The following is a 57,671-nucleotide window of genomic DNA, read 5'->3' as shown; positions in this document are numbered from 1 at the left end:
GAAGAAGAGCGTGTAATTACCACAAACAGAGTAGTGAGCTCTGAAACACAAGCTTTAGATTTAGAAAAAATTAAAAGTATAAGCGCTTATTATAGAAAACGAATTACTGAAATTAAGAATGAAATCTATATCACCAATTTAAAAGCAAATGTATTAGCAGAAGAACTTAGAGACATCCGATTACAACTCACAGCATTAAATAATACGCCTGCAAAACCACAAGGAGAGATTACGATAAAGTTTGACGCTCCAATTTCGAAAACCTTAGACATTCAGCTAAAATATAATGTTACTGCTGCGGGTTGGGTGCCAAACTATGATATAAAATCTAAAAAATTAAACGATCCTTTACAGCTCACCTATAAAGCGCATGTATACCAGCAAACAGGTGTAAATTGGGATAATGTAACTATTAGCTTATCTACAGGTAATCCTAACAGGTTTTCTGTAAAGCCAGAAGTACAAACCCATTTTTTAAATTTTGGAAGGCGAAAGAGAGGCTCTAATTTGGCTACAAAAAAGCAAAAATACAGTTACAACCCTTCTGTACGAAAAGTACAAGGAACTGTTACAGATGCTTCTGGTGAGCCATTGCCAGGTTGTGCTATTCTAATTAAAGGAACCACTAATGGTGTTGTTACTGATTTTGATGGATTTTATAGCATAGATGTGGAAAGTGGACAAACTTTAGATTTCTCTTATGTTGGGTTTTCAAATACTAGCATTCCTATTTATTCTTCTTTAATGAATGTAAAATTAGAAGAAGATATTAGCCAATTAGATGAAGTAGTGGTTACTGGTTATAGCTCTAAAAGAAAAGAGTATACAGGAGCGGTATCATCAGTTAATGCGGAATTATTACAAGGAAGCGCTGTAGGAGTAACAATAAGAGGAGTTGGTAGTACACAGCAAAGATCACCATTGTATATTATTGATGGGGTTCCGGTAGATGATTATGAAGATGGAGATTTGGATGCTAATGAAATTCAGAATATAGATATTTTAAAAGATGCTGCTAGTACCTCAATTTATGGCAGTAGAGGTTCCAATGGAGTGGTTATCATCACTACTAAAAAAAGCACTACAGAAGAAACGATTACTACTGCAAAATTCAACATTAAAAAGCCCTACTCTATTCTGTCTGATGGCGATATTACTGCTATAGAGATTAACACCTTTCAATTAGCTGCCGATTATGAATATTTTACAGCGCCTATTATAGATGAAAATGTATTCTTAACAGCAACGTTTAAAGACTGGGAAAAACTGAATTTACTACCAGGAGAGGCTAATATTTATTTTGATGGTGCTTATGCGGGTAAAACAGCATTAGATCCTTATAGTACGAGTAAAGAGATGGTTGTTTCTTTAGGAGTAGACGATAATATTACCGTAACAAGAGCTCAAAATAAGAACTTTAAAAGCAAATCTTTTACAGGGAATAACCGAATTATCAACAGAACTTACAATATTGAACTCAAAAACAATAAAGCGATAGCAATAGACTTAAAAGTTGTAGATCGGATTCCTATTTCTCAGAATAAAGAAATTAAAGTGGATGATATAGAAACCAATAATGCCGCTTATGATAATAAAAAAGGGATCTTAACCTGGAAATTAAAGTTGAATAGCACCGAAGAAAAGAAAGAAAGTTTTTCTTTTCAAGTAAAGTATCCTAAAGGAAGACGAATTACACTTTAGAATACAAAAGATTACTTTAAATTATTGAGAATAAAATCTAGTGTTTTATTCTCATTTTTATTTTGTTGGTAGGCAAAATTAGTATGTTTATTTGGTTTTGCTATCCCTAAAGTGTATAATTGTTTTATGGCATCTTCATAATCTAAAGAGACTTTACCAGACAATAAAGGATCCATTGTTTTTTCATTAAGATAGCGTTTGTAAATTTTACGGAGTCCGCTTAAATACAATCTATCTTTTGTAAAGCCACCACCTCTATGGGCTCTCAATGTAATGGAAAAAGCATCGTTACGGTTTAGTTTGTATTGATTATGAATGAGATCAAAGGTGTCTGAAAAGGTATAACCTTTTATTAAACTATCGGAAGCTAAAACTCTGTAAGCCAGCTCTTTTAATCGTTTTAAGGTTAATGCCCCACACATATATTCACTAAATACAGCTAAACCTTCTTGTGTTTCTACATTTTTAGGAAATCCGTTAGAAAAAACCTTAAGTGGTTGTTCGTTACCATTATAGGTAGTTACTAAATGCACCCCTATTTCATGATTAGCCAAGGTTAATAACTGATTTTCGCTAAACTTTACGTTTCTTTTTATTAAAAGTGTTTTTGAAGCGTTACTTACCATTGCATCAGCAGCAATATGGGTAGAAAATTTAATGTTTAACGGAAAATCATATTGTTTTGAAAATTCTTCGAAGTACTTTTTAGCATCTTCAGGAGTATATTTTTTCTCCATATTTTCAGCAGTAGGCTCATTGGCAAAATGCAGTATAAAACGAGCGTTTTCAACATCTTTCTCGGTTGGGGAACCAAATACACGTAAAGAATTATAATGAAAGTTTTTACCCTTCCCTATGCTTTCAATGCACTGTACCATATTAGAGTAATAATAGATAATCTCTTGATACATTTTTCGTATTCCATCATCTTCAATACGCTCTAAACGTTGCGAAAAGAACAAACGATGTAATTTGTAAGGGTTGAATTTTAATTTTGGATATCTAAAGATAGGATCTAGAACATATTTAGAAGCAAAAAACTGATGTTTCTCTTTTTCGATATTTAAAGGATTCACATAACTTAAAAGTTCAATTTTTTGAATTAATCTGTTCAGATGCGTATCTATTTCAAATAAATCTGCATATTGATGTTGTAATTCTTTTAATTCTGCCTCTTGTATCATGTATTTGATAGAAATTCTTCTACTTGCAAAGGTATTAAATCTTTTAACTGCTTCTCAACACTACTTACTACTTCAGGAAATAGTATTCCTGTATACTCATCACAATATACTTTTGCAATTTCTGTGGCCAAAACTAATGTGTTTGTAAAGTTTTGCGTGATATACTTTAAAAAATAACCATTTCCTTGAAACGTATCATTAATTTTAGAAGTTGATGCAATACCATTTGGGAGTTTCATGCTACCTAATTTTTCACTCCAAGATTTTGTGAGGTGTTCATAACGTTCGTTATCAATATTAAGCGTTCCTAAATTCCATGTAGGCACTTCCCTATCCCATCGTTTCCAATTATAGCTATGCATATCAAAAACAAGCGCTTTTTGGTGCTTCTTTTCAATTTGCTGAAGTAGAGCCTGTACAACACTGTAAAAAGTATGATGTTTGCTTAGGCTGAACTGTTTTTCTTCTTCTGGCAATGGGTTTTTCCATAATTGTTTTCCCCAAGCATCCGTATATATTGCTGTTTCTGGTCCTCGATTCAGATCATATTCAAATCTACTATCACAACCTGCTATTACAATTGGATGCGATTGTATCATTTGTTTGGTACAAGGATCTTCTTCGTACCAACGATCATACTCAGAATGCAAACAATTTTCCCATAAGGATTTTCGAAACTGATGTCCATCATGTACAGCTGCGCAGACATAAGGAACGTAAGCCTCTATTTTAATCGTAAACGAATAATCATCACAAACCGCTTCAAAAAACTCTTCTGCTTTTATTTTAGCGATGATGCTATGTGCTGAAAGTTTAAGCATTTTCTACTTCATCTCTTAATCTAGACCTACGCTGAAAAGCATTTAATTTATCTAATACTTTACTTTCTACAAAGTCAATCACTTTAGTTTGCAGTTTAGACTTATATACTTTGTTCATGTAGGTGATTCCACCTGGAGACATGACATTAACTTCTACTAATTTTCCACCAATAACATCAATACCTACAAAGTAAAGTCCGTCATTTACTAATTTTGGACCAATCTGCTTGCATAAGGCTTTTTCAGTTTTGGATAATTGATGTTTTGCGATAGTACCACCAGCCGATACATTAGATCTATGATCATCGGATCCTGGAATGCGTTTCATAGCGCCAATAGGTTCCCCATTTAAAAGTAAAATGCGAATATCGCCCAAATCTGCACCTTCAATGTATTCTTGAAGTATAACATAGTTAGAGCTTCCATCTGAGTTAGTTATATAAAAATCTAAAAGCGATTTTATATTAGACATTGCAGATTTTTCAATCAAAATAACACCAGAACCACCAAAACCATTTAATGGTTTTAAAATCATTTTATCCGATGATGATTCTTTAATTTGTTTTACTAGATAATTCTTGCTCTTTGATACATGTGTAGCTGGTATAATATTACTATGTGAATCTCCAAAAGCGGCTGTGTACAATTTATTATTTGCTTCTCGCATTCCTTGTAGCGAATTCATAATAAAAACATCGTCTTTAACTGAGTCTAAGAAATTGAGCATAATAGGGTCTAAAGGTGGGTTGGCACGCATAAAAATTACATCAAAACCAGCCAAAGGCAACATTTCTTCTCTAAGTTTTGCCTGCTTATAAAAAGATTTTAGGCTACTGGAAACCTTTTCCATTCTACCCACAACCATACATGAGGCATTGGTAACACTGTTGCGTATTGTTAAATTTGCGGGACTGCAGATAGCAACACCATGGTTACGTTTTACGCATTCGTGAATCAAGGTCAAACTAGTGTCATTCTCAGGATCAATTTCTTCCCAAGGATACATTAAAAAACAAATATTCATGATAGGGTTGGTTTTAAGACTTACAACATTTCTGCTTAAAAATAATATTAAATTTTGAAAAGGGCTACTTTACCACATCATAATTATCATCCCAGTTTTTAATCTTTGGATCACCTAACTTCCCAACAGATTTAGCGACTACGGTAGATACCGTTGCATCTCCAGTAACATTGATAACTGTTCTGCACATATCTAATGGTCTGTCTACCGCAAAAATTAAAGCTAATCCGGCTTCAGGAATACCAGCATAGCCTAACACTCCCACTAACATGACCATTCCTGCTCCAGGCACTGCTGCTGAGCCAATAGACGCTAAGGTCGCAGTAGCGATAATCCCAAGTTGTGTGCCAACAGATAAATCCATTCCAAAGGCTTGTGCAATAAATACTGCCGCAACCGCTTGGTATAAACTTGTACCATCCATATTTATAGTTGCTCCTATAGGCAATACAAAACTGGCTACTTCTTCTTCTACGCCTAAATGTTCTGTAACCCTTTCCATTGTAACGGGTAAAGTTGCAGCACTAGAACTGGTAGAAAAGGCTAATAACTGTGCTGGTATAATCCCTTTCAAGAAAAATACAGGGGACTTTTTAGTGTATATTTTTACAATTAAAACATATATCACCACCATTAAGGCTAAACCTAAAACAACACAGAAAGCATACATTCCTAAGGCGGTAAATAAATCTGCACTAGGGGCTTCTACAACTAGAGCAGCCATTAGTGCGAATACGCCATATGGAGCAGCTAGCATTATTAAATCTACCATTTTAAGAATAACCTCATTAAAGCCATCAAAAAACTTTTTAACGGTTTTTCCTTTTTCTTCAGGAATTAATATTAATGCAATTCCAAAAAATACAGCAAAAAAGATGACTTGTAACATATTTCTGTTGCTAGATGCTGCTTCAAATATATTACTAGGCACTAAATCTATTAAGGCTTGTAATGGTCCAGCTTCTTTTTGTGCAGCTGCTGCTTTTTGTTTCATTGCGGCATCACCTGCATAAGCTTCAATAAGTTCATTACGTGTATTTTCGGTAATACTGCCACCCGGCTTTATAAGGCTCACTACGCCTAATCCTATAGAAACAGCAATTACCGTGGTAACAATGTAAATGGAAATGGTTCTGAACCCCATTTTAGAAAGGCTAGAAATATCTTTTAAATCAGAAACTCCTTTAATTAATGCTGCAAGAATTAAAGGTATTGCAATAAGTTTAAGGGAATTGATGAATATGGTACCAAATGGTTTTATCCAGTTACTGATAAATTCTTGTGCCCAAGTTTGTGTAGAAGTAATTTTATTTAATTCTGATAATTTTTTATCTAATTTTCCAATCTCTAATAATGTTACTTCCTTTTTTTGAAGAAAATCGATAGCAGAAATGGAACTAGTTTTAAAATTATTTTCAAGTTCAGATAATTTTCCAATCAATATATTTTTGTCAGTATTCGTCTTAACAATTTCTGATTGCGCTTTTTTTATTTCTTTTTTTTGTTCTTCAGATAATGAACTTACTTGAACCAAAATTAGAGCAAATAATATACCGAGGAGCATTCCAAGTAATATTTGCCAGTGTAGTGCTATTTTTTTCATAAAAACAAGAAGATTTAAACTTACGAATTACCAGTGATTCCTGTTGCAAATGCAACAAAGCCGTAAACTAGTGTTGAAAGATACAGTTTTGAGTAGAAAAAGCCCAAAAAGAAGCTTATAATTTAATAGTTCTGTTTAGCAACATATAATCTGCTATAACTAAAGCAGCCATAGCTTCTACAATGGGTACTGCTCTAGGAACCACACATGGGTCATGCCTTCCTTTTCCTTTTGTTTGTACCGTATTACCCTCTTTATCTATAGTTTCATATGCCTGGATTACTGTGGCTACAGGCTTAAAAGCTATATTAAAGTAAATATCCATGCCATTGCTGATTCCGCCTTGGATACCTCCACTATAATTTGTTTTTGTAGAACCGTCTGTATTAAATTTATCATTATGCTCGCTACCTTTCATGGCAACTCCATCAAAACCACTTCCAAACTCAAAGCCTTTTACAGCATTAATAGAAAGCATTGCTTTGCCTAACTCGGCATGCAGCTTATCAAAAACAGGTTCACCTAAACCAATTGGTACATTTTGTATAACACAAGTAATTACGCCACCAATAGTATCCCCTTCTTTTTTTATTTTTTTAATATATTCTTCCATTTTTGCAGCAGTAGCTGCATCTGGACAACGAACAGCGTTAGATTCTGTTTGTTTTAAATCTAATTCTTGATAATTTTTCTCCAATTTTAAAGTCCCAACTTGTGAGACAAAAGCATTTATTTTTACCTCACTTAAAAATTGCTTTGCAATAGCACCAGCTACTACTCTACTTGCAGTTTCTCTTGCAGAGCTACGTCCACCTCCTCTGTAGTCTCTAAAACCATATTTTTGGTCGTACACATAATCTGCATGAGAAGGCCTGTAAGAGTCCTTTATATGTGAATAATCATGAGACTTTTGATTGGTATTCCGAATTGCAAAACCAATTGGTGTTCCAGTTGTTTTTCCTTCAAAAATACCTGAAAAAAACTCTACTGTATCGGGTTCTTTTCGCTGAGTTACAATGGCAGACTGACCTGGTTTTCTACGATCTAATTCTTTTTGAATTTGATTAAAATCAATTTCTATACCGCTAGGACAACCATCTAAAACACCGCCTATAGCTACGCCATGTGATTCTCCAAAAGTAGATACTTTAAATATATTTCCGAATGTGTTTCCTGCCATTTGTATTGTAATCTGTAAGGTTTCAAAGGTAATTTTAAAATTATTAGCTACCAAAACATAAAAGTACTTAATGATTAATTAACACAAAAAAGTGAAATGGTAATTATTACTTAACGATTCGCTGATAAAATGTTGATTTTCAATATACCGCAATTTTATACTCATAGGTTTAATTTTGTATAAAATTCATTACATTGAAAAAAAGGAAAATAGATATTGCTGTTATTTCCGATGTGCACTTAGGAACTTTTGCTTGTCATGCAGATGAACTTATTGCCTATTTAAATAGCATTCAACCTAAAAAACTAATTCTAAACGGAGATATTATAGATGTTTGGCAGTTTTCTGAATCTTACTTCCCTTCTGCTCATTTGAAAGTAATCAAGAAAATTATAGCAATGGCATCTAAAGGAACGGAGGTTGTTTATATTGCTGGAAATAATGATGAAAAGCTGCGCAAGCTCAAGGGTACTTCAATTGGATTTATACGTGTAGTTAATAAGCTTGTATTGAATTTAGATGGTAAAAAAGCTTGGTTTTTTCATGGTGATGTGTTTGATTTTGCTACTCAAAATGCCAAATGGATTGCTAAACTTGGTAGCTATGGATATCATTTCTTAATTCTTTTAAATCGACTTAGAAATTGGTTTTTATTAGGATTGGGAAAAGAAAAATATTCGCTTTCTAAAAAGATAGAAAACAATGTTAAAAGCGCAGCGAATTACATAACTGATTTTGAAAAGACTGTGGCTGATTTAGCCATAGAAAATGATTATGATTATGTAGTATGCGGGCATATCCATCAACCCCAAAAAGAAATTTACGAAAACAAACATGGTAAATGTATGTACTTGAATTCGGGTGATTGGGTGAAGAATTGTACTGCTTTAGAATATTCTTTTAAGCGTTGGAAACTGTATCGCTATTCTAGTGACAAACTTTCTGCTTTTTATGCAGATGAAGAGATTAAAGAAATGGATATTTCTGAAATTATAGCGGCTATAACTTCAGAAAAGACAGTTGCTAACAAAAAATCATTACAGTAAGGCCTCTTTTAAGATGGTAATTGGGTGTTTTGCTTCCCTTTCGGTGCCATCATAAATCTGATGCCTACAACTAGTACCATTTGCAGAAATTATGGTATCAGCTGCTGCTTTCCTAACTGCAGGGAACAACTTTAGCTCACCCACTTGCATGCTTATTTCATAATGTTCTTTCTCATAACCAAATGAGCCAGCCATACCGCAGCAACCAGAGCTTATAATTGTTGGAGTATAGTTTTCAGGTAAATTCAAAACATCAAAAGTTACTTTTTGGTTGGATAGTGCTTTTTGATGGCAATGCCCATGGATTTTAATGGTTTTAGCTTCTTTAGTAAATGCATCTGCTGTTATTGCTTTATGCTGAATTTCATCAGCTAAAAATTCTTCTATAATAAACGAATTTGCTGCAATTGCAGCAGTTACTTCTGTTTCTTTAGAAAAACGCTTGTATTCATCCCTAAAACTCAAAATAGCGGAGGGCTCTAAACCTACTACAGGTATTTTTTTGTCTGCAAATACCTTAAGCTGTTCTATATTTTGTAATGCTAATTTCTTTGCCTGTTTTAAAAAACCTTTAGAAAGGTATGTTCTACCACTTTCGGCGAAAAATAATTCTACATCATAACCTAATCGTACCAATACTTCTATGGCGTCTTTACCCAATTCTATATCTAAGTAATTTGTAAATTCATCAATATAAAGGATGATTTTTTTATTGATTTTAACATGTTTATTTTTAAATAATTGTAGGTATTTATTAAAATTAAAACTTGAAACTTTTGGCAAACTTCTTTCTGGAGCCACACCAGCCGATTTCTTTAAAAGACCTCCTAAAAATCCAGAGTCATAAATTGCATTTGTTAACCCTGAAACTTTACTTCCTAATTTATTAAGCTTAGTATTATAAGCAAATAATTTACTGCGTAACGGATAACCATTTGTTTCTTGGTATTGATACAAAAACTCAGCTTTTAAAGTCGCAATATCAACATTAGATGGGCACTCACTAGCACAAGCTTTACAGCTTAAACAAAGATCAAAAACTTCTTTAAGTTCCTTTTGGTTGAATTTATTCTTCTCTTCAGAATTTGTTAAAAATTCGCGTAAAGCATTTGCTCTGCCTCTGGTAGTATCTTTTTCGTTTTTTGTGGCATGATAACTCGGACACATGCCTCCTGACATTTGATGTGTTTTTCTACAATCACCACTACCATTACATTTTTCTGCTGCTTTAAGAATTCCCTCACTATCCGAAAAATCAAGTAAAGTTGTTATCTCAGGCTCAGTTCTATCAATTTCATATCGCAAGGATTCATCCATTGGATAGGCGTCTACTATTTTTCCAGGATTCAGAATATTATGAGGATCAAAATAGCTTTTAATTCGCTTTAATAGCTCATAATTCTTATTGCCTATCATTAATGGAATAAATTCCGCTCTTACAATACCGTCACCATGCTCACCACTAAAAGAGCCTTTGTATTTTTTTGTGAGCTTTGCCACATCAGTAGTTATTGCACGAAACAAACCTACATCTTCGGATTTTTTAAGATTTAGAATGGGTCGTAAATGTAATTCTCCAGCACCTGCATGCGCATAATATACCGCTTGTTGGTCATATCCTTTCATAATAGCAGAGAACTCTCCAATAAAATCTTTTAGATCTTCTAAAGCAACTGCAGTATCTTCTATGCAGGCAACAGCTTTTCGGTCGCCAACAATATTACCCAATAAACCAAGTCCAGCTTTACGTAATTCTAAGGCTTTTTTTATATCAACTCCTTTTAACACTGGATTTGCATAGCTTAATCCAGATGTTGTAATTGTTTTTTGTAATGCTTTTATTTGCTTTTCTAATGCTTCTTCGGAGTCAGCTTTTACTTCTAACATTAAAAGTGCTTCAGGATCGCCCTCTACAAAAAACCTGTTGGCAAGCTGCGCTTTATTATTTTTAGTACAATCTAAAATAATTTTATCCATCATTTCACAGGTGTGCAAAGCATGTTCCATTACTGGCGCAACATCACTTAAGCATTCTTCTAGCGTCTTGTAGTGTGTTACTACCATGGCGGCTAGCTTAGGAGGTATTTCATCTAATTGCAAAGTTATTTCTGTTGTAAATGCTAACGTACCTTCACTACCACTAAGCAATTCACATAAGTTAATTGTGTTCGATTTTCCTCCAAAAAGATCACTTTTTAATAATTCATCTACCGCATAACCCGTATTTCTTCTATGTATGGTTTCTTTAGGGAATTCAGTATTTATTTCTTTTTGTATATCACTATTAGATAGTTCTTTATGTATATTTTTATAAAGTGATGATTCAAATGAATTAGCAATTGTTTTTTCTTGAAATTCATCAGAAGAAATCGATTTAAACTCGGCAACATCCCCATTCACCAGAATTGTTTTTAAAGCAACCACTTTATCTCTTGTAACACCGTATTGTATGGAGGTAGTTCCTGATGAATTATTCCCTACCATTCCACCAATCATACATCGGTTAGAGGTAGAAGTATTTGGCCCAAAAAATAAACCATAGGGCTCTAGATACAGGTTTAATTCGTCTCTAATAATCCCAGGTTGTACAGTAACCTGTTTCTTTTCGGTGTCAACTGCAATTATTTTTGTAAAATACTTAGATACATCTACTACAATACCATCTCCAACGCATTGCCCCGCTAAGGAAGTTCCTGCTGTTCTAGGAATAAGTCCAATGCTATGTGTTCTAGCAAAAGCTAATAATTTTTTAATATCGTCTGTACTTTTAGGAAACGCAACGGCTAATGGAGTTTTGCGGTATACAGAGGCGTCTGTAGCGTATAAAGCTCTTGATAAATCATCAACATTAAAATCGCCTTCTAGACTGTCTTTGAGGCTTTTAAGTAATTCGGTAGTCAAATTCAGTAATTTTACTGCTAAATTAAGTTTTTATTAACTTAGTGTCATCTTCAAAAAGTTATTTTTGAGAATAAATTTTAAACACTTTATATGAAACCTACTTTTTCTTATTTTCTTGTTTTTTTAATTATTCCATTTTTAGGCTTTTCTCAATACATTTCAGAACATACTATTGGTTTACGTTTAGGCGATAGTGATGGACTTGGTGCAGAAATATCGTATCAAAAATCCCTAGGGGCGTCAAATAGATTAGAAGCTAATTTGGGTTGGAGAGATAGCAGAGCTTTTGATGCTTTTAAAATAAGTGGTACCTACCAATGGATAAACTTTTTAGATGGAGATTTTAACTGGTACTATGGTTTTGGAGGTGGCTTAGGCAGTGTAGACTTTGAACCTATACCGGCAACTAATGGCCCTGGTGCTGTAGATCCTGACGGGGGTTTATTTGTTTTCGCTGCGGGTGTAATTGGTATTGAATATAATTTTGATATACCACTTCTTATATCTCTTGATACACGACCAGAAATAGGACTTATTGGGTTTGATAACTTTTCTAATACTTTTATTTTTGATATTGCACTTGGGATTAGATATCAATTTTAACGCATCTTTACTCTTATGAGATTTTGTTTGATTGTATTATTGTTCTCTAGTAATCTATTTTTTATAGAAACCACTGTTGCTCAAGAAGCTTCTAAACCCAATATTGTTATTATTATGGCAGATGATTTGGGTTTTGGTGATTTGGGCTCCTATGGTAATACTACTATAAAAACAACTGCATTAGACAAACTAGCAAACGAAGGAGTTCGCTTAACAAATTTTTACTCAAATGGTCCAGAATGCACGCCTACAAGAGCTGCATTGCTTAGTGGTACTTACCAGCAACGAATTAAAGGAATGGAATGTGCTATTGGGCTGGGAAATATAGGTCGTTATGATGAAGCAAAAAGCCTCTCAGATGATAACAAATTAGGATTCCCTGTAGCACATGGTGTGTTGCCCTCTATATTAAATAGAAAAGGATACCAAACCGCTATTATTGGCAAGTGGCACTTAGGAGAAGGTGCAGCATATACGCCTAAGGCGCATGGCTTTGATTATTCTATAGGGCCATTAGGTGGTGCAGTTGATTATTTTCATCATACCGAACCCATAGGCGAATTTGTGGGTACTTATATGAAAGGGAATCATGATTTTTTTAGAAATGGGGAACCTCATATTCGTACAGGATATTATATGACCCATTTGTTAACAGATGAAGCTGTAGAATGGATTGGTAATCAGAAAGAAGAACAACCATTTTTTTTGTATTTACCTTATACCACGCCGCATACACCTTACCAATCACCTGACGACTTTAAAGAAGATGCAATTACGGTTGAAGAATGGCGAAATGGAGATAAAAATATATATGCTAAAATGGTAGAAGATATGGATAAAGGCATCGGACGTGTTTTACAAAAATTGGAAGAGAAAGGCTTTGCAGAAAATACTCTTGTTTTCTTTTTTTCTGATAATGGTCCTACTTGGTTAGGAAGTACTGGAGGATTTAGTGGTAGTAAAGGTGATGTACGTGAAGGCGGAATACGTGTTCCATGTATTATAAAATGGCCTAATAGAATAATGCCCAAGAGTATTTCTAATCAAGCATTTATAAGCATGGATATAACAGCTGCCATTGCAACTATTATAAATCAATACCCTGATAAAACTTTAGATGGAATTGATTTAGTGGGTCATATTATTTCTAGAAAGCCAAATTATGATCGTAATCTATTTTGGAGAAAAAAGAGAGCTTCTCAAGTAAAAAGTGCCATCCGTTCTGGCAACCTTAAATACATTAAATATATTGATGAAGGTGTTTTTGAAGAATTTTTATTTGATTTAGCTAAAGATCCAAAAGAAAAAAACGATTTAAAAAAGGAATTTCCAAAAGATTTTAAAAAGTTAAAATCATTATACACAAAATGGGAAAAAGACCTTATTCCTAGTCATTAATTCTAAAATTATTCTCACGATTAAGACCCAATTAGCCCCTATGGTTTTTAAGATGATAAAGGGAATGTAGTTTACTATTGAGATTTAAGTAATAATAATTACATTTGCTTTAAATAATTTGAGATACGAAATGAAAAAAATTGCACTAGGAATACTAACAATCATTATGTTTGGAGCCTGCGCTGGCACTCCTGAAGGTTTTACTATTAATGCTACTGTAGCAGGTGAAGTAGAAAACGGAACAAAAGTCTTTTTTAGAAAGGCTGGGGAACAAAATCAACTGACCGATATTGATACGACAACCATTGAGAATGGAAAATTTCAATTTATTGGAAAAGCTGACTCCTTAGATTTTCAGTATATCTTTATTGATAAGATCAGAGGGAATATTCCAGTAATTATGGAAAATGGAGAAATAACAATTACTACTCATAAAGATAGTTTACCTTTTGCAATTGTTGATGGAACAACGCAAAATAAAATGTTTGCCAAATACATGGAAGAAAATAGGCTCTTTGCAAAAAGAAATATGGCAATGCGCGAAGAGTTTAATAAGGCAAGAACAAGTGGAGATGCTGCTAATCAGAAAGCTTTGCAAGAAGAGAGCAAAGAGATGTTAGAAGAATTTAAAGATTTTGAGCTTGACTTTATCCAGAAGAATCCTGATGCATTTATTTCTTTAATGATACTGGATAGAGCCTACCAATCTAAAACGATTGAAGAAGAGAAAGTTCAAGAATTATACGATAAGTTTAGCCCTACTTTAAAAGAAACTACCCAAGGTAAGGGTATTAAGAAAAGATTAGATAAGAATAAGTCTACTGCTATTGGTGCTAAAGCACCTAATTTTTCTGCTCCAACACCCAATGGTGAAAAACTAGCGCTATACGATGCTTTAGGAGAAATTACTATTGTTGATTTTTGGGCAGGTTGGTGTAGACCTTGTAGAATTGAAAACCCTAATATGGTTAAAATTTACAATAAATATAAAGATGCAGGACTTAATATTGTAGGCGTATCTTTAGATAAAACAGCAGATGAATGGAAAAAAGCAATAGCTGATGATGGTTTAATTTGGGATCATGTTTCTAATGTGCAATATTTTGATGAAATTGCACAATCTTATAATGTTAATGCAATACCCGCTACTTTTATTTTGGATAAAAATGGAGTTATTATAGCCAAAGATTTAAGAGGTGATGAACTTGATAAAAGAATAGGCGAATTGATAGGCCAGCTTTAAAAACATATAATTGTTTTTATCGTAGTAAGTAATACTAATATCAAGCTAATAAAAAAGTGCTATTGTATAGATAACAATAGCACTTTTTTTATTGTTTTATGTATGTCATTAAATGCTAAAATGCATTATTTATATCATTAAATGTACCTATTACTGTTGCAGAATTAGATCTTCTTACGTTACCAGAAATAGAAATTGTAGAATTTTCTCCAATAAATTCTAAAGTGGCATTATCATTTAAAATTAAATCTCCAAAGATAGATACATCTCCTTCTACTCTAAATGTTCCGTTTTCACCAACAGTAATGTTTCTTCTTCTATTATTGTTACCAACAAAAAATGAGCCATTCATTTCAAATAAGCCGTTAGTACCGATACTTACATCGCTATTTGCCGTTGAAGTTCCGCAAAACAATAGGTTGCCATTTACATTAATTCTTCCAAACCTATTATCAACGCTGAATGCTAACGTTTCTCCTGGATCTACAGTTAAATTTCTTCTTCCGCTGTATGCAGAAAGAGAAGAACAACGAGCAGCTAAAGATTCACTAGGTTTGTTCATTTTTATAATTTGTAGTCCATCTTTTCCTGATGCAGCAAAAATATAATCTCCTTTGGCTTCTACATAGTTTATAGATGCACTTAGTTCTATAATACCAACAGCTTCAGTACTTGTTGCTGTATTTTCCGATAAACTAAGTCCTGCACCTCCATTTGCCATTAAAATTATGGAATCATCAGCAGCAACGGCATTGGTAACAATATCTTCACTAGCGACATCAGCTGGATTAGACAAAATAGGAATATAGCTTTCCAAATCTCCTGTTGCTATGTTATACATACCAGCACCTTGAGCACCTTCTGCAACAATTATTTTATCATTATAAAAATCTAACGTACGCTTATTGGCAATTCCAAAGTCCGAATTAATAGCTATTGTACTCGTTACATTCAGGTTTTCATCTATGATGTTAACTCCTTGATCAGCATCTAAAATTGCTAACCTTCCGTTAGAAGAAGCAACTGAGCGTAAATCTGTAAAATCTTGAGTATTTAGTGCAGTAGTAACATCATTGGTATTATACATTCCAATTGTGCCATCTTTGCCACTTGTAAACAGTACATTATTACCAATAATTTCTACATCTGTTCCTACAAATCCTTTCTGAAAGCCATATTGAATACCAGCTCCAAGATTTATACTTCCATTTGTAGAAGTAATTTTGGCTACAAATGAATTAAAGGATATTGCAGCAGATCTTTCTGAATCAAAACCACCCGCAATGTATATAAACCCATTACTATATGCAATGGAGTTGATATCTGCATTGGTATAATATAGTCTTGAAGCTATTGTTGGAGTATTTGGGTCACTAATATCAATAACATCTATAGCACCAACATAATCTTCCTCAACGGTGTTATATGATACATATGCAAAATTACCATCTATATCTACATGAGAAGCCGTTAAATTTTCTCCTCCGCTAAAAGATGGTGGATCAATTTGTGCAACTAAGGTTAAAGGGTAATCTCCAACGGCTTGTTCACCATCTGCAAATGATTTACCTGTTATTTGTCTTTTTCCAGTGATACTTTCATCATCATTGATAATGAGTACACCAGCATTTTCAAAATTTATACTATTATCTAGTACATTCTGATTCGTTTCAATTATAATATTATCTTGATTATTTTCAAATATCGTAGTTTCGTCAGAACACGATACAGCGTACAACAGCACGAATGCCATTAGAGGAACTATTTTTTTCATTGTAAGTAGGTTTAATTTGAGATTTGGGTTAATATCAAAACGTTAATATCTAAAATTTTATATATTTTCTTACAAATTTTCGACAAACTACCAAATTTATGTATTTTATCTCTTTTTTTTGCTTTTTATCGAAGAAGTATACATTGTTATTTTATCATAATTTTCAGGTTCTTATATAATTCTTACATTAAGAATGCTATAAAATGTTAAAATAACTTTTGTTATTATTTCTTGATAAGTAATAATTTGTTTTACGACAAAGATTTAAAATACATTGCTTTATGAAATATTTCCCCTTGGCCTTCTTATCCATTATATTAATTTTTGGATGCACTACTTCATCAGATATAGAAGAAGAAACGATAGCTGTTATTGATAATCAAAATTCTGAGGTTGATGCTGTAGACAACCCAGATACTGCTGAAGAAGAAGAAACTTCTGATGATACCGCTGAGGCAGAAAGCACAGATACAAGAGATGAATCGACTGATGATACAACTGGAGAAGAAAACACTGATACAGAAGAAGAACCTACGGATAATACTTCAGAAGAAGAAAGTACAGATACAACTGATGATACGGCAAATGAAGATGAAACTACAAATGCTATCTTAATGGGTAATTTTGTTGATGCAGCGCATCCAACATCTGGAATGGTCAGTATTAATGAAGACAGAACCGTTTTAACTATTACTAATTTTAGATCGGACAGTGGTCCTCAATTAGAAATTTATATTCAAACAGATTTACAAGCAACTCAATATGTAACTTTGGGTGCTATAAAAGGTTTAAATGGTGACTTTACCTATGAAATTCCGGCTGGTGTAGATTTTGATACACATAATATCATATCGGTATGGTGTGTTCCTTTTAGTATAAATTTTGGGCATGCAATTTTAGAGTAAAGAACAGTTTTAATTGTTATCTATACAATAATTAGCATAAAGTATATTCATGAATATACTTTATGCTTTTTTTATCTCAATTAAATTTTACCCATTTTTTGCAGTACAAATAACAATAGTATGGGAAGTGCTAATAAAATTACAGATATGGTGTCTGTTTGCAATAAACTAGGCATAAATAGTAATGTGGTTACATACCCCCCTATTGCACCTCCAAAATGTGCTGAATGCCCTATGTTTCCTAAACTCTTTTTCATTCCATAAATAGAATATAAAAGATAAATTATTCCAAATACGTAGGCAGGTAAAGGGATAGGAATAAACATAAGCCCTAACCGCATATTAGGCTCTAAAACTATTGCTGCATATAGGACACCCGTTACTGCGCCACTAGCACCAACTGCATTGTAAAAGGGTTCATTTTTATGAAAAAATAAGCCTAGTAAACTTCCTGCCAGTAAACTAATTAGGTATATAATTACAAAATTTAAAGGGCCAAGCTTATTAATAACTACATGAGCAAAAAAATATAAGGTAACCATATTGAAAAGCAGATGTGGAACATCTACATGGAGAAAACCAGAAGTGAGCATTCTTTCTTTTTGACCTGCTTTGATGCCTCCTATGGAAAATTTATATTTGTCAAAAAAATACCTGTCGTTAAAACCCTTAAAAGAAACTAAAGCATTTAACCCCATAATAATAAGGGTTGCCATATGTATATTATTCATAGAAAACTGCTATTCTGTTTGTTTTCAAATATAGCTATATTTGCTTTATATTACTGTATATGCAACTCATCATATTTATTTTAGTATATCCCTTTTTATGGTTTGTTTCTATACTACCCCATACTTTATTTTATTTACTTTCCGATTTTCTTTTCTTTTTAATTTATACTGTTTTTGGCTATCGAAAAAAAGTAGTTTACGCCAATTTAAAGCTTGCTTTTCCTGAAAAAAATGATAAAGAATTACAAAAAATTAGAAGAAAATTTTATGGGCATTTGGTAGACTTATTTATGGAAATGGTAAAAACCAGAAATCTTTCTAAAGAAGACGTCAAAAAACGATATCATGTACGTAATATTGAAGTATTGAGAGAGATTGAAAAAACAAAAACAACGCTACTAGTATGCTCCCATTACGCCAATTGGGAATGGAATGTAAGTATCAATAATTACGTTGCATCTAAAGGCTATGCTGTTTATCAAAAAATACACAATGTATATTTTGAAAAATTAATCAAAAAAATAAGGTCTAGGTGGAATACTACTCCTATTTTACAAAAAGATACAGTAAAAACAGTAATCAGAAATTTACAGAATAATGTAATAGGTACTTTCGGTATGGTTAGTGATCAATCACCTCAAGATCATATAGCACAGTATTGGACAGAATTTATGGGTGTTAAAGTTCCTGTTTTTAATGGTGCGGAAACTATGGCACGTAAAATGGATTTAGCTGTTGTTTTTTTAAAAGTATCTAAAGTTAAGCGTGGCTATTACCAAGCCGAATTTATTCCAATTACCACCTCTGGAAAACAAACTGAACCAAATGAAATTACGGATCGCTTTTTAAGGCTTACAGAACAACAAATAAGAGAAGAACCTGCCTATTATTTATGGACACATAAGCGTTGGAAACATAGAGATAAAGTCCCTGCTAAGTTTGCAACTGTAAAATAATTTTAGAATTAAACAAAAAAAGCATTTTATTAATTTATAGTGTAACTTTTTATAATAACTTTATCCCTGTAGTTAATCATTACTTCATCATTTCTAAATGGGATATAAAAAGTTAATTTTGTGTATTATTGGAATTGTATTGGCATTAAGCTTTTCTAATCTTGACAATAGTTTTGAATATATACTTAATAGACTCCAAAAATATCAAAAGGAAGAAACACCAGAGAAAATATATTTACATACAGATAAAGAAATTTATACTAGTGGAGAAACTATTTGGATTAAAAGTTATTTAGTTAATGGCATCACACACACTGCAAGCAATAAGAGTAAAGTATCTTATATTGAATTGATTAACTCTAAAGATAGTATTATAGCTCGAAGAGTATTATATACAGATAGTATTGGAACAGCTGCAGACATAAAAACGAATGAAAATTGGCTTTCAGGAAAGTATTTATTACGATCTTACACAGCATACATGAGAAATAAGGAACCTATCTTCTATCAAAAAGAAATTCTTATTTGGCAACAAAAAATTAAACCAGAAGAAATAGATCAACCTAATGAAACTACCATTGTATTATCTGACACAGTATTATTATCAGATGTTAAACCAAACACAAACCAGTTAAGACCTGAACTTAAATTTTATCCAGAAGGTGGTTACCTAATATCAAATTTAAAAAACACATTAGGAATTCATGTTACAAATTCTATAGGTAACGGAATTCCAATATCTGGAAATATTAAAGATTCAAAAGGGAATAAAGTTGCATTTTTCAGAACATATGAATATGGATTAGGCAAGACTGCTTTTATACCTAAGCCATATGAGAACTATACTGCTAACATAGAATTTAATGGTAAAAATATTCAGTATACTATTCCTTCAGCTTTAAAAAACGGATATCAGTTAGCTATAAAAAATAATAAGGATCATGTTATTATAGATATAAAATCTACAACAAAAGAAGGCTTAAAAGGGACTTTGCTATTGGGACACCTGAGAGGAAAACTTTTTTACAAGCGTGTAGAAACAAGAAACAAAAATAATAATACTATAAAATTACTAACAAAAGAATTAGACGATGGAGTTGCTCATTTTACGCTTTTTAACCCTAATGGAGAAGCTGTTTGTGAAAGGTTATCTTTTATAGATAATCCAGTAAATGATATTACTCTACAAATAAATACGGACAAGAAAATATATAAAACTAGAGAGCCAGTTTTTATTGACCTCTCAGTTTCTGATGAAAAAGAAAATATAATTAATGGAGATTTCTCTATAAGTGTTAATAATAACGAAGGCATAAATAATGAATCTAATACAAGCGATATTAGAAGTTGGTTGCTATTAGACTCTGACCTTAAAGGAACTATAGAGAATCCAACCTATTTTTTTGAAAATGATGTAAAAATAAATAAACAGTATTTGTTAGATGCTTTGATGCTAACGCATGGTTGGAGAAGATTTGTATGGAAAGATTTTTTAGGAAATACTATAGAAGAAAATAATTTTCCTCCAGAAAAAGGGCTTTTTATTAGCGGAAAAACTACAGTATTTAATAAGCCTTTTGTAACAAAATCTACATTTACAAAATTAAGCTTCTTAAAAAAAGGATTTGCCTATCAAGAAAAAGCTAATACAAATAGCCAAGGTAAATTTAGTTATGGTCCTTTTGTTTTTAAAGATACCATTAGTGCCATTATAGAAGCTACTGACTTAAATATAAAAAATAAAGATAAGAATAGGAATCTTTCTATATACATAGATGCGCCTGCCTCAAGTCCTAAAGTTGCAAGATTTCAACCAAAAAAAAAGAATTCAATCATACGTTATGATCATTTAAAGAAATATCTTAAAGCGGCTAAACGTAAGAAAATAGCAGATTTCAAATATAATTCTGAAGTAACTATTTTAGATGAAGTAATTGTGCAATCTGAAAGAAAAACTTTAAAAGAAAAACTCACAGATGAAATTGATAAGATAACATTATATAATCAACCTCAAAATAGGTTATTTCCTGATTCTATACCAGGTGCAGGATCTTTAAATGTTACTGACCTTTTAAGTCAAGTTCCAGGGGTAGCTGTTTTTGGTACTTTTCCTAATCAAAAAATAGAAATAAGAGGTGGTGGTTTTGGTTCATCCCAATCATCACCTCTAAATGTAAGTTCACCACTTTCTACTTCATCCTCGCCTTTATTTTTAATAGATGGAGCTGAAGTACAAATAGATTTTGTAAATCAATTGTTGGCCTCAGAAGTTTCATTTATAGATGTTTTAAAAGGAAATGAAGCTACTTTGTTTGGAGCACGTGGTAATAATGGAGTAATTGCTATTTATACCTATAGAGGTTTTAGTTTTTCTAAACGACAAATAAGTTCCCCAGGAGTTACTAATTTTGAATTTCCTGCATTTTATAGAGCAAGAGAATTTTTTACGCCAAATTATCAAATTAAAAAGGCAGAACATATTAAACCCGATTTTCGTAATACTTTATACTGGAAGCCTATTCATAATGTAAATAGTAATACTAAATCTAGATTAAAATTTTATACAGGTGATAATACAGGAAGATATCTTATAAAAATTGAAGGAGTCACAAAGGATGGCCGTGTAGTGAAAGCAACAAAAGACATCTATATTAAAAACTAAACCATTCAAAACATTAGTAAATATATTGAATGGTTTAGTTGTATTATAATGATGTTAATTTAAAGTCCAGCGACTTCTTTAATTTCTCCAATAATCTTATCTGCTAAACTATCTGCTTCTGATTGACTTTTAGCTTCTGTATAAATTCTAATAATAGGTTCTGTGTTAGATTTACGTAAGTGTACCCAATTTTCAACAAAATCAATCTTTACACCATCAATATTGGTTACTTGTTCTGCAGCATACTTTTCTTCCATAGCTACTAATAAAGCATCCACATCTAATTCTGGAGTGAGTTGAATTTTCTTTTTACTCATAAAATAACTAGGGTAACTTGCACGTAATTCCGATACCGTACCACCCTTTTCTGCCATAAGCATTAAAAATAATGCAGAACCCACTAAAGAATCTCTACCATAATGACTTTCTGGATAAATAATACCTCCATTACCTTCGCCACCAATAACAGCATTATTCGCTTTCATTTTGGTTACTACATTTACTTCTCCAACAGCAGCAGCCTCATAGCTACCACCATGTTTCTCCGTAATATCTCGTAAAGCTCTAGAAGACGATAAATTAGAAACGGTATTCCCTTTTGTTTTTCCTAATACATAATCTGCACAGGCTACTAAGGTGTATTCTTCACCAAACATTTCACCATCGTTACTAATAAACGCTAAACGATCTACATCTGGATCTACTACAATACCAAAATCCGCTTTTTCTTTTACAACCAAGTCACAAATATCACTTAAATGTTCTTTTAAAGGTTCTGGATTATGTGGAAAATGCCCAGTAGGATCACAATATAATTTTACAACTTCTACGCCTAAGGTTTCTAATAGTTTTGGAATAGCAATACCGCCTGTAGAATTTACACCATCAACAACAACCTTGAATTTTGCCTTTTTAATTGTATCGGCATCTACTAAAGACAACGCTAATACTTCATCGATATGAATATCTATATAAGCGTCATTTTTTATAATTTCTCCTAAATCATCTACTTCAGCAAAATCAAAATCTTCCTCTTCTGCAATTGCCAGAATCTTAGCACCTTGCGCAGCATCTAAAAACTCTCCTTTTTCGTTTAATAATTTTAATGCATTCCATTGTTTAGGGTTATGGCTCGCTGTTAAAATAATACCGCCATCAGCATTTTCTAAGGGTACTGCAATTTCTACCGTAGGTGTAGTAGATAAATCTAAATCGATCACATCTATTCCTAATCCTACAAGAGTTGAAACTACAAGATTCTGAATCATTTCTCCAGATAAACGGGCGTCACGACCAATAACTACTTTCAGTTTATCCTTTTTAGCGTATCCTTTAAGCCAGATTCCGTATGCCGCAGCAAATTTCACAGCATCAATAGGAGTTAAATTATCACCTGGTTTTCCGCCTATAGTTCCTCGTATTCCTGAAATTGATTTGATTAGTGTCATGTATTGTTTTAAAATGTTTTTGCAAATATAAACGTATCGGCATAAAACCTATTGTCCTTATTTGTAAATTCGACAATAAGAAATTTAGTTTTAGTTATATGAACTTTCTAGCACATATTTATTTGTCATTTAATGATGATGAAATCACTATTGGTAATTTTATAGCAGATAGCATTAAGGCTAATAAATACCATCATCTCCCAGATAAAATTCAAAAAGGCATTCACCTGCATCGCGCTATAGATACTTTTACAGACAAACATCCAACAGTGCGCCAAAGTACAAAGCGTTTGCATAAAAATTATAGCCATTACAGTGGGATTATCGTAGATATTTTCTATGATCATTTTTTGGCAAAAAATTGGGCTAGCTATTCAGATATTCCCCTAGCCACTTTTGTAGATCATTTTTATGATTTATTAGAAGATAATTATGAAATACTACCGATAGGAGTAAAAAAAATGATGCCTTATATGATTGCTGATAATTGGATTTTTAATTATTCTAAGATGGAGGGTATTGATAAGGTTTTAAATGGAATGAATAGAAGGACTAAAAACAGATCTAAAATGAATTTTGCCATTCTAGATCTTGAAGAACATTATGATGCTTTTGAAAAAGAATTTACCACTTTCTTTGAAGAATTAATTGCCTATTCCAAACAAAAATATATTTCATTAGTAGAAAAATAATATTTGGATTTGGATGAATTTCAACAATCAAAAAAACAAAATACTTATTTTTAATTCCTAATTATACTTGCTCTAGAATTTAATCTAATATGAAAAAAATATTCTTACCCCTATTAATATTACTATGTATACAATGTGAAAAACAAGCCCCTACGCCTACTGGTTTAGTTACCGAAAAAGCAATGGTGGTTTCTGCTAGAGAAGAGGTGTCTAAAATTGGCTCAGAAATCTTGCAAAATGGAGGAAATGCCTTTGATGCTATGGTGGCTACAGAAATGGCGTTAGCTGTTGCCTATCCGTATGCAGGGAATCTTGGTGGCGGTGGTTTTATGGTATACCGAAAAGCAAATGGTAACATTGGCGGATTAGATTACAGAGAAAAAGCGCCATTAGCAGCTTCAAAAAATATGTATTTAGATTCTCTAGGGAATGTAATTCCTGAAATGAGTACACTTGGTGCCACAGCAGTTGGGGTTCCTGGTACGGTAGCAGGCGTAATTGAAGTACATAAAAAATTTGGATTAATGCCTTTAGAAGAAATTTTAAAGCCTGTTATCGCATTAGCCTTAAAAGGAGTTGTAGTAACCCAAAAACAAGAAGATAGATTACATAAACACAGACCTGCATTTCTTAAAGTTAATGGAGACAGTACTTTTTTTGCTACCGTTTATAAAAAAGGAGATACCATAAAATATACAGCTATAGCAAAAACGCTCACAAAAATAGCAGAACAAGGTAGAGATGGTTTTTACAAAGGGGAAACGGCGCAAAAATTAGCGCAATTTATTCAAGAATGTGGTGGTTTTGTTACAACACAAGATTTAGAAAAGTATGAAGCTCAGTGGCGGCAACCTGTTGTTTTTAATTATAAAGATTTGCGGATTATTTCTATGAGCCCTCCTAGTAGTGGTGGTGTAACCATGAATCAGATTTTTAAAATGATAGAGCCTTATGATTTAGAAAGCTTTGGTCATAATTCACAAAAAACCATTCAATTATTCACAGAAGCTTCCAGGCGTGCCTATGCTGATAGAAACTACTTTTTAGGAGATCCAGATTTTGTTGCTATTCCTTTAGATGTAATTCTTAGTAAGAACTATTTAAAAGAGCGCATGGAAGATTTTTCTTTTGATAAAGCCACTTCTTCTTCTGATGTAGGACATGGAAATATTGAAATTGTAGAAAGTATGGAAACTACCCACTACTCTATTGTAGATGCAGACGGTAATGCTGTTTCTGTAACCACTACTTTAAATGGTGCTTATGGTTCTAAATTATATTCAGATGAATTGGGTTTCTTTTTGAATAACGAAATGGATGATTTTAGTGCAAAAGCGGGCATTCCTAATATGTTTGGGCTTATTGGAGCAGAAGCCAATAGCATCGCACCAGAAAAACGGATGTTAAGCAGCATGACACCTACAATAGTAGAAAAAGAAGGTAAACTTTGGATGGTAGTGGGTACGCCAGGTGGTTCTACTATTATTACGGCTGTTGCACAAACAATACTGAACGGATATGAGTTTAATATGAGTATGCAAGAGGCTGTAAATGCACCTCGTTTTCACCATCAATGGCTGCCAGATCGTTTGGTTTTTGAACCAGAAGGCTTTTCAATACAATTAAAAGAAGGACTAACCGCTAAAGGTTATCCTATTAGTGAAGAAAATAACATGATTATAGGGAAAGTAGATGCTATAAAAGTACTTCCTGATGGAAAACTAGAAGGCGGAGCAGATAAACGCGGTGATGATACTGCTGTTGGCTTTTGAATGGTAATGTGTTATATTAGAATACTGTTTAAACAATAAAAAAATCAGCAGATTAGTGGTAACACTAAAAAGAATATAACATATCTCTAAATTGTATAGCACATGAAAAAAATGCTAACCATAATATTATACTTTTGTTTTACCATAATGCTATACTCTCAAGCAGACTGTGCATTAAAGATTAGTTACAATGGAACAGTTGAAACTAATGAATTAAACATTTATAAAATTTTATTGCCTTCAATCCAAACCTTCAAACAAAAAGATTTTGAAAATATAAATGACTCATATTCTGACATGTTTGTTACAATTAAAAATAATAAATATGTTGGATTTAATATTAGTTTAGGTGCTTGTAATTCTGATTTCAAAAAAATTATTTTGTTGAATAAATATTTTTATGTGATTATTGAAACAATAGATAATCATGGAAATTTGAATCGCACAAAAAAGAAGGTGAGATTTGATGAGGCTGAAGTTAAAATATCTGGGTTATCAGCTGATATTGAAATTCCAAAAATAAGTTTGTAAACATTAAGGTATTTTTTGTTTTTTATCTTTGATGGATTACTATATGTACACTATTAAACAGCATGATAAAAAGAGCTAACTTACTAGCATTATTAATTTTAGTTTTTTATTCCTGTTTTGGAAATGCACAAACATGGAAAATTAAAGATACTATAATAGACTCCGAAAAATTTTATATATATCCAATTCAAAAAAAAGAATGCTGTTGGGGAAGTGTTGATACCTGGATGATTAATGGAGAACATATAACAAAACTTCCAAAAGACGGAAATTGGATTCAAATCTTTGAAAAAGATAAAAACCGGATTGCTAAAAAATATCAAATAAAAAATGGTGTCTTAAATGGTTATTGGTTTGAATTTTATTTAAATGGACAAGAGGAACTTTCAGGAGCGTATTGTAATGAAACAAAGTGCGGAAAATGGATCCAATACTATAATAATGGACAAATAAAAAATATTACCACTTATAGTAAAGGAGAGCCTTTAGGTCTATCAATAAATTATTTTAAAAATGGTAAGATTGAACGTAAAGGAACTTATGAAGGCTATAATAAAAATGGTCTATGGCAATATTTTTATAAAAATGGTCAGTTAAAATTTAAACAAAACTATATTAATGGAACTGTTCAAGATGACAGTATTATAAAATATGATTCAATAGGTCAAATTCATTTTAAAGGAGGTCTTAAAAATGGTATACCTAATGGAGAATGGGTTATATATTATCCAAATGGAAATATGGAATCTTTTGGCTCTTTTACAATAAAACAAGTAACTGTTTGTTCAGGAGCTCTCCCAAATACTGTTTATAGAGATTTTAAAATAGGAAAATGGAAATACTTTTATAGTTCAGGAAAATTATTTGCAGAAATTGAGTATAAGTTAGCCTATAAAAGAAGAAGAAGAAAGCAAACAAGAGTTCTTGACAAACAAACTATTTATTCAAAAATATACTTTGAAAAATATTATTCTGAAAAAGGTGAAATAATAAAAAAGAAAAATATTAAAAACAAATACCCTATTTTAATCGAGAAAATAAAAGCTGGGTATAACATGATGTTCTATGAAGATATTTAATTCATTTTTTTAAATAAATTTATCTTTTCTTTTGCATATATTATAACTTCACAGGCATCTCTAGAGAAAATTCTGAACATTTTCTGTGCATGATATTATTTTAGAATGAATTTCAAAATAAATAAAAAAAACTTACCAAATTAATTTTAAGGTATGTAATTATTCAGTGTAAAATTAGATTAGAATGATAACCAAAATTTTATGAAAACACTTATTACTAAAATATTACTATTTACTAGCTTAAGCTTTTATGGTCAGGATTTAGAAGAAGGAACACAGTTTTTTCTTTCTAAGGATACTACAGAGATTATACAGCTTTTAGAGCAATTGAAAACTCAAGATTCAGCATATGCAGCAACTGAAATTTTAAAAATGGATTACGCATTACTTTCCTTTGATATAGATAATCCGATTACTTCTCCAAAATTAATTGAATTAAAAGAAGGGGAATATATTTCTAAAGTAGAAAATAACATTTCATATATCTATTATTTGTTTAAAGTTGAAGAATTTAATGAATACAGAGCTAGTTATATATACTTGGATGGGACTAAATTAAGTAAAGCTGAAATTGATTCTATCCGACCAATAATTATACAAGATTTTAAAAAAGGAACTAGCTTTGAAAAATTGAATGAAAAGTATAATATGGATCCAAATCCAAATAAAGGAGATTTAGGATGGTTTAAAGAAGGAAGGATGATGCAAAAATTTGAAAAAGCTGTACGAGAACATAAACTAAAAGAAATTTTTACAATAGATATTCCTGACATGAATTGGTACTATGTAACACTTAAAACCTTTAATAATAGAAAAAACATAAAAAAGACTTATCTGAAAATAAAGAGTAGTAATTAATATTTTATATAACTCTTTAATACCAAAATACCAATTAAATTTTTCTAAATCACTATATGAGCATATTCTCTTATCACCTTGTTAAAGTACCCTTTATATTGGGCATAAAAGGAGTGTTCTCAGATCAAATAAAAAAAGAAACCAAAGGTCTTATAAATGCTGAATATATGACCGCAATGACATTAGGTTCTCCTTTGCTATCCTCTTCTCGATTTTTGATCAGAAAAGTTGCCATTTTTGCGCAATGGGAAAACGAAGAGTATCTTGATAATTATTTGAAAAATGAAAAATTTGGTAAAATACTGACTAAAGGTTGGCATATTAGGTTAAAATTTATGAGAGAATGGGGGAAAATACGAGGTTTTAAAATTCCTGAATTTAAAGCTGAATTAGAAAGCACATCCTCTCCAGTTGTTGCAGTAACCATAGCAAAAATGAAGCCTTTGGCCGTTCCAAGATTCATATATTGGGGGAAACCAGTTGAAAAATTGGTTCGTGACCACTCAGGAACCATACTTTCATTAGCGTCCATTAAATTTCCAAATACAGTGTCTACATTTTCCATATGGAAAACTCAGAAAGAAATGACCAATATGGTACATGGCCATAGTGCAATGCCTAAACCCAAAAGACATTCAAATGCAATGAAAGAGAGAGAACGAAAGAATTTCCATTTTGAGTTTACTACTTTGCGTTTTAAACCTATTGCTGAATTTGGTTCTTGGGAGGGTAAAAAGAATTTTATTCCTAATCTTAAAAAGAATTAAATGGGTATTGCCATTATAAAACAAAATTTTCAAGATTTTATAACGCAACAATGGGTTATCCTATTTGGAAAAAAAATAATTAAAAGTCAAAATGAATGGCTTTTAGGCCCTTTTGGTACTACAAAAGGTATTGGCGTTAAATTTATTCATCAACTCGCTAAAAATGAAGATTTAATAGTTGATAAAACTCAAAACAACAAAGGGATACTATCCTCTATTGCGCAATTGCATTTATCGGAAGAAGAACAAAATAGCTTATCAAAAAGTGTAATTGACTTTTACGAAAATACCAGTAATTATGATTTTGATTTAAAAGTGAAATGGAATCCTTTTTTCAAAGGATTTGGTGTGCTATTACGATTATTATTTAGCAATAGAATTAAACAATTAAATGTTCCACTTAAAAATGTTAAGGATTCAAAATCTTTAAAAAGTGAAATCATTTACTTATTGGATGCTAAAACCAAAAAAAATAAGCGAACGATATGGCTAAGAACTTTTAAAACAACAGAAGAAGTAGTGTATTCTGGTGTTTATGAAACCTGTGTTATACCTTCTGGACAAACTTGCATTAAAGCAATATTTCCGTTACCGAACGGAAATGCCACGGTTATTTTAAGCCCTAGTGTTGGAGCAAATGGGGAACTCATCTTAACCTCTTATGGAAAAAAAATTGGAGATAGTGGTTTTTACTTTTTACTAAACGATTCTAAAGGAAATTTATGGACTAAATTTATCAAATCATTTAAAGATGAATTAATAGTTAATGCTGAAAATGATAAAATTAAAGCTATACAAACCTTAACTTTATGGGGTTTACGAGTTTTACAATTTCAATATCATATTAGTAAGAAAACTAACTGATCAAATACATCTTATAAAAATACGATATGAATAGTTCTTTCCTAAATTTTTAGGACATTTTACAAATATCTATATTTAACTTTTATATTTCCTCTCTTAGCAAATAATTAAGACCAAATGGAAAAAGAAATTATTGAAAAACAGAAAATAGAGGAGCAAAAAGGTTTAAAAACTTTAGAGAGAATTGATGGAAAATATATTTTAAATGAAATTAGTAGTGTTTTAAACTTTGATAAAGGAATACTATATACCATAAAGGAATTATTCTTAAGACCTGGCAATACCGTTAGAGAATTTATCCTTTATGATAGAAAAAGACTTGTGAAACCAATAATTTTTGTGATTTTTAGCTCTTTATTTTTCGTAATAGCACAACAATTTTTTGAATTTAATGTAGGTGCTGCTCCAAAAAATATAGAAAGCCAAGGTCTTACAAAAGTGTATGAATGGGTTGGCAAAAACTTTGGAATTGTAAATATTTTTATGGGATTTTTTATTGGATTTTTGATAAAGTTATTTTTTTTTAAAGTCCAATTTTAATATTTATGAGATATTCATTTTAGTTTTTTTTATCGTTGGAATGAGCAACTTTATTTACACATTCTCTGGAATAATAGAATTTTTAACAGGGTTTGGAAACTTTATGCTAACATATTTTATTACACTACTATATTCAGCTTGGGCAATTGGAAATTTTTTTAATAAAAAGAAATTCTGGAGTTATTTTAAGGGAATGCTTGCTTGTTTTATAGGAACTAGTATAAGTTCATTTACTACAGTTTTTATAGGTATTTTAATTGATGTTTTTAATAAAAACAGTTAACATTACCTATAACAGAGTAATCTCTATTCATTTAAAAATTATGATGTTTTAATAGCGATTTAGTCGTTAGACTCAAATTTAACTGTAGAATAGCCTACAACAAGATTTTTGGTATGTGGACCATCATCGTTATACAAGCCTGCTTTTAAGTAAAAACCATTAGCAATACCCGTATTATTTACCCAATCTGTAGTTGCATCAGGCGCATATGATTCGTCTAAAACAAGTGTACCATTTTGTTCCACATAGATATGTGCAAAACCATCTTTCTTTTCTAGGATTATTTTTAATGTAGATTGATTATAATTTCCTCCATCCGCAAAAGGAAAATCTCTTTTCATAAAGCTAGTATCTCTAGAACTTACTTCTGGATCTTTTCTAATAACGGTTTCCAATCCATTTTCATGTAACACTAATCTAAAAAAAGGCTTATTAGAATTCCCCCCTCTATTATGGACTTGGGCTATCGTTACCCCATTTGCTGGTATATCATAGTAAACACCTTCTAGTTCAATTTTAGAAAGAGAACTAAGTGGCCCTCTAGAAATCTGCTTAAATTCTATTCTTCTCCCCTTCTCTAATTGACATTCTAAATTTAATTCAGATTGATCATCAGATAAGTAAAAATAATTATCATCTGGCACTGCGTTTTCAAAAATCCCTACCAAACTTTCATCGTTTGTATCACATGGTGGGCTGTCACAACCTCCAGTATTGTAACTATTCTCTATGACGATATTTTCATCAAAAACAAATCGTTCTGCTAAACTTGGACTTTCATTATCAGTAGTACTTTCACCAGTATCCGTGTTTCCATCAGGGTTTTCACCATCACCCATATTTTCATCTTCATTAGTACTTTCATCATTCGTAGTATCTTCTTCTACAGGTTCTGGAGTATCGATTTCTTCACTAATTGGAGCTTCTGCTATGACATCTTCTTTATCAGTAGAACAACTGTATAAAAAAATAAAACAAAAAGTCATTAAAGAAAGTATCGATTTGGAGGGAGTCATTATTTTAAAATTATTAAGGTTAACTATTTTAATAGTATTTTTTTGTTTAAGATTCTATAAAAAGGATTACAAATCTAAATTTACCATTAAATTCATAAAAGATTTATGTTATTTTATATAACGCTCAAATTTAATGAATATTTCCAAGCTAGTTCTTTTTAGCTACTTTTACCAAATAACCTTTAAAAACAAATTCTTTAAAAGAACATATTTTGAAGTGCCATGATTAAAAAATTATTCAAAATCCTTTTAAAAATCATCTTAGCCTTACTTTTATTAGGTTTAATTGCTTTCGGAGTCCTTTACGCTGTTTATAATGAAGAAATGCCGATAGCTGAAAAAAGCACTTCTGCTGATGCTTTAGCCGAAAAAATGCTCAAGGCTATTAACTATGAAAAATATGCTGCAACTAGATATCTTGAATGGTCTTTTGCAGGCGGTAAACATATTTACAAATGGGATAAAGAAAATGAGCAAGTTACTGTAGAATGGTCAAGTTACAAAGTGTTATTAAATCTAAACAATACCGTAAAAAGTGAAGTGCACAAGAGTAATACTGTAATTACGGGAAGTGATAAAGAAAAACTAATTACTACCGCATTAGACTATTTTAATAATGATTCTTTCTGGCTGGTAGCTCCATTTAAGATTATGGATAAAGGAACGGAAAGAAGTATTGTACAATTAGAAGACGGTACAGAAGCATTATTAGTAACCTATACTTCGGGAGGAACAACGCCTGGAGATACCTATCTTTGGAAATTACAACCAAACGGATTTCCGGTGAGTTATAAAATGTGGGTAAACATACTCCCTATTGGTGGTTTAGAAGCCACTTGGGATAATTGGCAAGTTATGGAAAGTGGTGCGTTTTTGCCAGTATCTCATCAACTAGGACCAATTAGTTTAAGTATGGGAGCCGTTAGTGCTTATAATTAAGATTATGCCAAAAAAGGGATCAGCAAAAAATACGAAGAACAAAGCCAAACATACCAAGCTTATGAATCAGAAGATAAATAAGCAGCGTAATGATAAGGCAAAGCGCATAGCACGCTTAAAAGAAATTGCGCAAATGGGAAAGCAAACAAAAAAAGCTGAAGAATAAGACTTTTAGTTTCATCAACAACATATAAAAAAATACAACAATAGGATACTGCTTTGTGACTTGCTATTACAAGAGTATGTTTCTAGTTATTTTTGTTTAAAATTATATTTAACGACTATGTTTAAAACAAATACATATTTTGATGATAAGGTATTATCTATCGGTTTTAAAAATGATGAGGGCAAAGCAACCATTGGTGTAATGGCAGCTGGAGAATATACTTTTGGAACTACTTCTATTGAATATATGACTGTAATTTCTGGAGAAATGCAAGTACAGTTACCTGAAACTACAGAATGGATTAGCTATAAAGCTTATGAAACTTTTATTGTACAAGCTAACCAATCTTTTCATGTAAAGGTAATTAGTGATACTTCATATAAGTGTGTGTATAAGTAATACTTATTGTATTTATTATTTATGTTCTTGTTTTTTAAATAATAACTTTTTAATAATTAAAAACGAGACATAATATAAAAGAATTGCAACAGAAAACTGCATATAATTTATTACATAATAATTCTCATAAATATTAAATGTAAAAGAGTTATCACCAAAAAGAAATGCACTCAATAGTATTAAAAAAATAATTACTAAAAATTTCACTTTCATATTTTATTATAAAACCAAAACTTACTCGATAATCGAGATTTAAAATGCTCCGATACTTGCGTCGAAATCAATGTGAATTCTTCCTTTTAATGCCCTGAGGTTATTTACTTCTTAATCTTATTTTTATACCTTACAATCCACTAATAAAATTACCGTACAAATCTTTAAACTGGTAGCCTTCTGAAATTCGTTGTTTACTTAGTTTTTTATAGGATACTAATCCCCATAAAATCATTTCTTTTAGGAAATAAGTATCATTTTTAGGAAAATCTGGTTGGTATTTTTGTATCAAGTCATTTAATGCAGGAATACCGTCCAAAGTTCTTTTGTATTCTTCATCTGTAAAATCATCTAAAAGCTCAAATCCTTCGCCTTGAAAAAACCACTGTAGTAAATTGTCATATTCAGTTTCTGCATCTTTACGTTCTAGTTTGTTAATTTTAGGGAAATACTGTGGAAATAAAGATTTTACAGCATCATCTATTAGAATAGCAGCTACACCATCTGCACCCTCCTGCTCTCCTTCATATACCAATTCTATTTTTCCTGTGATAGCCGGAATTACACCCAGAAAATCACTAAGACGGATCATGGTACTATCTGCTCCTGCTAATAATGCTCTACGTTCTGCAGTACTCAATAAATTCTCAAAAGCAGTAATACTAGTACGGGTACTTACACCACTTTTTGCATCTACATACTCACTTTCTCTAGCTTCAAAACTAATTTGCTCTAATAAATCTCTAGCCAAATCTGGAACATATACGGCATCTGTTTGCCTGGTATCTAATTTTGATTCTTGCTCCGTAATTTTACGAGCAGTTTCGATATCTTCAGGGTAGTGCGTTAGAATTTGTGAGCCTATTCTATCTTTTAATGGCGTTACTATACTTCCTCTATTGGTATAATCCTCAGGGTTTGCTGTAAATACAAATTGTAGATCTAATGGTAATCGTAACTTAAACCCTCTTATTTGGATATCACCTTCTTGCAGAATATTAAATAGTGATACTTGAATTCTTGCTTGCAAATCTGGTAATTCATTAATTACAAAAATACAACGGTTAGCACGTGGAATCATTCCAAAATGAATTACTCTATCATCTGCATAAGACAATTTTAAATTTGCTGCTTTAATAGGATCTACATCCCCAATTAAATCAGAAACAGTAACATCTGGGGTTGCTAATTTTTCATAAAAACGTTCGTCTCTATGCAACCAAGTGATTGGTGTTTTATCTCCTTTTTCTTTGATCAATTCTAAAGCATAACGGGACATAGGTTGTAAAGGGTCATCATTGATTTCAGATCCTTCTACTACTGGAATATATTCGTCTAATAGATTGACCATTAAACGTGCTAAACGAGTTTTAGCTTGCCCTCTAAGTCCTAATAAATTAATATTATGTCTGGATAAAATGGCTCTTTCCAGTTCCGGAATTACAGAATCTTCATATCCCCAAACTCCGGTAAAGGTTTCTTCACCATTCTTTATTTTTTCTCTTAAATTATCTCTAAGCTCGTCTTTTATACTTTTTACGGTATAACCCGCTTTTTTTAAATCGCCTAATGTTTTTATTTCTGTAGTATTCAATTTCATAAATAGTTGTTCGTTTATGGTTGTCTGTTACTCGTCCTGTTTTTTACATTTCTAATAATCTAACCATATTGCAATTTCACTTCAATTTTTCGTAATAAACTTTTACTTAGTACTTATTCGTTTGTGGTTTTCAGTTGTTAGTCTTGTACCTCGTACTTTTTACCTTGTACTTAGCATTTACTTCAATCTTTTTCGTCTATTTGACTCATAGTCTTCAAAAATCATTTCTCCTAAGCCTTTTAATCCTGTAAAAAATGCTTTGCCTTTATTCGCTTCAGTAAAATGACGAATAAAACGCATTAAATAAGGGTCTTGGGCTATCATAAAAGTAGTAATAGGGACATGCATTTTACGTGCTTGTCGTGCCATATTATAGCATTTTTCTACAATCATTTCATCTAAACCAACACTATTTTTATAATAGGTACCGTCTGGCATTCGCAAACAACTTGGTTTGCCATCGGTAATCATAAATATTTGTTTGTTGGTATTCCGTTTTCTACGCAGCATATCCATTGCTAATTGCAAACCAGCTACCGTATTGGTGTGGTACGGGCCTACTTTTAAATAGGGTAAATCTTTTATGGGAATGGGCCAAGCATCATTCCCAAAAACCAATATTTCTAAAGTATCTTTTGGATAACGTGTTGTAATTAATTCAGCAAGTGCCATTGCCACTTTTTTGGCTGGTGTTATACGGTCTTCCCCATATAAAATCATACTATGGCTAATGTCTATCATTAACACCGTACTCATTTGTGCTTTATGTTGGGTATCTTCTACCACCAAGTCATTTTCACTCAGCTGAAAACTACCAATTCCGTTGTTTACCTGTGCATTTTTAAGGCTTTCTGTCATAGAGATATTTTCTAAGCCATCTCCATATCTATATTCTCTTAAATCACCAGTATGCTCATCCCCTTGTCCAGATTTACCTGTTTTATGATTTCCAGCTCCACTGCGCTTTAATTTTCCAAAAATCTGATCTAAAGCACGTTGTCGAATAATACGTTCCATTTTTGCAGTAATCGATATGGAACCATCGCCACCTTCTTCTCCATCTTTTGCTTCTCCTCCTCCATCTTCAAACTCTTCACGGATGTAGCCTTTTGCTTTTAAATCTTCAATAAAATCATCAATCGTATAGTCATCATCGGTAAGTTCATATTCCTTATCCAATTCTCTAAGCCAATCGATAGCTTCATCAAAATCACCTGAAGTATGGGTAATAAGCTCCTGAAAAATATCAAAAAGTTTTTCAAAAGGGCTTTGTTCTTTTGCTTCGTAAGGTACAAAGCGGAATCCTTTTCTTATATTCATAGCCATAAGTAAAAATAAGCTATTTGCTTTTTAATTAATACTATTTATATAAAATTTTATGCTTTTTTTAAAATGATTTTAAAACAATTTAAAGGTTTTTTAGAAACACCTCCTTTTTGGAAAAACACGCAGTTTGGTATTCAGCAGTTTATTTTTCCTAAAATTGATTTACAAACCATTACACCTGAATCTTTCTCTAATAGAATTCGTTTAGGGCATCAAATGGAGCATATTTTTAAGCAACTTATTAGTCAAATTGATTCCCATAAAATACTGCTTTTTAATCTCCCTATAAAGGATCATACAAGAACCATTGGTGAAATTGATTTTATAGTACAAGAGAAATCCTCCAATGCCATCATACATGTAGAACTCACCTATAAATTCTATCTGATAGACCCATCTATTTCAGAACCCATACACCAGTTGATTGGTCCCAACAGAAAAGATATGTTTTTTACGAAGATGGAAAAGATTAAAAACCAACAATTCCAATTATTACATTCTCCAGAAGGGATAAAAGCTTTAGAAGAAAAACAAATCAATCATGAAAACATCATACATCAAGCCTGTTATAAAGCACAATTATTTGCACCATACCAAACAAAAAATGTACACATAAGACCTTTAAATACAGCTTGTATTATTGGTTTTTGGATAAAATTTGATGCTTTTAATACTAAAGAATTTAACAATTACAAATATTATATCCCTTATAAATCGGAATGGGTAATTACACCACATGAAATGGTAGAATGGAAATCTCATCTAGAGATTTTAATGGATATTAATCTAAAAATGATATCTGAAATTGCTCCTATGCTTTGGATTAAAAAAACAGAGACTTTGTTTGAGAAATGTTTTGTGGTGTGGTGGTGAGGGATATACTTAGTATTAAGTAATTAGTACAGAGTATTTAGTTGTTAATTCTGAACAAAAATTACTTCATACTGCGTACTCACTACTTAATACTTTATTTCTGCCTTTCTATCAATACCTTCTCTATATCTTTTAAGGTAAAACCTTTAGCTTGTAAGAGCATTAGATAGTGAAATAATAAATCGGCACTTTCATTTAAAAACAAGTCATCATTATCATCTTTTGCTTCAATAACTACTTCTACAGCTTCTTCTCCTACTTTCTGCGCTAATTTATTAATGCCTTTTTCAAAAAGAGAGGCTACATAAGATTTACTGCCATCAGAAGATGTTCTTCGTTCCTCTATCGTTTTTTCTAATGTTGAAAGAAATCCAAAGTTAGATTCATTTTCCTCTGCCCAACAGGTATCCGTTCCTTTATGGCAGGTTGGCCCTACTGGGTTTACTGTAATTAAAAGCGTGTCGTTATCACAATCGTTCTTTATAGCAACTAAACTCAAGAAATTGCCACTCTCTTCCCCTTTGGTCCATAAACGTTGTTTGGTTCTACTATAAAAAGTTACTTTTTGAGTTTCTTGAGTTGTATCAAAAGCCTCTTGGTTCATATAGCCTAACATCAACACATTTTTTGTGTTGGCATCTTGAATGATTGCTGGTATGAGTCCGTCTTTATTTTTATTAAAATCTATTTTCATCGTTGATAGTTGATAGTTGATAGTTGATGGGTTTTATAAGGGCCAGCAACGGACAACTAGTTTATAATCGTACCGGAATTCCGTTTTTCTGTAATGCTGTTTTTAAATCTTTAATTTGTATTTCTTTAAAATGAAAAACACTAGCTGCTAATGCCGCATCTGCTTGTCCATCTTTAAATGTATCTGTAAAATGCTGCGTATTACCGGCCCCACCAGACGCTATAATAGGAATATTTAATTCTGTTGACAATTTGGCTAAAGCTTTATTGGCAAAACCATCTTTAGTACCATCATGATCCATAGAGGTAAATAAAATTTCTCCTGCACCCCGTTCTTCAACTTCCTTTGCCCAATCAAACAAATTGAGTTCTGTAGGCACTTTACCACCTACCAAATGCACAATCCACTCCCCATCTATATTTTTTGCATCTATGGCCACTACAATACATTGCGAACCAAATTTTGCAACTAAATCATTAATTAATTGTGGATTTTTAACGGCTGATGAGTTGATAGAAACTTTATCGGCCCCATTTTGCAATAAAATATCTACATCTTCTACTGATGAAATTCCGCCTCCTACTGTAAACGGTATATTTATTTTTTCGGCTACACGACGTACGAGTTCCGCTAAGGTTTTGCGCTTTTGCTCTGTGGCAGAAATATCTAAAAAAACCAATTCGTCTGCTCCTTCTTTAGAATAGATTTCTGCAAGTTCTACAGGATCTCCTGCATCTCTTAAATCCACGAAATTTATTCCTTTTACCGTTCTACCATCTTTAATATCAAGACAGGGTATGATTCTTCTTGCTAACATAATACAAAGTTCAAAGTTTGAGGTACGAAATACAAAAAGTGAAAAAGGTTAAAGTTTAAAATTATCATTTTTTATAGTTTTTTTCTGGCGGTTTTAATTGATACTATTGTTATCGATAGTAATTCTTCTGTTTCTTTTTTTAATTGTTTTCCTTGTAACTTTTACCTTGTACTTCGTACTTTCTCTCTAACTTTTATTTATTTTTCAAATTAAGATCAAGGTCTTTATAAAAGCCTAGATCTTCTTCTTTTAATTGTTTTATCCAAAAAGCAATTTGGCCTGTATGATAGGAATAATGCTCAACAACATGCATTATAATTCCTATTCCTGAGAAAAGAAAACCTTGCACTTCTCTTTTCTTAAGTAATTGTTCTTCAGAACAAGTTGCTATTACTTGTTTTGCTTTAAGTAAAACACCAATTAGCAAATCTAATAATTCTTGTTTGGTATAGCCTTCTTTTGTATCAAACTCTTTATCTCTATCTCTATTATCTTCAGTTTCTCCCAAAGAAGCTATGGCATATTGCGTTATATTACCACAGAGATGCAAAATTAAATTTCCGATACTATTAGACTTTGAATTTGGATATTTCCAAATATCTTCATCAGAAATTTTAGCAAAAGAAAGTTTAATCATTCTTGTACTTTCCTCTAATCTATAGATCGCATTTTGAATAAATTCTTCTCTCATATTTGCTGCTGTATTGTTCATACAGATAATATAAAGTCTTCTAATTGCTTTAAACTGATTCTATTCTCATAGATAGCTTTTCCAATAATAGTACCTTCACAGCCTATCTCTGCAAGTTTAGGTAGCTCATCAAAAGTGGAGATGCCACCGCTTGCAATTAATTTTATTGCTGTGGTTTTTTTTGAGTTGGTTTCTGTTATTATTTTTTGATACAAATCAAATGAAGGACCTTCTAACATCCCATCTTTGCTAATATCGGTACAGATTACATACTGTATTCCTTTCGCTTGATAGGTTTTGATAAAAGGTATTAATTCTTCTTTAGATTCTTCTAACCAACCCGAAACAGCTACTTTTTCATCCATCGCATCTGCTCCTAAAATTATTTTTTCTGCTCCATAGGTACTAATCCAATTGGTAAATGTAGTTGGATCTTTTACGGCAATACTTCCACCGGTAATTTGATTTGCTCCACTTTCAAAAGCAATACGCAAATCATCATCTGTTTTTAAACCTCCTCCAAAATCTATTTTTAAACTTGTTTTAGCGGCAATTTGTTCTAATACTTTATGATTTACAATATGCTTAGACTTTGCACCATCTAAATCTACCAAGTGCAAGTATTGAATGCCATGCGCTTCAAATGCCTTGGCAACCTCTAAAGGATTTTCATTGTATATTTTCTTGGTATTGTAATCTCCTTTAGAGAGCCTTACACATTTACCGTCTATAATGTCTATTGCTGGTATTATTCTCATTTTTAATTGGTACTAAGTTGTTAGTACAAAGTATTAAGTTTTATTTATTTGTAATCAGTATTAAGTAAAGAGTACAAAGTACTAAGTTTTTTATATTATGCTTTATTAGTCTGATCTACTTATAGTATTCAGTACAAAGTAATTCGTATTAAGTTCTTTCAATACTTCTTTGTAATGAATAATTCATCTTCTTTATTTCAGCACAAAATTGTCATAATTCTTTTATTTTTTCTTTAACATCCATGTTTCTGGATTCTCTATTTTTTTAAAACCAAATTTCTCATACAGACCGTGAGCGTCATTTGTTCGTAGTCCAATTCCTTTTACCTCATTTAAAGCTGGGTAATTGGTCATATATTCCATTAGACATTTTCCAATCCCCTGTCCGGCATGTGCATCAATAACAAAAACATCCATTAACCAAGCAAAAACCACATAATCAGTTGCTATTCTGGCAAAAGCAATTTGTTGTCCATTCTCATTAAAAACTCCAAAACACAACGAGTTTTCAATTGATTTTTTCACCAATTCAACACTTCTTCCTTTAGCCCAATACGATTGATTGGATAGATAATCATGAATCAGATGAATATCTAATTGATTTTTATCTGTTGATATGTAAAAATCAGCCTTCATTACATTAGTAAAAAATTCTTCAAAATTTGCTCACCTACAGTGCTACTTTTTTCTGGGTGAAATTGTGTTCCATAAAAGTTATCTTTTTGTAATGCCGCACTATACTTGAGTTCATATTCAGCAATGGCAATTGTTTCTGTGCAAAGCGGGGCGTAAAAACTATGTACTAAATAGATATGTTCTTTTTCTAAAACTTCTTTGAATAAATCTGTTTTTAAATCCATAATTTGATTCCAGCCTATTTGTGGAACTTTTACTTGGTTTGAAAAACGAACAACATCTACATCAAAAATGCCTAAGCCTTTAGTATTTCCTTCTTCAGACGAATTGCACATTAATTGCATCCCTAAGCAAATTCCTAAAACGGGTTGTTTTAAATTTGGTATTAAAGCATCTAATCCACTAGCCCTAAGTTTCTGCATTGCAGTACTAGCCTCTCCCACTCCTGGAAAAATTACTTTATCTGCGGCTTGTATTTCCTTAACATTATTGCTTAAGACTGCCTCATATCCTAATCGCTGAATAGCAAATTTGATACTCTGGATATTTCCTGCTCCGTAATTTATAATTACAATTTTCATAAGTTAAAGTACAAGGTTTGAAGTACGAAGTACAAGGTTTTTTGTTTTACAAAGAATGATAATCATTTTATTACTTTTTTATATTTTCTCTTGATTTCTTAATTGATGCGACAGTAATTGCCAATAGCTCTTTTGCTTCTTTATGCAATAATTTTATTTCATGACTTTTATCTTCCTTAACCTCTAAAAATAATTCCAACCAATAAGCTGATTCATCAACTTCTTCCTCAACAATTTTAAGCTTATTTATAAAATCAGCTGTAGATTTTGCCCTTTGAGATGCTCTATAATTAGCTCCAACTGAACTTGAACTACGAATTAATTGTCTAACCCATGCATCTAACTCTCTAGATCTTGGAATTTGCTCACAAAACTTCCAACATTCGATAGCAAACTTTTTAGTTCTTAATTTTAAATCTTGCATTACTTTGTACTTTTAATTTTGTACTTCGTACTTTAAAGAACTCCTTTTGTACTGGGTAATACCATTTTCTCTACATCTCTTTTTATAGCCATTTTTATAGATTTTGCCCAAGCTTTAAAAATAGCTTCTATCTTATGATGTTCGTTGGTCCCTTCTGCTTTTACATTTAAATTTGCTTTTGCACCATCTGTAAAGGATTTAAAGAAATGATAAAACATTTCTGTTGGCATATCTCCTACTTTTTCACGTTTAAAATCGGCTTCCCAAACCAACCAATTACGTCCACCAAAGTCAATACCAACCTGAGCTAGGCAATCGTCCATAGGCAAACAGAAGCCATAACGTTCAATGCCTAATTTGTTACCTAAAGCTTTACTGAAAAGCTCTCCTAGTGCAATAGCCGTATCTTCTATAGTATGGTGCTCATCTACTTCTAAATCGCCATCTACTTTTATTTCTAAATCCATCTGCCCATGACGCGCTAACTGGTCTAACATATGATCAAAAAAAGCTAAACCAGTTTCAATTTTACTTTTTCCTGTACCGTCTAAGTTCAGTTTAATGTAAATATCTGTTTCATTGGTCTTTCTATGAATTTCTGATGTTCTTGCTTCTAATTTTAAGAACTCATAAATTTTTTCCCAATCGTTACTTTCTAAGGCAATGGTAGCTTCTAATTCATCTCGTTTTATAGTGATCTCTCCTGTTCCTAAATTGGTATGATCATTTATAAAAATACCTTTTGCTCCTAGATTTTTTGCTAATTCTATATCTGTTAATCGATCTCCTATTACAAATGAATTGGCTAAATCATATGCATCTGAAAAATATTCGGTTAACAAACCTGTTCCTGGCTTTCGAGTATCTGCATTTTCATGTGGAAAGGTTCTATCTAAAAACACTTTATCAAAAACGACTCCCTCATTTTCAAAAGAATTGATGATAAAATTATGAACAGGCCAAAAAGTTTCTTCTGGAAATACGTCTGTACCTAAGCCATCTTGATTGGTAATCATAACTAATTCGTAGTCTAGTTCTTTTGCTATTTTGCCTAAGTACGTAAATGCTTTAGGGTAGAAAATCATCTTTTCAAAAGCATCTATTTGCTCATCTACGGTTTCTTTTATAATGGTTCCGTCTCGGTCTATAAAGAGTAATTTCTTCATCTTATATTTCTCTTAATGCATTTAACAATGTCTTATTTTCTTCTGATGTTCCCACAGTAAAACGCAGTGTATTTTCACATAAAGCTTGCGTTGTTCTATTACGAACTACCACTCCTTTTTCTAATAACTGATCGTATCTTTTTGTAGCGTTATCCACTTTTACTAAAACAAAATTTGCTTCTGAGGGATATATTTTTTCAACAAAATTAACTTCAACTAATACTTTAAATAAGTGATTTCTTTCTATTAATATTGAGCTAATTTCTGATTTCACTCCTTCTGTGTCAAGAATACGATTTAATGCCTTTTGTTGGGTAAGTTCGTTGATATTATAGGGAGGCTTTATTTTATTTAAAATTGTGATAATTTCTTCTGATGCGATACAAATCCCTAATCTAATCCCTGCCATTCCGTATGCTTTAGAAAGCGTTTGCGTAATTACAAGGTTTGGAAAATTGGTCAGTTGAGTTACCCAACTTTCTTTTGTTGAAAAATCAATATAAGCTTCATCTATAACCACCAATCCTTTAAAGTTATTCAGTAATTCTATAATACTATTTGTAGCAATACTGTTCCCTGTAGGGTTATTAGGAGAGCAGATAAAAATTATTTTAGTATGATGATCAACTGTCTTTAAAATTTCTGTTACATTAGGCTGAAAATCGTTTAATAATAGCACTTCTCTATTTTCAATAGCATTAATACCAGAAAGGACTTTATACATGCCGTATGTAGGCGGTAAAGAAATAATATTGTCTTCTTTTGGTTCGCAAAAAGCACGAAACAATAAATCTAAAACTTCATCACTACCATTGCCTAGAAGAATATTTTTGGTGTTAATTCCTTTTTGTGTTGCTAAAACAGCTTTTAAGCTGCGTTGTTGAGGATCTGGGTATCTATTAACTCCATTGGCAAAGGGGTTTTCATTAGCATCTAAAAAAACCATTTTAGAACCATCTGAAACATATTCATCTCGTGCAGATGAATACGGCTTTAAGCCTTTTACATTTTCTCTTGTTATATTTTCTAAGTTGAAATTCATTATTTTTTTTCCAACATTTTTAATATTATAAATGATATTAGACAAGTAGTAATAGCTATTATTGCTACTTTAATTATATCCTGTATTACAGCTTTTTCTTCATAATATTTTAAATACATTAAAATATGTATGATACTCATCGCAAAAGAAACTCCGAAAACATATCTAAACAATTTGATTAAAATCAATTTCAAATCAAACATTCATGAAGTTAACTTTAAATCCTTCAACCTAAGTGTTACTGCATTTTTATGAGCTTGTAAACCTTCTGCTTCAGCCATAATTTCTATAGCTTTTCCAATTTCTTTGATTCCTTCTTTTGATATTTTCTGAAAGGTCATACTCTTTAGAAAACTATCTAAATTTACACCACTATACTGCTTCGCATAACCGTTTGTGGGTAGCGTATGGTTGGTTCCAGAAGCATAATCACCAGCGCTTTCCGGAGTATAGTTGCCAATAAATACCGAACCTGCATTTAATGTGTTTTCTACATAGAAATCTTCATTTTCTACACAAACAATATAGTGTTCTGGGCCGTATTCATTAATTAAATCAATAGCCGTTTCATCATCTGCTACATAAATCAGTTTGCTATTAGCAATTGCTTTTTCTGCAATTTCTTGTCTTGGTAAATCACTAATTTGTTTTGTTATTTCTTGCTCTACTTCTAGCATAAGTTCTTTAGAAGTTGATACTAAAATTACTTGACTATCTACTCCGTGTTCTGCCTGGCTTAACAAGTCTGATGCTACAAAAGCGGGATTAGCCGTATCATCTGCAACTACAAGTAGTTCACTAGGCCCAGCAGGCATATCTATAGCTACTCCATGTTTTGTGGCTATTTGTTTGGCTACCGTTACATATTGATTGCCTGGCCCAAATATTTTATATACTTGTGGGATGCTTTCGGTACCGAAAGTCATCCCTGCAATGGCCTGAATGCCACCTACTTTAAAAATTTTAGTAACACCACATAAGTGTGCTGTATACAGAATTGCTGGATTAATTTTTCCTTCTTTATTGGGAGGTGTACATAAAACAATCTCTTTACAACCTGCAATTTTTGCTGGAATTGCTAACATTAGAATAGTTGAAAATAATGGAGCCGTACCACCCGGAATATACAAGCCTACCTTTTGGATTGGTTTCTTCTCTTGCCAACACTGAACTCCTTTTATCGTTTCAACGGTTACTTTATCAGTTTTTTGGGCTTTATGGAAAACTTCAATATTGCTTTTTGCTAATTGAATAGCTTCTTTTAGTGCTACTGAAACGGATGAAACTGCCTCTTCTATTTCAGTTGTAGTAACTACTTGATTTTTTATGGTAACACCATCAAACTTTTGGGTGTATTTTTTTAAAATAACATCACCTTCTTGAGCTACTTCGTTAAAAATGGTATTTACCGTACTTTCAATATCAGCTACAGTTTGGGTAGGACGTTTTAAAACGTCTTTCCATGCTGTTTTATTTGGATTATAAATTTTATTCATTTTAATTTTAATCAAATTTTTTAAAAAAATGATATGCTAAAGGTTCATACCCTTGTCTTTCCCAAAACTGTCTTCCTTTTTCATTTATCGTATAGCAATTCACTTCTGTACCTTCACAGCCTATGCTTTTAGCATGTTTAAATAAATAATCAATCATCAATTGCCCTACGCCTTTACTACGATATGTTTCTTTTATAAAAACATTATCTGGCTCTACATGCTTGCCAGCATAAAGTTTATTTAAAATCCAAAAACCACAGATTCCTATTAATTCTTTTTGATCATATACTCCAATACATTCATATCCTCCCATGGCTAGCATGTCTTTGAGTCTTTTCTGTAAAATATCATACGGAATCTTTCCCTTATTCAGTAACATACTTAATGGAAGTATCGTTTCCATCTCATCATAAGGTATTAACCTGATATTTAGATCACTTTTCATTACGATACTACAACACCATTTTTTCTATAGGGCACACTAAAATACCTTCAGCACCTGCTTGTTTTAATTGGTCGATAACATCCCAAAATTTATCTTTATTAATCACGGTATGTACAGAACTCCACCCTTTTTCCGCTAAGGGAAGTACTGTTGGGCTTCGCATTCCTGGTAACAATGCTAATATATTGTCTAGCCTATCATTTGGAGCATTTAATAATACATATTTAGATTTTCTAGCTTTTAAAACGGACTGTATTCTAAATTGCAATTTTTCTAATAGTTTTTTGCTTTCGTCCGATATTTTAGGTGAAACGGCCAATACAGCTTCACTGGTTAGCATTACTTCTACTTCTTTAAGGTTATTCTTAAATAGTGTACTCCCACTAGAAACGATGTCACATATACCATCTGCTAAACCAATATTAGGAGCAATTTCTACCGAACCATTAATAATATGTATGTCAGCAGTTACTCCTTTATCCTTTAAGTAATTAATTACGGTATTTGGATAAGAGGTTGCAATGCGTTTATCCTGAAAATCTTGAACCGATTTATATGCAACATCTTTTGGTACAGCTAATGAAACTTTACATTTTGAAAAGCCTAGTCTTTCTGCAATAGAAATATCTTCTCCTTTTTCTATTAATACATTTTCTCCTATAATGGCAAGATCTACTACCCCATCTCTTAAATATTGGGGAATATCACCATTCCTAAGATAAAAGACTTCCATAGGGAAGTTTCTAGAAGATGCTTTTAACTGATCTTTTCCATTATCTATAGAAATTCCGCAATCTTTTAAAATCCCTAACGATTCTTCATTAAGTCTACCCGATTTTTGAATAGCAATTCTAATTTTTGTCATTTTTATTGTCTATTATTCAGTTTTGTTCCTTCGACTACGCTCAACAAACCATTATGTAAGCTAAGGTTGAGCGGAGTCAATGCCAAAAGTAAAACCCGTTTGATTGCTCAAACGGGTTTTATATATGTTGCATTACTACAATACATTTTTACCTCGCTTAAGCGCCAGTATAAAAATGATGATGTGTAAATTTATTTACCATTATAATACAAAATTAAGTTATATTTTTCTTCTAGAAAAGAAATCAACCAATTTTTAGTTTTAAAAGTGTATCTATAACTTTATTTTTAATTATTACCCAATATCAAAGGCAATCCAGATTCCCCTCCTCCAACAACAATAATTTTAGAATTAGGCGATTCTGATAGCTTTAAAGTAGCATCAATACCTTTATCTTGTAAAATTTTATCAGTTAAAGAAGCGCTTAATATTCTATTGGCATCTGCTTTACCCTGCGCTTCAATAGTTACTTTTTCGGCTTCTTTTTGAGCTGTAACCAAACGAAATTCATATTCTAAAGACTCCTGTTCTTGTCTTAATTTACGTTCTATTGCCTCTTTAATTGTGTTCGGTAATGTAACATCTCTAATTAAAACACGCTCAAGAAGTATATATTGATCACCAACTATTTTTTTTGTTTCTTCAAAAATCTCATTTTGGATTGCGTCTCTTTTACTAGAATACAATTGTTCTGGTGTATAACGTCCAACAACACTCCTTGCAGCACTACGAACCGCAGGTTGTAAAACACGCGTTAAATACCCTTCTCCTTTTTGATTATGAAGTCTTCCTAAGTTATTTAAATCTGGCATATATTGTACAGAAGCGTCTAATTTGATATCCAAACCGTTGGATGATAAAACTGACATCGCCTCAGGAACTTCTTGAAGTCGAGTTTCATAATCGATAACTCTATTCCATGGAGCTATAAAATGGAAGCCAGGCCCTAATGCTTTTTCATCTGGATCAACTCCATCTCCGAGAGTTTGATATAATACACCTGCATGTCCTGCATCAATAGTTACTGCTGATTTTGTAATAATAACTACTGCTATAATCGCTATAAATATTATTGGTAATGCAATTTTTGGTAATTTATCCATTTCAAATTTGTTTAAGTTAGTCCGTTGTATTTTCTAATAAACCACTCTAATGTTAGCGCAGCTATAATGATCCCTAATAACCATTTAAAATCAATCAAAGATACAATATTTTTGATGCGCTTTTGTATTGGTACAAACTGATTATTTGCTGTTAATTCTGATTCTAAATCTGCTATTTGAGAGGGATAATATAATTTTCCGTTAGTTTGACTACTTAGCGCATTTAACTTTTTATAATTTGTAGCTGTAAACTGTTTTTCTACATCAAAATCTAATATGCTAAATTTTCCTTGTCTGCTGTATTTTTGATTTTTTACTGTAGTGGTAAAGCTGTAGTTTCCTGCTTGTAAGTTAGATAAGTCTGCTTCATAAGAATTTCCTTTTAACAACATTGGAATTTCAGTTTCGAATTCCGTTTCAAGATTTTTAATTTTTAATACTAAGCTGGCTTTAGTGTCTACAACAAAGGCATTGTCATAATATGTTGCCGTGATCTTTGCTTCAGTGCTTCCTTCATAAATGGCTTTATAGGATATATTTAATCGGTTTTTTGGTTTTGTAGTTCCTAGATATAAAATTATTTTACCCATAAAATCATCAAAATTTTTAAAATCTTGATCGTTTCTAAAACTTTGCACACGCCATTTCCATATATTTTCTCCAAAAAGAATGGCTTCTTTAGCCTCTTTTCCATCTACAATAGCTAAGAGCGGAGGATCTAATTTAGTACCAAAAACACTTCTGTATAGCATTGTTTCTCCTCCTTGTATTTCTGTACTTTCTACACCAACATTTAAGGGTGGGAAATTCTCAAATGAAAATTCTGAAATATCAAACTTTGTAAAAGAAGCATTTAATAAAGGAAATGTTTCTGTAATGGGGTAGTTACCTCCAAGTTTGAATGTTTTCTGAACAGAATTTAAAAAATTTCGATCTACTTGTACTCCAGTAATAGTAAAAAGGCTTGCTTTTTTATCTTGAATGTATTTGTAAATATTTCTAAAAGAAGAATTTGGCTGATATAATACAAAAATTGCTGTATTCTCTAGTTCTGAGGCTTTAGCATTGGGCTTTAAAATTTTTACTGAACGTTGTTCATTGCTTTCTAATGCTTTTTTTAACGCGCCAATATCTGGATGTAGTTTGCATGCGATGATTGCAATATTTGTTTTTTCGTCTATTACTTCTACCGCTAAACTTTTTGTGTTATTAAATGTGTTTTTTTCGTTCTCTATTGGTGTTACCGAAACAGTTATTGTTTTTACTCCTACCGTATTTGCATTTAAGTTTGTATTGATAACACTTGAACTTTTATCTTTTGAAAGGCTTAAATTTTCTCTAAAGACGATTGCCCCATTTGATCGTATTGTTAATTGAGTGTTTATATTTTTTAAACCATCATATGCAACAAAAACTTCTACTGGGTATTTGTTTTTTAAAAAAGCAAATTTATTTGTATTTACTTTACTTATTCTAATGTCATCATATGTTGTAGTATCTCCTATTGCTACAGGAAAAACGGGCATTTTATGTGTAGTTCTAATATATTCATAATCGCGACCAATAGTCTGATTACCATCAGAAAGTAGCACAATCGCAGTATTATCTTCATATACTTCGTCAAGTGCTAGTAATGCCTGACTAATATTTGTATGAGTGCCCTTATAGGTACTACTATCATTTGCATGTAATTCAGAATCAAAATGATATGAACTAAGATTAAATCGTTCTAGAATTGAAGTATTTTCCTTTAATCTTCCTATAACAGTTGAAATATCATTTTTATATGGTGCAAGAGAGGAAGAATTATCAGAAAGAACGATAAGATTTGCTTTTTCAATGTTATACTCATTTTTAGAAAGTTTTGGATTAATGAGTAACAATAAAAGTCCAAAAACAGCTAAAAAGCGCAAAAAGGAAAGGTAAATAGTAAGCTTTACTCTCTTTTTTGCTTTAAAATAATATTGAAATAAAACCACAATTCCTGCAACAATAGCCGCAAGGATAATAAATAGTATGGTTTTACTTTGCATATTTTATAGAATGGATGATTTGTTTTTTACTCGATAATCGAGATTTAAATTGCTCCGATGCTTGCGTCGAAATCAATATTAATTTTCCTTTTAATGCCTCGTAAGCTTGCTTCGAGGTTATTTACTAATTTAATGATCTCTTTTTTCAAAGTCTTCATTTTCTTTTTCTGATATTCTTTTGAATATTAGATAAATTAGAATACACAAAATACTTCCATAAAACAATAGCATCACTAAAAATGGAATATACTTAAGCATTCCTATTATTTAAATTTTACCGCTGTTCCGTATGCTAGCATTTCTGCTGCTCCTTGCATAACTTGCGAAGTTGTAAATCTAACATTTACCACTGCATCAGCACCCAAGTTTGCTGCGTCATCTAGCATTCTTTTTAAAGCTTGTTCTCTAGCTTCTGATAATAGTTTAGTATATTCAGATATTTCGCCGCCAACAATATTTTTAAATCCTGCAAAAATATCTCTTCCAATATTACGTGCACGTACAGTACTTCCTCTAACGGTACCTAAAGATTCCGATATTTCTTTACCAATTACATTTGGAGTAGTTACATAAATCATATTTATAAGTTTAAAATACTAATAATCAATGTGTTATGTTAGCATTCCGCCATCAACATTAAGCACTTGCCCTGTTACATAGGCAGACATGTCTGATGCAAAGAATAAACATGCATTTGCGATATCTTCTGTACTCCCACCTCTTTTTAGCGGAATACCATCTCGCCAGCCTTGTACCACTTTCTCATCTAGTTTTGCTGTCATTTCTGTTTCTATAAAACCAGGAGCAATGGCGTTACAACGAATATTTCTAGAACCCAATTCTAAGGCAACAGATTTCGTAAACCCAATCATACCTGCTTTAGATGCTGCATAATTGGTTTGTCCGGCATTCCCTTTTACACCAACTACACTGCTCATGTTAATAATAGATCCTTTACGTTGTTTTAGCATCGTGCGCTGCACAGCTTTCGTCATATTAAAAACGGACTTTAAGTTAATTTCGATCACTTTATCAAAATCTTCCTCAGCCATACGCATCAATAAGTTATCTTTTGTAATCCCTGCATTATTTATTAGTACATCTATTCCTCCAAAATCTTCTAAGACTTTAGCAACCAGATCTGCAGATTCGTTAAAACTAGCCGCATTACTTTTATAGGCTTTGGCTTTTACACCTTTACCTGCTAATTCTTTTTCTAATGCTAAAGCTGGTGCTTCACTAGAGCTATACGTAAATGCTACATTTGCACCTTGCTCAGCAAAAACTTGTGCTATTCCAGTTCCTATACCTCTACTGGCACCTGTTATAATTACATTTTTTCCTTCTAATAATTTCATTTTATGCTCATTTACTTCGGTTGATAATCAAATATAAGTTTTGTTTCAGATAAAGACGAAAAAAATCCCGTTTTAACCAAATATGATTTCAGTAGAAACGGGATTTATATTTTCATGGAATGGATTATCCCATAACTTCTTTCACTTTAAGTCCTATTTCGGCAGGAGAATCTACAACATGGATACCACTTGCTCTCATAATTGCTTTTTTAGCTTGTGCAGTATCATCACTACCACCAACAATAGCTCCTGCATGGCCCATAGTACGTCCAGCAGGTGCTGTTTCACCAGCAATAAAACCTACAATAGGCTTTTTACTACCACTTTCTTGATACCATTTTGCAGCATCTGCTTCTAACTGACCTCCTATTTCACCGATCATCACCACACATTCTGTTTCTGGATCATTGATTAACAATTCTACCGCTTCTTTTGTAGTTGTTCCAATGATAGGGTCTCCGCCAATACCAATTGCTGTAGTGATTCCTAATCCTTGACGCACTACTTGATCAGCAGCTTCATAAGTAAGTGTTCCTGATTTTGAAACAATCCCTACATTTCCTTTTTTAAATACAAAACCTGGCATAATCCCAACTTTTGCTTCTCCTGGAGTAATAACCCCTGGGCAATTAGGACCTACCAAACGGCAATCCATATTTTTTATATAATTTGAGGCTTTAACCATATCTGCTACTGGAATACCTTCAGTAATTGTTATAATTACTTTAATTCCTGCATTAGCAGCTTCCATAATTGCATCAGCAGCAAAAGCTGGTGGTACAAATATTATTGTGGTATCAGCATTTGCCTTTTCTACAGCTTCAAGAACCGTATTAAAAACTGGCTTTCCTAAATGTACTTGCCCTCCTTTACCTGGTGTAACACCACCTACAATATTAGTGCCGTATTCAATCATTTGCTCAGCGTGAAAAGTACCTTCACTACCTGTAAAGCCTTGAACAATTATATTAGAATTTTTATTAACTAAAACACTCATTATTTTATCATTATTAATTTAAGTTGCACAAAAATATGCCTTTGCTTACAATTTCTAAAGCATTCGACTGCTTATTTATAAATCTATCTTTTTTAAGATTGATGGAATCTTTTTTACATTAGCCAATTGCTTCAATTTTTCTCTAGCTTCTTCCACAGGGCTTCCAAAATAGGTCTTTCTACCTGCAATAGATTTAGAAATTCCAGTTTGCGCTAAAACTACGGCTTTTTCTCCTATAGTAATAGCACTTGTAACACCTACTTGTCCCCAAAGTGTTACCTCATTCTCAATCACTACACAACCAGCAATACCAGTTTGTGAGGCTATTAAACATTTTTCTCCTATAACAGTATCATGACCTACATGTACCTGATTATCTATTTTGGTGCCTTTTTTAATTCTTGTATCACCAGTAACACCCTTATCTATAGTACAAAGTGCTCCAATGTCCACATGATCCTCAATTATTACGCGTCCTCCTGACAACAATTTATCATAGCCTTCTGGTCTCATCTTATAATAAAAAGCATCTGTGCCTAATACTGTACCTGCATGTATGGTAACATTATTCCCTATGACACAGTTATCATAAATAGATACATTAGAATGTATCATACTATTATCACCAATCACTACATTATTACCAATAAAGCTATTGGGTTGTATAATGGTTCCTTTTCCTATTTTAGCTGTGGCAGCAATAGTTTTTTGTGCTTTTTCAAAAGGTTTAAAAAAGTTAGTCAACGCATTAAAATCTCTAAAAGGATCATCAGAAATTAATAAGGCTTTACCATCTGGGCAATCAACCTTTTTATTGATTAATATAGTTGTTGCATTAGAATTTAGGGCTTTATCATAATATTTAGGGTGATCCACAAAAACAATATCTCCTTTTTCTACAACATGAATTTCGTTCATTCCTATAACCAAAAAATCTGCATCACCTATATATTCTGCTTGAATAATAGCTGCTATTTGTTTTAAAGTATGTGGATTAGGGAATTTCATATGCTACTCTATTAAGTGAGCTACCTCTTTGTAAGGTAAAAAGTTTGCTGTTGGGAAAATAATTTAAATATAGATTTTACCAATGAATATTTCAATCTCTATTTTAAAAAAAGAATAATATATTATTCTTTTACACGCTCCATATAGGCTCCCTTTTCTGTATCGATTTTAATTTTATCGCCCTCATTTATGAATAGTGGTACATTTACTTCTGCTCCTGTTTCTACTTTTGCTGGTTTAGTAGCATTTGTAGCAGTATTTCCCTTTACACCAGGTTCTGTATAGGTCACCTCTAAAATAACACTAGCTGGCATTTCTACAGACAATGGCATACTATCTTCTGTATTAAACATAATTTTTACAACAGTACCTTCTTTTAATAGGCCAGGAGCGTCTAAAGCGCTCTCTTGAAGCGTAATTTGGTTGTAATCATCTGTATTCATAAAATGATAGGTTTCTCCTTCTGGATATAGATATTGATAAGAACGTGTTTCTACACGAACATCTTCTATTTTATGGCCTGCAGAAAAAGTGTTATCTAATACTTTTCCTGAAGAGATACTTTTTAGTTTTGTTCTTACAAATGCGGGACCTTTACCAGGTTTAACATGTAAAAATTCAATTATTTTATAAATATCATTGTTGTAACGAATACATAATCCCTTTCTAATATCTGATGTTGATGCCATATTATTGTTGTTAATTGCTAATTCTTAGTTGTTGCTATAAAACTAATGAACTTAACTTTTATTATTCTACTTTTCTTTTAATATTTACTATTGCATAGTATTTAAAAACAAAATCTTACTACTATTTTCTTTAACTATTACTAAAGTATCCTTTCATTATCCCTCTTTGGGAGTCGCGTATAAATTGTAAAATCTCATCTCTTTCTGGAGTAGCTTCCATTTCTGCTTCTATAATTTGTACCGCTTGCGTATTGTTATAGTTTTTCTGATATAAAATACGGTAGATGTTTTGTACTTCTCTTATTTTTTCGGATTTAATCCCTCTTCTACGTAACCCTACTGAATTAATCCCAACATAGGAAAGTGGTTCTCTTGCTGCTTTTACATAGGGAGGCACATCTTTACGTACTAATGATCCTCCAGTTACAAAAGCATGTTGCCCCACTGATACAAACTGATGTACAGCTACTAAACCTGCCAATATTACATTATCGCCAATAGTAACATGACCAGCTAAGGTAGAATTGTTAGAAAAAATACAATTATTGCCTACAAGGCAATCATGCGCCACGTGGCAATACGCCATAATTAAACAATTCTTTCCAATAACGGTTTTCATTCTATCTGAAGTTCCTTTATGGATTGTAGCACATTCTCTAATGGTTGTGTTATTTCCAATAACAACAGTAGTTTCTTCTCCTTCGTATTTTAAATCTTGAGGAGGTGCAGATATTACAGCGCCAGGGAAAATATTACAGTTTTTACCGATGCGAGCGCCTTCCATAATAGTTACATTAGAACCTATCCAGGTACCGTCTCCAATAGTAACATTATTGTGGATGGTGGTAAATGGTTCTACTACTACATTTTTAGCAATTTTTGCTCCTGGATGTATGTATGCTAATGGTTGATTCATTATGGGTGTGTATAGTTATTGTCTTTTTACAATTTGAGCCATTAATTCTGCTTCACTTACTAATTTGTTATTTGCATACGTGTAAGCCTGCATATGACAAATACCTCTTCTAATAGGAGAAATTAAACTGCAGTGAAAAATTAAAGTGTCACCCGGCATTACTTTTTGTTTGAATTTTACATTGTCCATTTTCATAAAAAACGTTAAGTAATTTTCCGGATCTGGCACAGTATTTAAAACTAATATACCACCAGTTTGTGCCATAGCTTCTACTTGTAAAACTCCAGGCATTACAGGAGCTCCAGGAAAATGACCTACAAAAAAAGGTTCATTCATGGTAACATTCTTAACTCCAACTACATGTTTTTCTGTAAGCTCTAATATTTGATCTATTAAAAGGAAAGGTGGTCTATGTGGTAACCTTCTCATAATTTCTACAACATCCATTAATGGAGGTTGATTTAAATCATACTGAGGTACTCTATTTCTTTTTTCTAACTTAATTATTTTAGATAGTTTCTTAGCAAATTGTGTATTTACAAAGTGTCCGGGTTTAGTAGCTATAATTTTCCCTCTAATTCTTGTACCAGCAAGGGCTATATCTCCAATAACATCTAGGAGCTTATGTCTGGCTGCTTCATTGGGTTGATGCAAGGTTAAATTATCTAAAATTCCATTTGGTTTTATAGAAAGTTTGTCTTTTTTAAAAGCTTTTTCTAGCTTTTTCATGGTACTCTCTGAGATTTCTTTATCTACGTAAACTATGGCATTGTTTAAATCTCCTCCTTTTATAAGTCCATTTTCTAATAACATTTCCAATTCATGCAAAAAGCTAAAAGTCCTTGCTTCAGAAATCTCAGTTTTAAAATCAGAAAGACGATCTAAAGTTGCATTTTGAGTTCCTAAAACCTTTGTCCCAAAATCTACCATTGTAGCTAGTTGGTATTCATCTGCAGGAATTAGAGTGATTTCACTACCTGTTTCCTCATCTTTATAAGAAAGAACTTCCTTAACAATAAATTCTTCTCTAAATGCATCTTGTTCAACAATACCAGCTTTTTCTAAAGCTTCAACAAAAAACTTTGAAGAACCGTCCATTATTGGAGGTTCTGGCGCATTTAACTCTATTAAAACATTATCTATCTCTAAGCCTACTAAAGCTGCAAGTACATGTTCCGAAGTATGTATTTTGACTCCCTTTTTTTCTAAATTAGTTCCTCTTTGAGTGTTTACAACATAATTGGCATCTGCTTCAATTATAGGTTCTCCTTCTAGATCTACCCTTTTAAAACTGTAGCCGTGGTTTTCTGCTGCAGGCAAAATTTTCATTATTACATTTTCACCTGTATGGAGTCCCACGCCATTCAAGGTAACTTCTTTTGCTATTGTTGTTTGTTTGAAAGTTGTTTTACTTACCATCAATTTTTTTTTCAATTTGATTAATTCTATTTACAATTTTAGGTAAATTTTTAAAATGTACATACGACTTGTTATAATCGCCATAATTTATTGCTGGAGACCCCTGTATTATTTCATCATCTTTAACATTTCTCCCTATGCCAGATTGTGCTTGTATACGCACTCTATCTCCAATAACAATATGTCCTACAATACCAACTTGACCTCCAATTAAACAGTTTTTTCCAATTTTTGTAGAACCTGCTATACCAGATTGTGCTGCTATTACAGTATGCTCACCAATTTCTACATTATGTGCAATTTGAATCTGATTATCTAATTTTACACCTTTACGGATTATAGTAGATCCTAAAGTAGCTCTATCTATAGTTGTACCTGTGCCTACATCAACATCTTCTTCTAAAATGACATTGCCAGTTTGGGGTATTTTACTGTAAGTACCATCTGCACTTGGCGCAAAACCAAAACCGTCAGAACCCACAATAGCGCCACAATGTATCACACAGTTATCACCTATAATAGATTCAGAATGTATTTTGCCTCCTGCATGTACAATGACATTGTCTCCTATAATAGCATTATCACCTATGTATGCATTAGGATATATTTTAACGTTATTTCCCATTTTTACATCTTCTCCAATGTAAGCAAACGCACCTACATAAAGTTTAGATCCATACAAGGCAGATGTTGCAATATATGATGGGTTTTCAATGCCTTCTTTATTATTTTTTACTTGATGATAGTATTCTAAAAGCTTAGAGAAAGACTCGTAAGCATCATCAACTTTTATGAGTGTTGTCGATAATTTTTGCTCCGCCACAAAATCTTTATTTACTATAGTAACAGAAGATTTAGTAGTATAAATATGATTGGTGTATTTAGGATTTGCCAGAAATGTTAAAGAGCCCTTTTCGCCCTCTTCTATTTTGGCTAATTTGCTAACAGAAACATCAGGATTACCATCTATTTCTCCTTCTAAAATACCTGCGATTTGGCCCGCTGTAAAATTCATATTTGCAAAAGTAAGAAAAATTGTTAAACAGAATCTTTAGGGTAACAGATATAATATTTGGTTACCATTTTTGAGATTCCTTTTAAATTTAACTGATCTGATATTTTTGAAATATCTGCAATTTTACCATTACTTTTTATGATATGAATATTCTGTTTGTTATGATGATATGCTTGGTTTTGTATAGAACCTGCATAAACAAAATAATTTACTTCCGAAGCTTTAAATTTTTCTTTACTTAGAATACGATTTTTATGTTTTAAAAGCTGATCAGCCGTTACAGGTTTATTTTTAATTTTTATATCTAATAATTTTCTATTTATAATCATCTGACATAACTTAGATAGTACTTGATCTGGATGATCTTGCCAAGATTTTATGGCAGACATGATATCTACATCGTCTAATTGTGCAAATAAG

Annotated in this window: 55 protein-coding genes (2 of these 55 only partly in view); 20 read left to right on the top strand and 35 right to left on the bottom strand. The window is 32.1% G+C overall.

The features are described 5' to 3' along the window. Positions 1-1,701, top strand: the 3' portion of a protein-coding gene (locus ACZ451_RS15285; protein ID WP_464213934.1) for a mucoidy inhibitor MuiA family protein. The gene continues 363 nt to the left of window position 1, outside the view; only the last 1,701 of its 2,064 coding nucleotides appear in the window; the start codon falls outside the window, past its left edge; the stop codon is at positions 1,699-1,701. Between the two features lie 11 nt (positions 1,702-1,712). Here ACZ451_RS15285 and ACZ451_RS15280 read toward each other — a convergent pair whose 3' ends face one another. The 5 genes from ACZ451_RS15280 to aroC form a co-directional block, all read right to left on the bottom strand. Then, entirely contained in the window at positions 1,713-2,885 is a 1,173-nt protein-coding gene (locus ACZ451_RS15280) for a flavohemoglobin expression-modulating QEGLA motif protein (RefSeq protein WP_464213933.1), read from the bottom strand. Next, entirely contained in the window at positions 2,882-3,706 is an 825-nt protein-coding gene (locus ACZ451_RS15275; RefSeq protein ID WP_464213931.1) for an N-formylglutamate amidohydrolase, read from the bottom strand. Before ACZ451_RS15275 ends, ACZ451_RS15280 begins: the two co-directional genes overlap by 4 nt. Next, the gene (gshB, locus tag ACZ451_RS15270) at positions 3,699-4,730 is read right to left on the bottom strand and encodes a glutathione synthase (RefSeq protein WP_464213929.1); all 1,032 of its coding nucleotides are present in this window, start codon (positions 4,728-4,730) and stop codon (positions 3,699-3,701) included. The genes ACZ451_RS15275 and gshB overlap by 8 nt, the downstream gene beginning before the upstream one ends. Before the next feature lie 64 nt (positions 4,731-4,794). Next, positions 4,795-6,333 carry a dicarboxylate/amino acid:cation symporter gene (locus tag ACZ451_RS15265; protein ID WP_464213927.1) on the bottom strand — a complete coding sequence of 513 codons (1,539 nt, stop codon included), beginning with the start codon at positions 6,331-6,333 and terminating at the stop codon, positions 4,795-4,797. Positions 6,334-6,448: 115 nt separating this feature from the next. Beyond that, complete coding sequence (gene aroC, locus ACZ451_RS15260; RefSeq protein ID WP_464213925.1) at positions 6,449-7,513, bottom strand: chorismate synthase; 1,065 nt, start codon at positions 7,511-7,513, stop codon at positions 6,449-6,451. A 194-nt stretch (positions 7,514-7,707) separates the two neighbouring features. On the opposite strand from aroC, the gene ACZ451_RS15255 reads away from it, so the two are divergent. Beyond that, complete coding sequence (locus tag ACZ451_RS15255; RefSeq protein ID WP_464213923.1) at positions 7,708-8,559, top strand: UDP-2,3-diacylglucosamine diphosphatase; 852 nt, start codon at positions 7,708-7,710, stop codon at positions 8,557-8,559. Here ACZ451_RS15255 and ACZ451_RS15250 read toward each other — a convergent pair. Then, positions 8,551-11,460: an FAD-binding and (Fe-S)-binding domain-containing protein gene (locus tag ACZ451_RS15250; protein ID WP_464213921.1), complete on the bottom strand. Its 2,910-nt coding sequence runs from the start codon at positions 11,458-11,460 to the stop codon at positions 8,551-8,553. The genes ACZ451_RS15255 and ACZ451_RS15250 overlap by 9 nt on opposite strands. Positions 11,461-11,550: 90 nt before the next feature. Here ACZ451_RS15250 and ACZ451_RS15245 point away from each other — a divergent pair, with 90 nt between their 5' ends. The 3 genes from ACZ451_RS15245 (at position 11,551) to ACZ451_RS15235 (ending at position 14,704) form a co-directional block, all read left to right on the top strand. Continuing rightward, positions 11,551-12,063, top strand: coding sequence for a hypothetical protein (locus ACZ451_RS15245; RefSeq protein WP_464213919.1), 513 nt, complete (start codon positions 11,551-11,553; stop codon positions 12,061-12,063). Between the two features lie 15 nt (positions 12,064-12,078). Further along, positions 12,079-13,461, top strand: a complete 1,383-nt coding sequence (locus tag ACZ451_RS15240) for a sulfatase-like hydrolase/transferase (protein ID WP_464213917.1) — start codon at positions 12,079-12,081, stop codon at positions 13,459-13,461. A 130-nt stretch (positions 13,462-13,591) separates the two neighbouring features. Beyond that, on the top strand, positions 13,592-14,704 hold the full coding sequence (locus tag ACZ451_RS15235) for a redoxin domain-containing protein (RefSeq protein ID WP_464213915.1): 1,113 nt from the start codon (positions 13,592-13,594) through the stop codon (positions 14,702-14,704). 115 nt (positions 14,705-14,819) lie between these two features. Here ACZ451_RS15235 and ACZ451_RS15230 read toward each other — a convergent pair whose 3' ends face one another. Continuing rightward, positions 14,820-16,478 (bottom strand): LVIVD repeat-containing protein, encoded by a 1,659-nt coding sequence (locus ACZ451_RS15230; protein WP_464213913.1) that lies wholly within the window; start codon positions 16,476-16,478, stop codon positions 14,820-14,822. 281 nt (positions 16,479-16,759) lie between these two features. On the opposite strand from ACZ451_RS15230, the gene ACZ451_RS15225 reads away from it, so the two are divergent. Then, complete coding sequence (locus ACZ451_RS15225) at positions 16,760-17,383, top strand: DM13 domain-containing protein (RefSeq protein ID WP_464213911.1); 624 nt, start codon at positions 16,760-16,762, stop codon at positions 17,381-17,383. Between the two features lie 80 nt (positions 17,384-17,463). On the opposite strand, the gene ACZ451_RS15220 is transcribed toward ACZ451_RS15225, so the two are convergent. After that, the gene (locus tag ACZ451_RS15220; RefSeq protein WP_464213909.1) at positions 17,464-18,114 is read right to left on the bottom strand and encodes a rhomboid family intramembrane serine protease; all 651 of its coding nucleotides are present in this window, start codon (positions 18,112-18,114) and stop codon (positions 17,464-17,466) included. Between the two features lie 59 nt (positions 18,115-18,173). Between ACZ451_RS15220 and ACZ451_RS15215 the strand changes: the two genes are divergently transcribed. After that, positions 18,174-19,070, top strand: coding sequence for a lysophospholipid acyltransferase family protein (locus tag ACZ451_RS15215; RefSeq protein WP_464213907.1), 897 nt, complete (start codon positions 18,174-18,176; stop codon positions 19,068-19,070). A 97-nt stretch (positions 19,071-19,167) separates the two neighbouring features. Next, complete coding sequence (locus ACZ451_RS15210) at positions 19,168-21,732, top strand: TonB-dependent receptor plug domain-containing protein (protein WP_464213905.1); 2,565 nt, start codon at positions 19,168-19,170, stop codon at positions 21,730-21,732. Between the two features lie 59 nt (positions 21,733-21,791). On the opposite strand, the gene glmM is transcribed toward ACZ451_RS15210, so the two are convergent. Next, on the bottom strand, positions 21,792-23,180 hold the full coding sequence (gene glmM / locus ACZ451_RS15205) for a phosphoglucosamine mutase (RefSeq protein ID WP_464213903.1): 1,389 nt from the start codon (positions 23,178-23,180) through the stop codon (positions 21,792-21,794). Positions 23,181-23,278: 98 nt separating this feature from the next. Here glmM and ACZ451_RS15200 point away from each other — a divergent pair, with 98 nt between their 5' ends. The 9 genes from ACZ451_RS15200 to ACZ451_RS15160 all read left to right on the top strand — a co-directional run bounded on the left by ACZ451_RS15200 (position 23,279) and on the right by ACZ451_RS15160 (position 30,566). Next, the gene (locus ACZ451_RS15200) at positions 23,279-23,872 is read left to right on the top strand and encodes an acyl carrier protein phosphodiesterase (protein ID WP_464213901.1); all 594 of its coding nucleotides are present in this window, start codon (positions 23,279-23,281) and stop codon (positions 23,870-23,872) included. An 89-nt stretch (positions 23,873-23,961) separates the two neighbouring features. Next, entirely contained in the window at positions 23,962-25,644 is a 1,683-nt protein-coding gene (gene ggt / locus ACZ451_RS15195) for a gamma-glutamyltransferase (protein WP_464213899.1), read from the top strand. A 102-nt stretch (positions 25,645-25,746) separates the two neighbouring features. Then, positions 25,747-26,175, top strand: a complete 429-nt coding sequence (locus ACZ451_RS15190) for a hypothetical protein (protein WP_464213897.1) — start codon at positions 25,747-25,749, stop codon at positions 26,173-26,175. A 62-nt stretch (positions 26,176-26,237) separates the two neighbouring features. Next, complete coding sequence (locus tag ACZ451_RS15185; RefSeq protein ID WP_464213895.1) at positions 26,238-27,254, top strand: toxin-antitoxin system YwqK family antitoxin; 1,017 nt, start codon at positions 26,238-26,240, stop codon at positions 27,252-27,254. 201 nt (positions 27,255-27,455) lie between these two features. Further along, a complete protein-coding gene (locus ACZ451_RS15180; protein ID WP_464213893.1) occupies positions 27,456-28,112 on the top strand; it encodes a peptidylprolyl isomerase in 657 nt (218 codons plus the stop codon). 56 nt (positions 28,113-28,168) lie between these two features. Continuing rightward, complete coding sequence (locus ACZ451_RS15175; RefSeq protein ID WP_464213891.1) at positions 28,169-28,879, top strand: hypothetical protein; 711 nt, start codon at positions 28,169-28,171, stop codon at positions 28,877-28,879. Further along, positions 28,880-29,743 carry a hypothetical protein gene (locus tag ACZ451_RS15170; RefSeq protein WP_464213889.1) on the top strand — a complete coding sequence of 288 codons (864 nt, stop codon included), beginning with the start codon at positions 28,880-28,882 and terminating at the stop codon, positions 29,741-29,743. It abuts the gene before it with no gap. A gap of 117 nt (positions 29,744-29,860) precedes the next feature. Continuing rightward, on the top strand, positions 29,861-30,283 hold the full coding sequence (locus tag ACZ451_RS15165) for a DUF3667 domain-containing protein (RefSeq protein ID WP_464213887.1): 423 nt from the start codon (positions 29,861-29,863) through the stop codon (positions 30,281-30,283). A gap of 40 nt (positions 30,284-30,323) precedes the next feature. Continuing rightward, positions 30,324-30,566: a hypothetical protein gene (locus tag ACZ451_RS15160; RefSeq protein WP_464213885.1), complete on the top strand. Its 243-nt coding sequence runs from the start codon at positions 30,324-30,326 to the stop codon at positions 30,564-30,566. Between the two features lie 59 nt (positions 30,567-30,625). Here ACZ451_RS15160 and ACZ451_RS15155 read toward each other — a convergent pair whose 3' ends face one another. After that, entirely contained in the window at positions 30,626-31,582 is a 957-nt protein-coding gene (locus ACZ451_RS15155) for a hypothetical protein (RefSeq protein ID WP_464213883.1), read from the bottom strand. 222 nt (positions 31,583-31,804) lie between these two features. Between ACZ451_RS15155 and ACZ451_RS15150 the strand changes: the two genes are divergently transcribed. Beyond that, complete coding sequence (locus ACZ451_RS15150; RefSeq protein WP_464213881.1) at positions 31,805-32,521, top strand: hypothetical protein; 717 nt, start codon at positions 31,805-31,807, stop codon at positions 32,519-32,521. Positions 32,522-32,804: 283 nt separating this feature from the next. Next, positions 32,805-33,086 (top strand): pyrimidine/purine nucleoside phosphorylase, encoded by a 282-nt coding sequence (gene ppnP, locus ACZ451_RS15145; RefSeq protein WP_464213879.1) that lies wholly within the window; start codon positions 32,805-32,807, stop codon positions 33,084-33,086. 343 nt (positions 33,087-33,429) lie between these two features. On the opposite strand, the gene ACZ451_RS15140 is transcribed toward ppnP, so the two are convergent. Further along, a complete protein-coding gene (locus ACZ451_RS15140; RefSeq protein ID WP_464213877.1) occupies positions 33,430-34,899 on the bottom strand; it encodes a MoxR family ATPase in 1,470 nt (489 codons plus the stop codon). 177 nt (positions 34,900-35,076) lie between these two features. Further along, entirely contained in the window at positions 35,077-36,225 is a 1,149-nt protein-coding gene (locus ACZ451_RS15135; protein WP_464213875.1) for a vWA domain-containing protein, read from the bottom strand. Between the two features lie 66 nt (positions 36,226-36,291). On the opposite strand from ACZ451_RS15135, the gene ACZ451_RS15130 reads away from it, so the two are divergent. Further along, entirely contained in the window at positions 36,292-37,098 is an 807-nt protein-coding gene (locus tag ACZ451_RS15130; protein WP_464213873.1) for a DUF1853 family protein, read from the top strand. Positions 37,099-37,192: 94 nt separating this feature from the next. On the opposite strand, the gene hisIE is transcribed toward ACZ451_RS15130, so the two are convergent. The 23 genes from hisIE to ACZ451_RS15015 all read right to left on the bottom strand — a co-directional run. Then, positions 37,193-37,792 (bottom strand): bifunctional phosphoribosyl-AMP cyclohydrolase/phosphoribosyl-ATP diphosphatase HisIE, encoded by a 600-nt coding sequence (gene hisIE / locus ACZ451_RS15125; protein WP_464213871.1) that lies wholly within the window; start codon positions 37,790-37,792, stop codon positions 37,193-37,195. Positions 37,793-37,853: 61 nt separating this feature from the next. Beyond that, entirely contained in the window at positions 37,854-38,609 is a 756-nt protein-coding gene (hisF, locus tag ACZ451_RS15120) for an imidazole glycerol phosphate synthase subunit HisF (protein ID WP_464213869.1), read from the bottom strand. Positions 38,610-38,802: 193 nt separating this feature from the next. Further along, the gene (locus ACZ451_RS15115; protein WP_464213867.1) at positions 38,803-39,321 is read right to left on the bottom strand and encodes a DinB family protein; all 519 of its coding nucleotides are present in this window, start codon (positions 39,319-39,321) and stop codon (positions 38,803-38,805) included. Further along, positions 39,318-40,058: a 1-(5-phosphoribosyl)-5-[(5-phosphoribosylamino)methylideneamino]imidazole-4-carboxamide isomerase gene (gene hisA, locus ACZ451_RS15110; protein ID WP_464213865.1), complete on the bottom strand. Its 741-nt coding sequence runs from the start codon at positions 40,056-40,058 to the stop codon at positions 39,318-39,320. The genes ACZ451_RS15115 and hisA overlap by 4 nt, the downstream gene beginning before the upstream one ends. Positions 40,059-40,280: 222 nt before the next feature. Next, positions 40,281-40,694, bottom strand: coding sequence for a GNAT family N-acetyltransferase (locus tag ACZ451_RS15105; RefSeq protein ID WP_464213863.1), 414 nt, complete (start codon positions 40,692-40,694; stop codon positions 40,281-40,283). Then, positions 40,694-41,275 carry an imidazole glycerol phosphate synthase subunit HisH gene (hisH, locus tag ACZ451_RS15100; protein WP_464213861.1) on the bottom strand — a complete coding sequence of 194 codons (582 nt, stop codon included), beginning with the start codon at positions 41,273-41,275 and terminating at the stop codon, positions 40,694-40,696. Before hisH ends, ACZ451_RS15105 begins: the two co-directional genes overlap by 1 nt. A 70-nt stretch (positions 41,276-41,345) precedes the next feature. Continuing rightward, positions 41,346-41,699 (bottom strand): four helix bundle protein, encoded by a 354-nt coding sequence (locus ACZ451_RS15095; protein WP_464213859.1) that lies wholly within the window; start codon positions 41,697-41,699, stop codon positions 41,346-41,348. A 32-nt stretch (positions 41,700-41,731) separates the two neighbouring features. Further along, entirely contained in the window at positions 41,732-42,865 is a 1,134-nt protein-coding gene (hisB, locus tag ACZ451_RS15090; RefSeq protein ID WP_464213857.1) for a bifunctional histidinol-phosphatase/imidazoleglycerol-phosphate dehydratase HisB, read from the bottom strand. Between the two features lies 1 nt (position 42,866). After that, the gene (hisC, locus tag ACZ451_RS15085; RefSeq protein WP_464213855.1) at positions 42,867-43,907 is read right to left on the bottom strand and encodes a histidinol-phosphate transaminase; all 1,041 of its coding nucleotides are present in this window, start codon (positions 43,905-43,907) and stop codon (positions 42,867-42,869) included. Positions 43,908-44,110: 203 nt separating this feature from the next. Beyond that, entirely contained in the window at positions 44,111-45,403 is a 1,293-nt protein-coding gene (hisD, locus tag ACZ451_RS15080; RefSeq protein ID WP_464213853.1) for a histidinol dehydrogenase, read from the bottom strand. Between the two features lie 7 nt (positions 45,404-45,410). Next, the gene (locus tag ACZ451_RS15075; RefSeq protein ID WP_464213851.1) at positions 45,411-45,848 is read right to left on the bottom strand and encodes a GNAT family N-acetyltransferase; all 438 of its coding nucleotides are present in this window, start codon (positions 45,846-45,848) and stop codon (positions 45,411-45,413) included. A gap of 7 nt (positions 45,849-45,855) precedes the next feature. Further along, on the bottom strand, positions 45,856-46,713 hold the full coding sequence (hisG, locus tag ACZ451_RS15070; protein ID WP_464213849.1) for an ATP phosphoribosyltransferase: 858 nt from the start codon (positions 46,711-46,713) through the stop codon (positions 45,856-45,858). A 287-nt stretch (positions 46,714-47,000) separates the two neighbouring features. Beyond that, entirely contained in the window at positions 47,001-47,816 is an 816-nt protein-coding gene (locus ACZ451_RS15065; RefSeq protein ID WP_464213846.1) for a prohibitin family protein, read from the bottom strand. 11 nt (positions 47,817-47,827) lie between these two features. After that, on the bottom strand, positions 47,828-49,849 hold the full coding sequence (locus ACZ451_RS15060) for a VWA domain-containing protein (RefSeq protein ID WP_464213844.1): 2,022 nt from the start codon (positions 49,847-49,849) through the stop codon (positions 47,828-47,830). A 263-nt stretch (positions 49,850-50,112) separates the two neighbouring features. Next, positions 50,113-50,427 (bottom strand): YbjQ family protein, encoded by a 315-nt coding sequence (locus ACZ451_RS15055; protein WP_464213843.1) that lies wholly within the window; start codon positions 50,425-50,427, stop codon positions 50,113-50,115. Positions 50,428-50,460: 33 nt separating this feature from the next. Further along, positions 50,461-51,207, bottom strand: coding sequence for a 3-oxoacyl-[acyl-carrier-protein] reductase (fabG, locus tag ACZ451_RS15050; protein ID WP_464213841.1), 747 nt, complete (start codon positions 51,205-51,207; stop codon positions 50,461-50,463). A 124-nt stretch (positions 51,208-51,331) separates the two neighbouring features. Further along, entirely contained in the window at positions 51,332-52,204 is an 873-nt protein-coding gene (gene sucD / locus ACZ451_RS15045) for a succinate--CoA ligase subunit alpha (RefSeq protein WP_464213839.1), read from the bottom strand. Between the two features lie 75 nt (positions 52,205-52,279). Continuing rightward, entirely contained in the window at positions 52,280-53,212 is a 933-nt protein-coding gene (locus tag ACZ451_RS15040; protein WP_464213837.1) for a UDP-3-O-(3-hydroxymyristoyl)glucosamine N-acyltransferase, read from the bottom strand. A gap of 122 nt (positions 53,213-53,334) precedes the next feature. Then, positions 53,335-53,901 carry an elongation factor P gene (gene efp, locus ACZ451_RS15035; protein WP_464213835.1) on the bottom strand — a complete coding sequence of 189 codons (567 nt, stop codon included), beginning with the start codon at positions 53,899-53,901 and terminating at the stop codon, positions 53,335-53,337. Positions 53,902-54,031: 130 nt separating this feature from the next. Continuing rightward, positions 54,032-54,817 carry an acyl-ACP--UDP-N-acetylglucosamine O-acyltransferase gene (gene lpxA / locus ACZ451_RS15030; protein ID WP_464213833.1) on the bottom strand — a complete coding sequence of 262 codons (786 nt, stop codon included), beginning with the start codon at positions 54,815-54,817 and terminating at the stop codon, positions 54,032-54,034. Positions 54,818-54,832: 15 nt separating this feature from the next. Next, entirely contained in the window at positions 54,833-56,236 is a 1,404-nt protein-coding gene (locus ACZ451_RS15025; protein WP_464213831.1) for a bifunctional UDP-3-O-[3-hydroxymyristoyl] N-acetylglucosamine deacetylase/3-hydroxyacyl-ACP dehydratase, read from the bottom strand. Continuing rightward, a complete protein-coding gene (gene lpxD, locus ACZ451_RS15020; RefSeq protein WP_464213829.1) occupies positions 56,226-57,251 on the bottom strand; it encodes a UDP-3-O-(3-hydroxymyristoyl)glucosamine N-acyltransferase in 1,026 nt (341 codons plus the stop codon). Before lpxD ends, ACZ451_RS15025 begins: the two co-directional genes overlap by 11 nt. A 23-nt stretch (positions 57,252-57,274) precedes the next feature. After that, positions 57,275-57,671, bottom strand: partial view of an HD domain-containing protein gene (locus tag ACZ451_RS15015; RefSeq protein WP_464213827.1) — the 3' end only. 833 nt of this gene lie beyond the right edge of the window; only the last 397 of its 1,230 coding nucleotides appear in the window; its start codon lies beyond the right edge, outside the window; its stop codon occupies positions 57,275-57,277.

The organism is Allocellulophaga tsushimaensis (assembly GCF_055383085.1).
The sequence above is the reverse complement of the archived record's forward strand: the minus strand, read 5'-3'. Positions and strand labels throughout refer to the sequence as shown.

Bases quoted from the DNA above. Each gene is read 5' to 3' on its own strand.
- ACZ451_RS15280 (WP_464213933.1), bottom strand. From the start codon at position 2,885: ATGATACAAGAGGCAGAATTAAAAGAATTACAACATCAATATGCAGAT.
- ACZ451_RS15275 (WP_464213931.1), bottom strand. From the start codon at position 3,706: ATGCTTAAACTTTCAGCACATAGCATCATCGCTAAAATAAAAGCAGAA.
- gshB (WP_464213929.1), bottom strand. From the start codon at position 4,730: ATGAATATTTGTTTTTTAATGTATCCTTGGGAAGAAATTGATCCTGAG.
- ACZ451_RS15265 (WP_464213927.1), bottom strand. From the start codon at position 6,333: ATGAAAAAAATAGCACTACACTGGCAAATATTACTTGGAATGCTCCTC.
- aroC (WP_464213925.1), bottom strand. From the start codon at position 7,513: ATGGCAGGAAACACATTCGGAAATATATTTAAAGTATCTACTTTTGGA.
- ACZ451_RS15245 (WP_464213919.1), top strand. From the start codon at position 11,551: ATGAAACCTACTTTTTCTTATTTTCTTGTTTTTTTAATTATTCCATTT.
- ACZ451_RS15240 (WP_464213917.1), top strand. From the start codon at position 12,079: ATGAGATTTTGTTTGATTGTATTATTGTTCTCTAGTAATCTATTTTTT.
- ACZ451_RS15235 (WP_464213915.1), top strand. From the start codon at position 13,592: ATGAAAAAAATTGCACTAGGAATACTAACAATCATTATGTTTGGAGCC.
- ACZ451_RS15230 (WP_464213913.1), bottom strand. From the start codon at position 16,478: ATGAAAAAAATAGTTCCTCTAATGGCATTCGTGCTGTTGTACGCTGTA.
- ACZ451_RS15225 (WP_464213911.1), top strand. From the start codon at position 16,760: ATGAAATATTTCCCCTTGGCCTTCTTATCCATTATATTAATTTTTGGA.
- ACZ451_RS15220 (WP_464213909.1), bottom strand. From the start codon at position 18,114: ATGAATAATATACATATGGCAACCCTTATTATTATGGGGTTAAATGCT.
- ACZ451_RS15215 (WP_464213907.1), top strand. From the start codon at position 18,174: ATGCAACTCATCATATTTATTTTAGTATATCCCTTTTTATGGTTTGTT.
- ACZ451_RS15210 (WP_464213905.1), top strand. From the start codon at position 19,168: ATGGGATATAAAAAGTTAATTTTGTGTATTATTGGAATTGTATTGGCA.
- glmM (WP_464213903.1), bottom strand. From the start codon at position 23,180: ATGACACTAATCAAATCAATTTCAGGAATACGAGGAACTATAGGCGGA.
- ACZ451_RS15200 (WP_464213901.1), top strand. From the start codon at position 23,279: ATGAACTTTCTAGCACATATTTATTTGTCATTTAATGATGATGAAATC.
- ggt (WP_464213899.1), top strand. From the start codon at position 23,962: ATGAAAAAAATATTCTTACCCCTATTAATATTACTATGTATACAATGT.
- ACZ451_RS15190 (WP_464213897.1), top strand. From the start codon at position 25,747: ATGAAAAAAATGCTAACCATAATATTATACTTTTGTTTTACCATAATG.
- ACZ451_RS15185 (WP_464213895.1), top strand. From the start codon at position 26,238: ATGATAAAAAGAGCTAACTTACTAGCATTATTAATTTTAGTTTTTTAT.
- ACZ451_RS15180 (WP_464213893.1), top strand. From the start codon at position 27,456: ATGAAAACACTTATTACTAAAATATTACTATTTACTAGCTTAAGCTTT.
- ACZ451_RS15175 (WP_464213891.1), top strand. From the start codon at position 28,169: ATGAGCATATTCTCTTATCACCTTGTTAAAGTACCCTTTATATTGGGC.
- ACZ451_RS15170 (WP_464213889.1), top strand. From the start codon at position 28,880: ATGGGTATTGCCATTATAAAACAAAATTTTCAAGATTTTATAACGCAA.
- ACZ451_RS15165 (WP_464213887.1), top strand. From the start codon at position 29,861: ATGGAAAAAGAAATTATTGAAAAACAGAAAATAGAGGAGCAAAAAGGT.
- ACZ451_RS15160 (WP_464213885.1), top strand. From the start codon at position 30,324: ATGAGCAACTTTATTTACACATTCTCTGGAATAATAGAATTTTTAACA.
- ACZ451_RS15155 (WP_464213883.1), bottom strand. From the start codon at position 31,582: ATGACTCCCTCCAAATCGATACTTTCTTTAATGACTTTTTGTTTTATT.
- ACZ451_RS15150 (WP_464213881.1), top strand. From the start codon at position 31,805: ATGATTAAAAAATTATTCAAAATCCTTTTAAAAATCATCTTAGCCTTA.
- ppnP (WP_464213879.1), top strand. From the start codon at position 32,805: ATGTTTAAAACAAATACATATTTTGATGATAAGGTATTATCTATCGGT.
- ACZ451_RS15140 (WP_464213877.1), bottom strand. From the start codon at position 34,899: ATGAAATTGAATACTACAGAAATAAAAACATTAGGCGATTTAAAAAAA.
- ACZ451_RS15135 (WP_464213875.1), bottom strand. From the start codon at position 36,225: ATGGCTATGAATATAAGAAAAGGATTCCGCTTTGTACCTTACGAAGCA.
- ACZ451_RS15130 (WP_464213873.1), top strand. From the start codon at position 36,292: ATGATTTTAAAACAATTTAAAGGTTTTTTAGAAACACCTCCTTTTTGG.
- hisIE (WP_464213871.1), bottom strand. From the start codon at position 37,792: ATGAAAATAGATTTTAATAAAAATAAAGACGGACTCATACCAGCAATC.
- hisF (WP_464213869.1), bottom strand. From the start codon at position 38,609: ATGTTAGCAAGAAGAATCATACCCTGTCTTGATATTAAAGATGGTAGA.
- ACZ451_RS15115 (WP_464213867.1), bottom strand. From the start codon at position 39,321: ATGAACAATACAGCAGCAAATATGAGAGAAGAATTTATTCAAAATGCG.
- hisA (WP_464213865.1), bottom strand. From the start codon at position 40,058: ATGAGAATAATACCAGCAATAGACATTATAGACGGTAAATGTGTAAGG.
- ACZ451_RS15105 (WP_464213863.1), bottom strand. From the start codon at position 40,694: ATGAAGGCTGATTTTTACATATCAACAGATAAAAATCAATTAGATATT.
- hisH (WP_464213861.1), bottom strand. From the start codon at position 41,275: ATGAAAATTGTAATTATAAATTACGGAGCAGGAAATATCCAGAGTATC.
- ACZ451_RS15095 (WP_464213859.1), bottom strand. From the start codon at position 41,699: ATGCAAGATTTAAAATTAAGAACTAAAAAGTTTGCTATCGAATGTTGG.
- hisB (WP_464213857.1), bottom strand. From the start codon at position 42,865: ATGAAGAAATTACTCTTTATAGACCGAGACGGAACCATTATAAAAGAA.
- hisC (WP_464213855.1), bottom strand. From the start codon at position 43,907: ATGAATTTCAACTTAGAAAATATAACAAGAGAAAATGTAAAAGGCTTA.
- hisD (WP_464213853.1), bottom strand. From the start codon at position 45,403: ATGAATAAAATTTATAATCCAAATAAAACAGCATGGAAAGACGTTTTA.
- ACZ451_RS15075 (WP_464213851.1), bottom strand. From the start codon at position 45,848: ATGAAAAGTGATCTAAATATCAGGTTAATACCTTATGATGAGATGGAA.
- hisG (WP_464213849.1), bottom strand. From the start codon at position 46,713: ATGACAAAAATTAGAATTGCTATTCAAAAATCGGGTAGACTTAATGAA.
- ACZ451_RS15065 (WP_464213846.1), bottom strand. From the start codon at position 47,816: ATGGATAAATTACCAAAAATTGCATTACCAATAATATTTATAGCGATT.
- ACZ451_RS15060 (WP_464213844.1), bottom strand. From the start codon at position 49,849: ATGCAAAGTAAAACCATACTATTTATTATCCTTGCGGCTATTGTTGCA.
- ACZ451_RS15055 (WP_464213843.1), bottom strand. From the start codon at position 50,427: ATGATTTATGTAACTACTCCAAATGTAATTGGTAAAGAAATATCGGAA.
- fabG (WP_464213841.1), bottom strand. From the start codon at position 51,207: ATGAAATTATTAGAAGGAAAAAATGTAATTATAACAGGTGCCAGTAGA.
- sucD (WP_464213839.1), bottom strand. From the start codon at position 52,204: ATGAGTGTTTTAGTTAATAAAAATTCTAATATAATTGTTCAAGGCTTT.
- ACZ451_RS15040 (WP_464213837.1), bottom strand. From the start codon at position 53,212: ATGAAATTCCCTAATCCACATACTTTAAAACAAATAGCAGCTATTATT.
- efp (WP_464213835.1), bottom strand. From the start codon at position 53,901: ATGGCATCAACATCAGATATTAGAAAGGGATTATGTATTCGTTACAAC.
- lpxA (WP_464213833.1), bottom strand. From the start codon at position 54,817: ATGAATCAACCATTAGCATACATACATCCAGGAGCAAAAATTGCTAAA.
- ACZ451_RS15025 (WP_464213831.1), bottom strand. From the start codon at position 56,236: ATGGTAAGTAAAACAACTTTCAAACAAACAACAATAGCAAAAGAAGTT.
- lpxD (WP_464213829.1), bottom strand. From the start codon at position 57,251: ATGAATTTTACAGCGGGCCAAATCGCAGGTATTTTAGAAGGAGAAATA.